At 64.9% G+C, this 52,717-nt stretch carries 63 protein-coding genes and 1 pseudogene (1 of these 64 cut by a window edge); 19 read left to right on the top strand and 45 right to left on the bottom strand.

Translation table 11 applies throughout. The annotated features are described in order from the left end of the window. The 8 genes from BST28156_RS24760 to BST28156_RS24725 all read right to left on the bottom strand — a co-directional run. Positions 1-163: the start of a hypothetical protein gene (locus tag BST28156_RS24760; protein WP_174903578.1), read on the bottom strand. It extends 200 nt beyond the left edge of the window; the window shows 163 of its 363 coding nt (coding positions 1-163); the start codon lies at positions 161-163; its stop codon lies beyond the left edge, outside the window. A 3-nt stretch (positions 164-166) separates the two neighbouring features. Then, on the bottom strand, positions 167-361 hold the full coding sequence (locus BST28156_RS24755) for a hypothetical protein (RefSeq protein WP_174903577.1): 195 nt from the start codon (positions 359-361) through the stop codon (positions 167-169). A gap of 43 nt (positions 362-404) precedes the next feature. Continuing rightward, on the bottom strand, positions 405-599 hold the full coding sequence (locus BST28156_RS24750; protein WP_174903576.1) for a hypothetical protein: 195 nt from the start codon (positions 597-599) through the stop codon (positions 405-407). A gap of 4 nt (positions 600-603) precedes the next feature. Next, the gene (locus BST28156_RS24745) at positions 604-816 is read right to left on the bottom strand and encodes a hypothetical protein (RefSeq protein WP_174903575.1); all 213 of its coding nucleotides are present in this window, start codon (positions 814-816) and stop codon (positions 604-606) included. Positions 817-901: 85 nt separating this feature from the next. Next, the gene (locus BST28156_RS24740; RefSeq protein WP_059603647.1) at positions 902-1,150 is read right to left on the bottom strand and encodes an Ogr/Delta-like zinc finger protein; all 249 of its coding nucleotides are present in this window, start codon (positions 1,148-1,150) and stop codon (positions 902-904) included. Further along, positions 1,138-1,341 (bottom strand): hypothetical protein, encoded by a 204-nt coding sequence (locus BST28156_RS24735; RefSeq protein WP_174903574.1) that lies wholly within the window; start codon positions 1,339-1,341, stop codon positions 1,138-1,140. Before BST28156_RS24735 ends, BST28156_RS24740 begins: the two co-directional genes overlap by 13 nt. 39 nt (positions 1,342-1,380) lie before the next feature. Then, positions 1,381-1,578, bottom strand: a complete 198-nt coding sequence (locus BST28156_RS24730) for a hypothetical protein (protein WP_059603643.1) — start codon at positions 1,576-1,578, stop codon at positions 1,381-1,383. 14 nt (positions 1,579-1,592) lie between these two features. Further along, a complete protein-coding gene (locus tag BST28156_RS24725; RefSeq protein ID WP_174903573.1) occupies positions 1,593-1,802 on the bottom strand; it encodes a hypothetical protein in 210 nt (69 codons plus the stop codon). Positions 1,803-1,851: 49 nt separating this feature from the next. Between BST28156_RS24725 and BST28156_RS24720 the strand changes: the two genes are divergently transcribed. Then, positions 1,852-2,382 (top strand): helix-turn-helix domain-containing protein, encoded by a 531-nt coding sequence (locus BST28156_RS24720; RefSeq protein WP_254596422.1) that lies wholly within the window; start codon positions 1,852-1,854, stop codon positions 2,380-2,382. Positions 2,383-2,553: 171 nt separating this feature from the next. Continuing rightward, positions 2,554-2,829, top strand: a complete 276-nt coding sequence (locus BST28156_RS24715; protein ID WP_174903572.1) for a hypothetical protein — start codon at positions 2,554-2,556, stop codon at positions 2,827-2,829. Between the two features lie 348 nt (positions 2,830-3,177). On the opposite strand, the gene BST28156_RS24710 is transcribed toward BST28156_RS24715, so the two are convergent. From BST28156_RS24710 to BST28156_RS24650, 13 genes are all read right to left on the bottom strand, one after another. Next, positions 3,178-4,269 carry a phage late control D family protein gene (locus BST28156_RS24710; RefSeq protein ID WP_174903571.1) on the bottom strand — a complete coding sequence of 364 codons (1,092 nt, stop codon included), beginning with the start codon at positions 4,267-4,269 and terminating at the stop codon, positions 3,178-3,180. Next, a complete protein-coding gene (locus BST28156_RS24705; RefSeq protein WP_174903570.1) occupies positions 4,266-4,724 on the bottom strand; it encodes a phage tail protein in 459 nt (152 codons plus the stop codon). The genes BST28156_RS24710 and BST28156_RS24705 overlap by 4 nt, the downstream gene beginning before the upstream one ends. Before the next feature lie 21 nt (positions 4,725-4,745). Then, on the bottom strand, positions 4,746-7,985 hold the full coding sequence (locus tag BST28156_RS24700; RefSeq protein ID WP_174903569.1) for a hypothetical protein: 3,240 nt from the start codon (positions 7,983-7,985) through the stop codon (positions 4,746-4,748). A gap of 2 nt (positions 7,986-7,987) precedes the next feature. Beyond that, a complete protein-coding gene (locus tag BST28156_RS24695; RefSeq protein ID WP_081056330.1) occupies positions 7,988-8,101 on the bottom strand; it encodes a GpE family phage tail protein in 114 nt (37 codons plus the stop codon). A gap of 8 nt (positions 8,102-8,109) precedes the next feature. After that, complete coding sequence (locus tag BST28156_RS24690) at positions 8,110-8,415, bottom strand: phage tail assembly protein (protein WP_059603716.1); 306 nt, start codon at positions 8,413-8,415, stop codon at positions 8,110-8,112. Between the two features lie 237 nt (positions 8,416-8,652). Next, entirely contained in the window at positions 8,653-9,162 is a 510-nt protein-coding gene (locus BST28156_RS24685; RefSeq protein WP_059603628.1) for a phage major tail tube protein, read from the bottom strand. 15 nt (positions 9,163-9,177) lie between these two features. Further along, positions 9,178-10,350: a phage tail sheath protein gene (locus BST28156_RS24680; RefSeq protein WP_174903568.1), complete on the bottom strand. Its 1,173-nt coding sequence runs from the start codon at positions 10,348-10,350 to the stop codon at positions 9,178-9,180. 57 nt (positions 10,351-10,407) lie between these two features. Then, entirely contained in the window at positions 10,408-11,028 is a 621-nt protein-coding gene (locus BST28156_RS24675) for a tail fiber assembly protein (RefSeq protein ID WP_174903567.1), read from the bottom strand. 17 nt (positions 11,029-11,045) lie between these two features. Further along, a complete protein-coding gene (locus BST28156_RS34835) occupies positions 11,046-14,351 on the bottom strand; it encodes a phage tail protein (protein ID WP_254596421.1) in 3,306 nt (1,101 codons plus the stop codon). A gap of 2 nt (positions 14,352-14,353) precedes the next feature. Next, positions 14,354-14,908 (bottom strand): phage tail protein I, encoded by a 555-nt coding sequence (locus BST28156_RS24665; RefSeq protein WP_174903566.1) that lies wholly within the window; start codon positions 14,906-14,908, stop codon positions 14,354-14,356. Next, positions 14,901-15,806, bottom strand: a complete 906-nt coding sequence (locus tag BST28156_RS24660; RefSeq protein ID WP_174903565.1) for a baseplate J/gp47 family protein — start codon at positions 15,804-15,806, stop codon at positions 14,901-14,903. The genes BST28156_RS24665 and BST28156_RS24660 overlap by 8 nt, the downstream gene beginning before the upstream one ends. Continuing rightward, positions 15,803-16,165, bottom strand: coding sequence for a GPW/gp25 family protein (locus BST28156_RS24655; protein ID WP_059603613.1), 363 nt, complete (start codon positions 16,163-16,165; stop codon positions 15,803-15,805). Before BST28156_RS24655 ends, BST28156_RS24660 begins: the two co-directional genes overlap by 4 nt. Next, positions 16,162-16,848 carry a phage baseplate assembly protein V gene (locus tag BST28156_RS24650; RefSeq protein ID WP_059603712.1) on the bottom strand — a complete coding sequence of 229 codons (687 nt, stop codon included), beginning with the start codon at positions 16,846-16,848 and terminating at the stop codon, positions 16,162-16,164. The genes BST28156_RS24655 and BST28156_RS24650 overlap by 4 nt, the downstream gene beginning before the upstream one ends. A 173-nt stretch (positions 16,849-17,021) precedes the next feature. Between BST28156_RS24650 and BST28156_RS24645 the strand changes: the two genes are divergently transcribed. Continuing rightward, complete coding sequence (locus tag BST28156_RS24645; RefSeq protein ID WP_059603611.1) at positions 17,022-17,798, top strand: DNA-methyltransferase; 777 nt, start codon at positions 17,022-17,024, stop codon at positions 17,796-17,798. On the opposite strand, the gene BST28156_RS24640 is transcribed toward BST28156_RS24645, so the two are convergent. The 12 genes and pseudogenes from BST28156_RS24640 to BST28156_RS24590 all read right to left on the bottom strand — a co-directional run bounded on the left by BST28156_RS24640 (position 17,778) and on the right by BST28156_RS24590 (position 23,949). After that, positions 17,778-18,245, bottom strand: coding sequence for a phage virion morphogenesis protein (locus BST28156_RS24640; RefSeq protein WP_081074426.1), 468 nt, complete (start codon positions 18,243-18,245; stop codon positions 17,778-17,780). The two genes, BST28156_RS24645 and BST28156_RS24640, sit on opposite strands and share 21 nt — an antisense overlap. Then, positions 18,245-18,661 carry a phage tail protein gene (locus tag BST28156_RS24635; protein ID WP_059603608.1) on the bottom strand — a complete coding sequence of 139 codons (417 nt, stop codon included), beginning with the start codon at positions 18,659-18,661 and terminating at the stop codon, positions 18,245-18,247. Before BST28156_RS24635 ends, BST28156_RS24640 begins: the two co-directional genes overlap by 1 nt. Next, on the bottom strand, positions 18,654-18,926 hold the full coding sequence (gene lysC, locus BST28156_RS24630) for an Rz1-like lysis system protein LysC (RefSeq protein WP_217451819.1): 273 nt from the start codon (positions 18,924-18,926) through the stop codon (positions 18,654-18,656). Before lysC ends, BST28156_RS24635 begins: the two co-directional genes overlap by 8 nt. Further along, positions 18,847-19,197, bottom strand: a pseudogene (gene lysB / locus BST28156_RS34830) (Rz-like lysis system protein LysB); the annotation flags it as partial. The gene lysC and the pseudogene lysB, both read right to left, overlap by 80 nt. Before the next feature lie 2 nt (positions 19,198-19,199). Further along, on the bottom strand, positions 19,200-20,009 hold the full coding sequence (locus BST28156_RS24625; RefSeq protein ID WP_174903564.1) for an N-acetylmuramidase domain-containing protein: 810 nt from the start codon (positions 20,007-20,009) through the stop codon (positions 19,200-19,202). Then, positions 20,006-20,278, bottom strand: a complete 273-nt coding sequence (locus tag BST28156_RS24620) for a phage holin family protein (protein ID WP_059603599.1) — start codon at positions 20,276-20,278, stop codon at positions 20,006-20,008. Before BST28156_RS24620 ends, BST28156_RS24625 begins: the two co-directional genes overlap by 4 nt. A 1-nt stretch (position 20,279) precedes the next feature. Next, entirely contained in the window at positions 20,280-20,624 is a 345-nt protein-coding gene (locus BST28156_RS24615) for a putative holin (RefSeq protein WP_059543853.1), read from the bottom strand. Between the two features lie 15 nt (positions 20,625-20,639). Beyond that, positions 20,640-20,846, bottom strand: a complete 207-nt coding sequence (locus BST28156_RS24610; RefSeq protein ID WP_059603595.1) for a tail protein X — start codon at positions 20,844-20,846, stop codon at positions 20,640-20,642. Further along, entirely contained in the window at positions 20,846-21,325 is a 480-nt protein-coding gene (locus tag BST28156_RS24605) for a head completion/stabilization protein (protein ID WP_059603592.1), read from the bottom strand. Before BST28156_RS24605 ends, BST28156_RS24610 begins: the two co-directional genes overlap by 1 nt. Positions 21,326-21,423: 98 nt before the next feature. Further along, entirely contained in the window at positions 21,424-22,113 is a 690-nt protein-coding gene (gene gpM, locus BST28156_RS24600; RefSeq protein WP_059603589.1) for a phage terminase small subunit, read from the bottom strand. Continuing rightward, positions 22,110-23,123: a phage major capsid protein, P2 family gene (locus BST28156_RS24595; RefSeq protein WP_059603586.1), complete on the bottom strand. Its 1,014-nt coding sequence runs from the start codon at positions 23,121-23,123 to the stop codon at positions 22,110-22,112. The genes gpM and BST28156_RS24595 overlap by 4 nt, the downstream gene beginning before the upstream one ends. Before the next feature lie 34 nt (positions 23,124-23,157). After that, complete coding sequence (locus BST28156_RS24590) at positions 23,158-23,949, bottom strand: GPO family capsid scaffolding protein (protein ID WP_174903563.1); 792 nt, start codon at positions 23,947-23,949, stop codon at positions 23,158-23,160. A 144-nt stretch (positions 23,950-24,093) separates the two neighbouring features. Here BST28156_RS24590 and BST28156_RS24585 point away from each other — a divergent pair, with 144 nt between their 5' ends. Both BST28156_RS24585 and BST28156_RS24580 read left to right on the top strand, forming a co-directional pair. Then, entirely contained in the window at positions 24,094-25,863 is a 1,770-nt protein-coding gene (locus BST28156_RS24585) for a terminase ATPase subunit family protein (protein ID WP_059603578.1), read from the top strand. Continuing rightward, positions 25,860-26,915 carry a phage portal protein gene (locus tag BST28156_RS24580; RefSeq protein ID WP_059603575.1) on the top strand — a complete coding sequence of 352 codons (1,056 nt, stop codon included), beginning with the start codon at positions 25,860-25,862 and terminating at the stop codon, positions 26,913-26,915. Before BST28156_RS24585 ends, BST28156_RS24580 begins: the two co-directional genes overlap by 4 nt. 586 nt (positions 26,916-27,501) lie before the next feature. Here BST28156_RS24580 and tcmP read toward each other — a convergent pair. From tcmP to BST28156_RS24560, 4 genes are all read right to left on the bottom strand, one after another. Next, complete coding sequence (tcmP, locus tag BST28156_RS24575) at positions 27,502-28,404, bottom strand: three-Cys-motif partner protein TcmP (protein ID WP_059603573.1); 903 nt, start codon at positions 28,402-28,404, stop codon at positions 27,502-27,504. Next, positions 28,401-29,255 (bottom strand): DUF5131 family protein, encoded by an 855-nt coding sequence (locus tag BST28156_RS24570; protein ID WP_081074425.1) that lies wholly within the window; start codon positions 29,253-29,255, stop codon positions 28,401-28,403. Before BST28156_RS24570 ends, tcmP begins: the two co-directional genes overlap by 4 nt. 175 nt (positions 29,256-29,430) lie before the next feature. Next, positions 29,431-30,540 (bottom strand): type II toxin-antitoxin system antitoxin DNA ADP-ribosyl glycohydrolase DarG, encoded by a 1,110-nt coding sequence (darG, locus tag BST28156_RS24565; RefSeq protein ID WP_081074424.1) that lies wholly within the window; start codon positions 30,538-30,540, stop codon positions 29,431-29,433. A gap of 16 nt (positions 30,541-30,556) precedes the next feature. Then, positions 30,557-31,141 carry a DUF4433 domain-containing protein gene (locus BST28156_RS24560; RefSeq protein ID WP_059603570.1) on the bottom strand — a complete coding sequence of 195 codons (585 nt, stop codon included), beginning with the start codon at positions 31,139-31,141 and terminating at the stop codon, positions 30,557-30,559. Between the two features lie 485 nt (positions 31,142-31,626). Between BST28156_RS24560 and BST28156_RS24555 the strand changes: the two genes are divergently transcribed. After that, the gene (locus BST28156_RS24555) at positions 31,627-31,956 is read left to right on the top strand and encodes a helix-turn-helix domain-containing protein (protein ID WP_060245951.1); all 330 of its coding nucleotides are present in this window, start codon (positions 31,627-31,629) and stop codon (positions 31,954-31,956) included. Positions 31,957-32,081: 125 nt separating this feature from the next. Continuing rightward, a complete protein-coding gene (locus BST28156_RS24550) occupies positions 32,082-33,653 on the top strand; it encodes a TIGR04222 domain-containing membrane protein (RefSeq protein WP_254596420.1) in 1,572 nt (523 codons plus the stop codon). A gap of 196 nt (positions 33,654-33,849) precedes the next feature. Here the strand turns inward: BST28156_RS24550 and fliT are convergent, their stop codons facing one another. The 3 genes from fliT to BST28156_RS24535 all read right to left on the bottom strand — a co-directional run bounded on the left by fliT (position 33,850) and on the right by BST28156_RS24535 (position 37,431). Then, on the bottom strand, positions 33,850-34,149 hold the full coding sequence (gene fliT, locus BST28156_RS24545) for a flagellar protein FliT (RefSeq protein ID WP_009693879.1): 300 nt from the start codon (positions 34,147-34,149) through the stop codon (positions 33,850-33,852). A 21-nt stretch (positions 34,150-34,170) separates the two neighbouring features. Continuing rightward, a complete protein-coding gene (gene fliD / locus BST28156_RS24540) occupies positions 34,171-35,673 on the bottom strand; it encodes a flagellar filament capping protein FliD (RefSeq protein ID WP_174903562.1) in 1,503 nt (500 codons plus the stop codon). 168 nt (positions 35,674-35,841) lie between these two features. Beyond that, positions 35,842-37,431, bottom strand: a complete 1,590-nt coding sequence (locus BST28156_RS24535; protein ID WP_174903561.1) for a flagellin N-terminal helical domain-containing protein — start codon at positions 37,429-37,431, stop codon at positions 35,842-35,844. Positions 37,432-37,949: 518 nt separating this feature from the next. Here BST28156_RS24535 and rpsU point away from each other — a divergent pair. Further along, positions 37,950-38,162, top strand: a complete 213-nt coding sequence (gene rpsU / locus BST28156_RS24530; RefSeq protein WP_006401410.1) for a 30S ribosomal protein S21 — start codon at positions 37,950-37,952, stop codon at positions 38,160-38,162. Positions 38,163-38,356: 194 nt separating this feature from the next. Here the strand turns inward: rpsU and BST28156_RS24525 are convergent, their stop codons facing one another. Further along, on the bottom strand, positions 38,357-40,480 hold the full coding sequence (locus BST28156_RS24525; RefSeq protein ID WP_174903560.1) for a TonB-dependent siderophore receptor: 2,124 nt from the start codon (positions 40,478-40,480) through the stop codon (positions 38,357-38,359). Between the two features lie 232 nt (positions 40,481-40,712). Between BST28156_RS24525 and BST28156_RS24520 the strand changes: the two genes are divergently transcribed. Beyond that, positions 40,713-41,957, top strand: a complete 1,245-nt coding sequence (locus tag BST28156_RS24520) for a PepSY-associated TM helix domain-containing protein (protein ID WP_174903559.1) — start codon at positions 40,713-40,715, stop codon at positions 41,955-41,957. A 33-nt stretch (positions 41,958-41,990) separates the two neighbouring features. Here the strand turns inward: BST28156_RS24520 and BST28156_RS24515 are convergent, their stop codons facing one another. After that, positions 41,991-42,593 (bottom strand): DNA-3-methyladenine glycosylase I, encoded by a 603-nt coding sequence (locus BST28156_RS24515; protein WP_174903558.1) that lies wholly within the window; start codon positions 42,591-42,593, stop codon positions 41,991-41,993. 142 nt (positions 42,594-42,735) lie between these two features. On the opposite strand from BST28156_RS24515, the gene BST28156_RS24510 reads away from it, so the two are divergent. The 3 genes from BST28156_RS24510 (at position 42,736) to BST28156_RS24500 (ending at position 45,006) form a co-directional block, all read left to right on the top strand. After that, positions 42,736-43,617 carry a glucosamine kinase nucleotide-binding domain-containing protein gene (locus BST28156_RS24510; RefSeq protein WP_174903557.1) on the top strand — a complete coding sequence of 294 codons (882 nt, stop codon included), beginning with the start codon at positions 42,736-42,738 and terminating at the stop codon, positions 43,615-43,617. A 106-nt stretch (positions 43,618-43,723) separates the two neighbouring features. Continuing rightward, complete coding sequence (locus BST28156_RS24505) at positions 43,724-44,017, top strand: hypothetical protein (RefSeq protein WP_174903556.1); 294 nt, start codon at positions 43,724-43,726, stop codon at positions 44,015-44,017. A gap of 164 nt (positions 44,018-44,181) precedes the next feature. Beyond that, a complete protein-coding gene (locus BST28156_RS24500; RefSeq protein ID WP_174903555.1) occupies positions 44,182-45,006 on the top strand; it encodes a Cof-type HAD-IIB family hydrolase in 825 nt (274 codons plus the stop codon). Between the two features lie 117 nt (positions 45,007-45,123). Here the strand turns inward: BST28156_RS24500 and aqpZ are convergent, their stop codons facing one another. Then, positions 45,124-45,867 carry an aquaporin Z gene (gene aqpZ / locus BST28156_RS24495; protein WP_060245960.1) on the bottom strand — a complete coding sequence of 248 codons (744 nt, stop codon included), beginning with the start codon at positions 45,865-45,867 and terminating at the stop codon, positions 45,124-45,126. Positions 45,868-46,167: 300 nt separating this feature from the next. Here aqpZ and BST28156_RS24490 point away from each other — a divergent pair, with 300 nt between their 5' ends. Beyond that, positions 46,168-46,464 carry an H-NS histone family protein gene (locus BST28156_RS24490; protein WP_009690405.1) on the top strand — a complete coding sequence of 99 codons (297 nt, stop codon included), beginning with the start codon at positions 46,168-46,170 and terminating at the stop codon, positions 46,462-46,464. Between the two features lie 106 nt (positions 46,465-46,570). On the opposite strand, the gene BST28156_RS24485 is transcribed toward BST28156_RS24490, so the two are convergent. Then, entirely contained in the window at positions 46,571-47,635 is a 1,065-nt protein-coding gene (locus BST28156_RS24485; RefSeq protein WP_060245962.1) for a glycosyltransferase family 4 protein, read from the bottom strand. Positions 47,636-47,865: 230 nt separating this feature from the next. Next, positions 47,866-48,084 carry a hypothetical protein gene (locus tag BST28156_RS24480; protein WP_174903554.1) on the bottom strand — a complete coding sequence of 73 codons (219 nt, stop codon included), beginning with the start codon at positions 48,082-48,084 and terminating at the stop codon, positions 47,866-47,868. Between the two features lie 208 nt (positions 48,085-48,292). Here BST28156_RS24480 and flhD point away from each other — a divergent pair, with 208 nt between their 5' ends. From flhD to BST28156_RS24450, 6 genes are all read left to right on the top strand, one after another. Beyond that, on the top strand, positions 48,293-48,613 hold the full coding sequence (flhD, locus tag BST28156_RS24475) for a flagellar transcriptional regulator FlhD (RefSeq protein WP_009690407.1): 321 nt from the start codon (positions 48,293-48,295) through the stop codon (positions 48,611-48,613). Between the two features lie 98 nt (positions 48,614-48,711). After that, positions 48,712-49,266 carry a flagellar transcriptional regulator FlhC gene (flhC, locus tag BST28156_RS24470; RefSeq protein ID WP_060245963.1) on the top strand — a complete coding sequence of 185 codons (555 nt, stop codon included), beginning with the start codon at positions 48,712-48,714 and terminating at the stop codon, positions 49,264-49,266. Between the two features lie 178 nt (positions 49,267-49,444). Continuing rightward, complete coding sequence (motA, locus tag BST28156_RS24465) at positions 49,445-50,305, top strand: flagellar motor stator protein MotA (protein WP_060245964.1); 861 nt, start codon at positions 49,445-49,447, stop codon at positions 50,303-50,305. A gap of 13 nt (positions 50,306-50,318) precedes the next feature. Further along, the gene (motB, locus tag BST28156_RS24460) at positions 50,319-51,338 is read left to right on the top strand and encodes a flagellar motor protein MotB (protein WP_060245965.1); all 1,020 of its coding nucleotides are present in this window, start codon (positions 50,319-50,321) and stop codon (positions 51,336-51,338) included. Between the two features lie 106 nt (positions 51,339-51,444). Continuing rightward, positions 51,445-51,822, top strand: coding sequence for a response regulator (locus tag BST28156_RS24455; RefSeq protein ID WP_174903553.1), 378 nt, complete (start codon positions 51,445-51,447; stop codon positions 51,820-51,822). A 33-nt stretch (positions 51,823-51,855) separates the two neighbouring features. Further along, a partial coding sequence (locus tag BST28156_RS24450) for an Hpt domain-containing protein (RefSeq protein ID WP_174903552.1) occupies positions 51,856-52,717 on the top strand: 862 nt, incomplete at its 3' end.

The raw sequence follows: 52,717 nt of genomic DNA, 5'->3' as shown, positions 1-52,717 counted from the left end.
GCGTGACGATCCACTTTTCGGGGTGGCCGTCGCGCACATGCGGCTCGGCGTGGATGCCGAACGCGGCGTCGGCGTCGTTCGGGATGACGACGTGATCGCCGGCGACGGTGCGCAGCCCGACCGTCGTCAGCAGCTCGTAGCGGATGGTGGGCTCGTGCTTCATTTGTCACCCACGCGGCGGAACGGACCAGACAATGGCCGCGACCAGCGCGGCATACGCGACGACCCCGATCAGGAAAGCGATCGCGCGGGCGTGTCGAACGTCGAACAGGCGCAGCACGTCGGCGGCAAGGCAGTAGACGCCGTAGAGGGAGAAGGAAAGCATCAGCAGCACGCCGATGCCGAAAACGTAGGGTTTCATGGTGTGGTTCCAGGTGAGTGCGCCGGCGGCCGGCGCGGATGGGTCAGTCGAAGTCGTTCGCGGCGCGGCGTTTCCTGTCGACGGCTGGCAATTCGGGCGCTGGTTCTCGATCGCGCCATACGTTCGCCGTGCATTCGAAGGCTCGGCGGGCGGCCGGGCACAGCGCGTCGAAATTCCCGACCATGCGCAGGCGGCGCCACATCGCGCGCAGGTCGAGGTCGGTGAGGGGCGCGCGCATCGGCTCAGTGCAAAACGATCGGTGTCAGGACGGGCATGCCGGCATCTGCGTCCCAATGGCAGCCCAGCACGTAGCCAAGGCGGCGGGCGGTGCCGACGAACACGAACGGGTCGATGTCGGCACGCCACAGTGCGCGCAGATACTCACGGCGCTTATCGAGTGACAGGCAGGCCGGATCGAACGGCATCACGACGGCGGCGGAAGCGAGGGTGGCCATGCTGATCTCCTTTTTTCAGGCAAAAAAAGCCCCTCGCGCCGGATAGGCACGATGCGAGGGGAAACAGGGGAAAGGGTTTAGCGCGCTAGACGGGCAGTTCGAGCTGCTGCTCGAGGCGCTCGCGCACGTTCGGCGAAAGCGGCAGGTTTAGCGACAGATTCGGGGTCGCGGAGGGCGACAGGGTGCGGGCGAACTCCATGTTCACAACGTAGGTGTGGCCGCACTCGACGTTGTTGCACTGGAAGGTGACTTCCCGGAAGGTCTGAGACATTTCGCGGCTGCTGCGCGCGGTAGCGCGCGTGCGGCAGTGCGGGCAGCGGTTCAGGATTCGCATGTCGGTTTACTCCGGACGAGATACAGGGCGCGGCCGCGGCCGTTTATCTGCTTGGCGGTGCGGCGCAGGCGCCGCTTGGCGAGCCACTCGGCCGTCGCTTCCAGGGACGGCAGGTTGTGCAGCACGCGCACGCGTTCCAGCACGTCGCGGTCGGCGTCCGAGAGGGAAATTTCCGTGCTGGTTTCGGGCATCGGTGGAGCTACTCATTGTTGGCGTTTCGGTGCCTTCGTTCAGGCGCCGGCGCGGTCCAGAATGGAGGTGTTGCGTTCGGCAAGTACGGCGGTCGCTTCGCGCATGACGATCTCGCGAATCAGCACGGCGAGCTGCTCGCCCTGATAGTTCGCGAGCGCCGTGAGAACGGCCTGCTCGTAGTCGTCGAAGCGGACGGTGTGCTTGTTGTTGCGGACGCGTTTCGGATCGGGGTACATGCAGGCTCCTCAATTCACGAGCGGACGGAGCGGGAACGGGGAATGGTGCGGAGATGGCTTGCGCCGATACGGATCAGCTCGCGCGCCATGCTCGAAATCGAGCGATTGCGCTGCGCGGCGAACTGTTCAAGCTCGTCACGTTCGGTGGATGTCAGTCGGACGTAGACGGGCTTGTCCGACAGGGTGCCGCGTGGCGATCGGCGCGGGCCTTTGGCGGTGGTCATGGTCGGTATACTTTGGTTGTTAGCCTTGCGTTACGGTAAGGCTAGTGTAATGAGCAAAAAACGTCTCGTCAACGATATCAGGAAATTTATGTCTCAAGTGGGGAGTCGCTTGCGGGAAGAGCGCTTGCGGATCGGACTGAGCCAGGACGAATTTGCCGCTGTAGGCGGCGTCACTCGGCGTTCACAGTCGGCGTATGAATCGGACGAGCGGTCGCCCGATACCAGCTTCCTTTTGGCACTGCGCTCGATCGGGGTCGACATTGTCTACGTGCTGACCGGCGAGAGATTGGAGGCGGGGCGCCAGAGCGGTGAGCGGTCAGAAACAGACGCAGAGGAGGCCGAGCTCGTCGCCGTATATCGGCAACTCAACGAAACAGGTAAAGCGACCCTGCAGTCGTTCATTGGTAGCGTTCTAAATCAGGCCGTCATGCTCAAGGCCGGCGCGCCACAGCGCGCTAAGCGCCTGCCGGAAAACCGGCGCGCAGCGCTCGACGAGCGCACGGCCGAAAACGTCGATCGCGCCATGGCTGAAATCGAACGGTTGCGTGCCGAGCGCGCTGCGAAGGACGTGAAGAAGTAGCCCACCCGTAATCCGCGCGCGGGTCATTCGTCACACAAACACTGTATATCCATCCAGTATTGAGTTAGCATCCTGAAAGCCGGCGATGCTGGCGACGCGGGGGTATCCCGAGGCAACCGCGTCGTGTTGGGTGCCGCCGGTTCGTGAACGTGTTTGTGAGGGACCAGAAGAATGAGCATCAACATGAAGCACAGCAGCGGCACGGTGATGGCCGCCGATCGTCACGTCGACATGCGTCCTCTTGTGATGGACGGAGCGCGGTTCTGTTCGGACCTGACCGAAAGCGAGCGCGTTGACGCACGCGCCGCGATCGACGACGCCATGCAGTCGGTCGGTCAGGTGCTCGAAGCTGCGCTTCAGGTGATGGGAAATCTGCGCACGGCGCGAGCGGCACTCGTACGGTACGATGACGGGCCGCCGGTGCACGCGGAAGCGCGGCAGGCATAGGTCGCGCTCACCCTATCGGCTCGATGCCGCTGTGTTTCTCCTGTACCATTTTTCCCTGCTTTCACAATTCATACAGATACATTGCGGGGAATTAATGCAGGACTTGCTGGAAACGTTCTGGCTGGAGCTACTCATTGCGGCCTGTGCCGTGCCGATTCTGATGCACCACATTCGCGCGGAGCAAATGGCCAAAATTTGCCAAAAATTCGGTATCCCAAGGGGTACGTCTTACCGTGCGATGGTGTTCAATCCGAGGTATTGGCATCTATGGACGCAGCGCCAATGGGCGGCGTTCATCAAGAGCCGGAAGTAGCTCAAGCAATCAGAAGCCCGCTGCCCGCGGGCTTTTTACTTTCCGCCCTTCTTGAAGTGCGACCGGTGTCGATCGGTCGTCGGATCGTCGCGCATTTCGAGGTCGAGCGCGGTTGTGAATCCGCCGTCGCCGTCGATGGTGTGCGTTGCCCTCTTCACCAGCCACGCGGTCTCGTCGATTTCCGGCTTGAACCCGGACACCGTGACCGGCATTTCCGGGAATAGATCCGCGCGGCCACGCGCGAGTGAATACCGCATCGTCGCTTGGCTGCGCTGCATGCGCTTGAACTCGGCTTGCGCGGCAGCTCGCGCCTCGGCTTCGTTCGCATAGTCTTCGGGCAGCACTTTCACGTTCTTGTTGTTTTCCCCGCCCACACTCACCGATTTCCGCTTCGCCTTGCCGTTCGAATGGTAGTGTGCGCGCACGGCCGCATAGTTCTCCCGCTCGGACACGTGATATGCGTGCTCGTCTCCGCTCGCACGCGTCAGATTTAACACATGGAAAACTTTCCCGCTGACGGTCCTGCCGGTGCCGATCGGCGTGAACAGCAGCCGCAAATCCTTGACGTTCATCACGGCGTCGTAGCGTTTCGCCAGGCGCGTCAGAAACGACATATCGCTTTCGTGCGTCTGGTCGATGTGCGCGATCACGATCTTCGCCAGCGTGTCAGCGACGGCCGGCGTCAGCTTGTAGCGGGCGGCGATCGCGCGCACGATCGAGCCGATCGTCTGCTTGTGCCAGCTCTTCTCGCGCCGCTCCTGCATGCCGTTCGACATCGAGGCCGAGCGAGCGCGTACGGTCAGCGTGTCGGGTGCCCCGCTATGCTCGAACTCGGTCACGACGAACGTACCCTTGTCGACGAGCTGCTCGCCGGCCCAGCCGATGGACACCTTGATTTCGTCGCCGCGCTTCGGCAGCGCCAGGTCGCCGCGCGAATCGTCGAGCACAAGGTCGACGGTATCGGCGTCGTCGGAGCGAGATTCCGTGAGGGTGAGCGATTCGAGCCGCGGCAGGAACCGCCGCGAGATATCGCGGCCGCCGAGCGTGATCCGGTAGTCGGCCATGGGTTCGACGCGCTCGATGCGGCGCACCACTGCATTCGACTGATCGATTGCGCGTGTCGTCATGCTTTCGTCTCCGTCTCCGCTTCGGCGTCGCCGTCCGACTCGTTGGCCAGCGACGCTTCCTGCTCGATGCGCAGCGCGTCGTCGTCGACGCATTCGAGCGTCAACGTGAATTCGATCCGGCGCGCGGCACCTTCGCGAGTGAAGTAGCGCCGTGTCTCGTCGAGGCCCACGATGAGGTATGCGCCGTAGACGGTCCCGAGGCCGTCGACCAACACGTACGCTTCGCCTACGTTTGCCATCTGGACGAGCTGGTCGAGCGACGCGCTCGTACCGATTTGATCCGGCGCGATGAGGCCGTCGAGCGTGATGACATCGTCGCCTTGCCCGGTGTACTGGCGCGCATCGCGCACGCCGATGCGCGACTTCTTCGGATGCTTCCAGTTCCGGCGCCGCTTCAGCTCGTGGAAGGGGGCGGTGGTCAGGCTGAACACGAATTGATCCAGCGACAACAGCATGAGTCGGATTCTCCCTATATGTCAGTCGGAGAGGCGCGAACCGGCGCGCGCACGCTGCGCGCGTTCGCGCCGATCCAGCTCGGCGGCCACGGCGCGCGCGATGGCGCGCGGATCGTCGCCGGCCTGCGGGTAGATATTGATGACGATCGACGCCGGCGCGGAAGCCGATGCAGCCGATGCTGCGATCGGACCGGCGGCCGCGATCGGTGGGCGGCGATCGATCGGCACGGGCGCATGCACGATCGGCGCGGCCGTCGACAGCGCAGGCGTCCCGAATCCGGCAACGGCGGCTGTCGCGAGCCCGAGCGCCGCGCGCGCGACGCTGCGCTGCTGGCCGGACATGCCGAGCGCCGCACCTTCGCCCACGAAGCCGCCTAGCTCGGCGAAGACGCGGCTCGGGCTGTGGATGCCGAGCTTTTCCTTGAACCACGTGACAGTCGAGTTGGCGACGTTCGTGATGGCCTCCTTCACGGCGCCGAGTCCGTTCCTGATACCGTTGACCAGGCCGGAAATGAGATTGGCCCCGAACTCGGCCATTTTCGCGGCGACCTTAGCGGCCACGACGATGATGTTCGCGAGCCATTCACCGAAGCCCCGACCGGCGTTGCTGGCCTTGTCGAGACTTTCCTTGCTGGCGTCGACTGGCCCCAGCAGGCGGGTAATCCAGTCCCACACGCCCTTGATGGCATCCATCAGCCAGTTGAATGCGGGTCTGAGCGGTTCGAACATCGCGCCGAGCACGCCGAACACCCGACTGAAAATCGGTGCGAGCGGTCGCAGACCTTCGGTCAAGCCTTGCCAGAAGCCGGCGAAGAACGCCTTGATCGGCTCCCAGTATCGAACGATCAGCAGCGCGGCCAGCGCGATCGAGGTGATGACGAGGCCGACCGGGCTCACGAGCGCGACGCGACCGACGAACATCAGCGTTTGGGCGAGCCCGCCGAGCGCGGCGCCGACGCCGTTGATTGCACCGACCGCACCGCCCTTGATGAGACCGCCGGCGCCCTTCAGTGCGTCGACCGACATACCCGCGATGCCGCGGCGGCCGGCATACTGCCGGGCAGCGGTCCAGCGGGAGGCGACGGCCGTGCGCGACGCGGCCGCCTGCGCGGCGACTGCGCGCCATACCTGTGTCGTGTATTGCCGTGCTGCGAGCAACCCGTTTTTCATCGACGAGACTGAGGTACGGCCCCACTGCGCGACAGTCGATACGGCCGCGCGACCTGCGGCCGGAATGCCTTCCCGCAGCGTCCGCGCATAACCGAGCAACGTTGTCCAGGCCGCGCGCGGGGACGAAGCCGACCAGGCGCTGGCCAGTGCGGAGCGCATGCGTGCGGCGGTCCCGCGCGCGGTGTTCCCGACGACCGAGAATCGGGACGCAGCACCCGACAATTTGCCGAAGCCTGCGGCGCTCGCGCCGAGCGTGCGCGCCAGGAAACTGCCCTGGATGCCGAGCGTCGCCATGCTGAAACGCACAATCGCGAGCGGCCCAAGGATGCCCGCGAGCACGATCGTGAACGTACCCATCACGACGAGCAGCGCGGCGAACGCGGCGAGCACGGACAGAATGACTTTCGCCGCGGCGCCGTGGCGCTGGATCAGATCGATGAGGCTGCCGAGAATCTCGCGGGTCTTGTCGAGTGCCGCGTTGTACAGCGGTGCGACGCGCTCGCCGATCTCGCGGCGCAGGTCGCGGCCCTTCGCGAGCAGGTCGTTTTCCTTGCCCTGGGTTTGCTGCGCACCGAGCTGCGCCGCTTCGTCGATACCGTATGCGCCGTGGTTGAGCTTTTCGTTCTTGTGAATCTGTTCCCGCTGCATGTACATGGTCGAGAACAAGTTCGCGGCCGTCCGGTTGGTGAAGATCGTCGAAATCATGTCTTTCACCTTGTCCGGATCGGTGATGCCCTTCTTCGCCATCTGCGGGAGCAGCACCTTTTCCAGCCATTCGAGCGGCGACGCCTTGAACAGATCGCCGCCGAGCAGTGCGCCCGGCTTGATCCGCTTGATCATCCCGATCTTGTTGTACTCGACGTTCTTCTTGTCGACCAGGCCGAGATTCATCATCTCCTGCGCCGCGCGCACGGTGGTCTTGCCCTGGTAGACGTTGCTGTACGCAGACATGAGGCCCGTGCCGACGCCGTGGCCGCCCATTTCCTGAATCAGCGGTTCCATCTGGTAATAGAACGCGTCCTGGCGCATCTGCTTCGCGGCGACGCCGCCGGTCTGGATGAAGTTGCGCCACTCGTCGCCGCCGACACGGCCGCCGGTTGCCGACAGCACCTTCTGCACCATGTTCGCTTCGTTCTTGAACGTTGCTTCGTCTTTCGTGCCGCCGCGCAGCTCGATCACCTTCAGCATGTTCATAAACTTCTCTTCGTTCGCGTGCGCATCTTCGGCACCGAACAGCGCTTCGTTTGCGAACTTCATCTTCGCGAGCGTCGGCATGACCATCTGCGCGTGGTGCTCGTCCGCGAAGATCGACAGCGCGTCACGCATCAGCGTCATGTTGTCGGACGTGCTGACACCCATCATTTTCATCGCGCGCACGTACTTCTCGGCGTCCTGCGTTGCCTGGTCGCCGAGGCCGAGCGCCGTGATGCGCGCGCGCTCGTTCGTCATCTTCTTCGCTTCGTCGAGCGTGCCATCGAGGCCGCCGAGTACGCGCATGCCGGTCGAGCGGGCGGCATAGCCGCCGATCGCCATGCCGCCGGCGACGCCCTGCATCGCTTGCATCTTGCCGCGCGCTGCGGCGAGCTTCTTCTCACGTTCCGACATGGCTTCGAGCTGGCGCGTCTGCGCCTGCATCGTGGCCGTCGTCGCCGCGATGTTCGTGCGCAGCGCGCGCTCGTGCTGCGCGAGGTTGCGTGTCTCGATGCCAGCCTGCGACAGCCGGCCGCGCATCTCGTCGACGGCGGCCGTCTGTTTCTTCTGCTCCGCGCGAAGCCGCGAGGCCGCCTGACGCGCGCGCGCCAGATCGTCGACCATTTTCCGGGTCGGCGGACCGAACGCGTGCAGCGAGCCGGCGAGCGCCTTTACGTTGGATTGCGCCGCGCCGAGCCTCTTCGTGGTGTCGGCGAGCCCGGTGCGCATCTCACGGAACGAAGCGACGGCCTTCTGCTGCTTGCCGAGTTCGGCAAGCTCGCCGCGCGTCGCTTTCAGTGACTGCGCCAGCCCCTTGTTGCTGTTCAGCATGTTTCGCAGGGGCTTCGTCCAGTTGTCGACCATGTCGAACATGACGCGCAGTTTCAGGGCGTTGTCCATCGTTACTCGTGTCCGCTACGTATCCGGGCGCGCTCGCGCCAATCCATCAGCTCAGAAAGGGAGTAGTCGTCCATGTCGCGCGGTGTCCAACCGAACACCGTCGCGACATCGGCCATCGCGTCCTCTACGCGGTCTGGGATTCCATGCTCGCTTTCAGCGCCTTCGGCATCAAAAAACCGGCGAAGATACCCCCCAATGCCACGAGGTCGGCTGGGTCCATCAACGTGACGTCCATCTCGGTCAGCGTCGGTGTGCTGATGCGCGGCAGTACCTTGCGCAGCGCATCCACGTCGAGATTCACGAGCGCAGCGAGCGACGTGCCGCGCAGTGCGCCGGCGGACGGCTTCGCGAGCGTCACGTGCGTGATGGTCTGTTCTCCGCGCACGATCGGCGTGTCGAACGTGTGCGTGTTCGGGGCCGGCGCCGCGATTCCGGCCGTGGCGGTGTCGGCGAGGGTGTGCGCGTGAGCGCTGTGGGAGTGGCCGGGATCGTGGAGCGGGTGAGTATGCTGCCCCAGTCCATCGTGACGGACCGCGTGCGCGTGGTTGCCGTCAGCGGACGCGCTGTGATCGTGTTGGCCCGTCGCCGAAACGTTGTGTTGATGCATGGTCGATTCCTTGTGTCGATGTGAAGCGATTGAACTTGCGCGCAGCTCGCGGGCTATGGATTACAGGCCGATTGCTTTGCGCAGGCCGGCGAGCAGGTCGTTGCCGTTGATGCGCTCGATCATGTTGATGAAATCCATCTCGATCAGCTCCTGGCCGTTGATGGACAGCTTGTAGTAGCTCGCGGCAGTCGTGACCTTGAAATCGGTGTCCTCCTTCGGCTTGCCGGAACCCATGTCGATTTCCTTGTGGCGGCCGCGCACGACGATTTCGACGGAATCGTAGGTCTTCGAATCTTCGCGCTGGTAGCCGCCGGAGAAACGGAGTTGCACGCCATCGTGCGTGGTGATGCCGTACATGCGAACGACGTCCTCCATGAAGCCACCGCACGTCCATTCGAGCTGGATCGCTTCCTGGCCGAAGTCGATCGGAATCGGGCCGCTCATGCCGCCGCCCTGGTAATCCTCCATCTTTCGCGACAGCTTCGGGAGCTGGATTTCCTTCGTCTCGCCGACGAAGTTGGTGCCGTTGTGAAACAGGTTGAAGCCTTTCAGCTTGCGGGGCATACCCATGTGTGTGACTCCTGGTTAGGCCGACACGCGCGAGGCGAAGTCGGCGAGATAGCGATCGGTGATGCGCTGGCGCAGCTTCAGGTTTTCGAGCGGCGGCACGGGCGTGTAGTCGTAGTCGATGTACATGCCACCCGACGCCAACTCGTCGGTCGTGTTCGGCTCCGGGTCGTACCAGGCGCCGCCGCCGATCAAATAGCCGTTCGAAATTCGGCCGCGATACCAAGCGTTGATGTTTTCGATGATGTCGCGCGCGAGCGACGGATTGAGCGGCCCGTCGACGACGCCCATCTGTGCTTCCGCGACGGTATCGGCGATCACCTGCGCGGAGCGCGTGTAGTTCTCGAAGAAGAACTTGCCGTCCGCGTCGCACGTGCGCGAGCCCCAGAAGCGGAAGCCGTTCCGGTTCACGAGCGTCGTGACCTGGTTCTCGTTCAGATAGCCGGCGTCCGTCGCCGGGTCTTGAAGATCCCACGACACGTCCGCGCTGATGCCGGTCACGCCGTTGACGACGACGTTCGACAGAGTCTTGTGCCAGCCGATGTCGTTGTCGATCTTCGCGCGCAGGCCCGCGGCGATCGCTGGCGCCGGGATGGTGACGGTCGAACTCGTCACGTCGTCCCAGCCGAGCCAGTCCGGCCAGATCACCATGATTTCGCGTTGGCCGAATTGCTTGCGGTACGCGACCGCCTCTTCCTTCGTCTTGCAGCCATGCGCGGCCACGTAGGCGAACGCGCGCAGCGATTGCGCGACCGTCGCGAATGCTGCCGCGACGGGCTGCGTGTCGAGGCCGGGCGCGGCCAGGATGCGCGGCTTCACGCCGAGCTTTGCCTGGGCGGCCAGCAGCGCCTTCATGCCGGTGTATTTGCCGTCCGGCGTGACGGTGCCGACGACGTTCGAGGTCGTCTCGTCGGCATCCTTGCCTTCGGCAACGCGCACGACGACCGTAACGGGTTTCGTCTGCTTGCCGATTGCGTCGAGCGTGCGGCGCAGCGTGCCTTTCGTGCCGGCGCGGCCGATGGCGGCGATGACGTTCGTCAGCAATACCGGCGTGTCGAGCGGGAACGTCTCCGCGTCGGCGTCGGCGCCGGTACAGACGATGCCGAGCACGGCCGTGGAGATCGTGCGAATCGGCCGGCCGCCTTCGTTGACTTCGATGACGCGTACGCCGTGGTGGTAATCCTGCGGCATGGTGTGCAGCTCCTATGTGTAGACAGGTGAGGGGAAACGGGAGCGAGCCCGCGAGATTCAGTTTTCCGTTGCCGACGCGTCGGACGCTGGTACATCCGCGGGCGGCGGCACGTAGGGTGTCGGCGTGGCAGGCCATGCGATGGCGTCCGGGAATGTCTCCGCGCTGATCGCAGACACGAGTGCCATCTGGTAAGCGGACCAGGATTTGAAGTAGTAAGCGGCTTCATCGTCGAGCAGACCAGCGGCGTATGCGTCGGCCTTGCCGGCGTTTGCACGACGCGCGATGTCCATGAGCCGTTCGAATTCAGCCATCGCCGCTTCGAGCGTCTCGCGTTCGATCAGTTCAGGGGGCACCGCCCAGGTGCCGTCAATCCATGCGTGACGCGACGACGGTCGCGGCTCGGTCGTGAGACCGAGGTCGTCAGGCGTCTTGCCGGCGACGGCGATTTCGACAGGCTCGCCGGTATCCGTGCGATAGCAGAGGCGACCGCGGAAATCGGGCAGCAGGAACCAGGCGCCGTCACGGTAGAACGGCCAGGTCGTCGGCGTGCGCGGCGGCGGTGCATCGAGCGTCGCCGATGCCGGGATGAGCCAGCGTTCATCGTTGCGCGGATCGGCGTCAGGCTGGCCGCTGCTCAGGTATTCGCCGGTCGACGGGCTGTAGTGGTGAATCAGCATGTTTCGAGGTCAGTGAGTTAGTAGGCGCGGATCATCGCGAGCAGCGCGACGTTGCGCGGTCGCGCTTCGTTGCCGCCGTCCGCGTTGACGGTGATGCCATGGCTGTGACGGCCGGCGCCGCCGATTCCAACGTTGTGGCCGTGAATGCCAGCGTCGTCGAGCCAGATCCCGGTGCCGGCGCCTTCGGTGCCGTGCATGTCCTGGCGGTCCCAGTTGTACGGTCCCCAGCCTTGTCCGTAGGACGTTGCGACGACACCGACACGACCCATCCGCACGCCGTGTGCGTGGCCGGGGTCGTGGAGCGGGTGGTTGTGCTGCCCTTGCGCGTCCGTCCACGCTGAGTGAACGTGGTCGCCGACTTCGCTGGCGCTTGCGCCGTGCACGTGCGAACGGTTCTGGTCGCCCTGGTATGAGCCGATCGCGCGCTGTGGGTCAATGTCATTGCGGCCGTCGGCCCAACAGCGGATGAATTCACCGCGCATCTCGGGCAGGCGGAAGGTTGTCGTGCCGTCACCAGTGGAGAAGCAACCCCAGCGACCGTTTAGCCAGTCGGCTTGTGACACGAGTGCGCCGCTTGCCTGCGCGTACGCCCACAGTGCCGGGTAGTCAGCACGCTTCAGCTCGGCGCCGTTCAGCTTCAGGTAACCCGCTCGCACGCCGGTGCGCGCCTCCCAGACAATCTGGCCAACCTGCGAATTCAGGATTGCGGCCGTTACCCACGCCGAGGTGACAAGCTTGTTGGAGTTGTCGCCGGCTGGCGGGGCGCTTGCCGCGACCATACCGCCGACGTTGAGAAGGACGGACGAGTCGTCTTTGGCAGGTCCGACCATGACGCGGCCGCCTTGCGGCATCAGTTGCATTGCGCCCAGGCTATAGCTCGACGCGCGGCTGACGCTGATTGCTGTCTGCGAGTTCGAGTACGCGTCGTTCACTGTGCGGAGCGTCAGCGAACCATCGCCTCCCGTCATCAGTTCCCAGGTCTTCTGGTCGGCGGGCGCACCGTCGCGCCGCAGATGAATGGAGGTTTGACCAGAGCCGCCACCGTTCGACGCAACAAGCGCGCCGGCCGAGTTGACGCCCTTGACCGAGCCACGCACCGCCAGCGCAGACGAACCGTCGTCAGGCGCACCGGCAACCTGTACGCGTCCGCCGGCGGGTACGAGCGCCAGAGAGCGAATCGCGGTGCTCTTGTTCTCGCGCGTCGCCGTGAGAAACGGGATACCGCGTGTCCACTGGTCGTCGACGGCGCGCATGTTGAACTGCGATTCGTTGGACTGCATGTCCCACATCTTCATGTCGACGTCGGCGTTCGCGCACTTCAGGACAACGTCGCCGCCCGTGTTGGCGCCGAGGATGACGCCAGAACCGTACGACCTCGCCGTGCCCGAGCCCCCCGCGAAGTAGCCGACGCCGGTAACGCTCAGGTTTTTGCTGATTCCCACGTCACCGCCGAGGCGTGTCCCGAGGCCAGTTCCGTCGATCGTCACGTTGCCGTTGATCAGCGACCATTGGAACGGGCGGAAATTGTTGTACTTCCCGAACGGGTCGCCCGCGTCCGTCGACATAAGCCACGCGTCGCGGTTGTCATTCCGAATGAACGCGCCGTAGTCCTGGCTCACAGCGCGAAGCTGGCCGCCGCCGGCCGTGTCGATACCCATGCTGATCACGCCGTTGCTGGCGGAAATCGAGCCCTTCGCCTGGATGATGTCCCGGCCGTTGTCTTGGGTCGTACCGAACAACGTCCGGCCCGATGTGCTGATTCGAACGCGCACGACAGCGCTCGTCGAACCGCTAGCAACGGTCGAAAAGTCTAGGGCAGCGGCGCGCGAAGTCTTGGCGAATCCCGATTCGGCAATGGCCTGGATTCGCGCCCCCGGCACGATCCGCTCGCCGTCCGAACCGGCGAAGTCGACACGGCCGAGCTCGTCGCCCGCGGCTACCGCGGCTTGCTCGCCGACTTTCGTGCCGCGCGACTTGCCGAGGTTGAGCATCGCACCGACCTGATCCGCGCTGAAGCGCGCGTTGTTCACGGCAGCGTCGCCGCCGGTTCCCGCGTTCTGAATTCCAGCGCTGTCCGACGAACCGACCAGCATCGTGTTCGTGAGTCCGCGCCAGATTTGCCCGCCGAAGCGCGCTGCACCGCTGACTTGGAGCTGCGCCGGCCCGGTCGCGTACGTGCCAACCCCGAGCAGGAATTCACCATCCTTGGTTAGCACGGCCTTCGTCTGCCCCAGGACTTGCATCCAGATCGCGACGACGCCGCGGCTCGGTTCGGCATTGTTGACGTCGCTCGTTGCACTGAGCACCAGGGGTTTCGCATTGTCCAGAGCGGATCGCGATTCGATTACGTTTTCGTTTCTGGTCGTGGCGCTCGGCGATGCGCCGATCATGATCGTCTGCGGATGGCCGTCAGCATTCGCGCGATGGACTGCGAAGGCATACCCTTCGGTGCCTTCCGGCATGACCTGCATCGCCGTTTCACCGTCGTCGTACAGCCGCTTGCCGACCAGCGTCCGCCCCTGCGGCGTCACCGCGACGCGCTGGACGTTTCCAGATGTCAGCAGTAGTTTTCCCGCGGAGCCCGGCCCTACTGCCATGTCGCCGTCGCTCGTGAGGTAGAAGCGTCCGTCGTCCGTGTGGGCGCGCCCGGACTTTGCGTCCGGCCCGAAGTACGTTGTACCGGTCGTGCGCGAATTGCCAATGGCCTGCAAGACGCTGGAACCATCGTCGGGAATTGCGTCGGTGCCTTTTGCGATCTTGATCGGTCCGGTGAAGCGGCCGCCGGTGAACGGCATGTAGCGCATCGCTGCGCCCTTCGGGGTGACGATGCGCGTGTCGTCGATACCTGCGTCGACTTCGGCCTGCGTCGCCAGTTCGGCGACGCCCTTACGTTCGGTCGTCGCGGGCGGATTCAGGAACGTCGCGGGGCCGAACTGGAGCTGCGCAGCGTCGATCGACGCGAACACGATATCGCTCGCGAGCAGCAGCATCGCGGTCGGCGATTTTTCGAGAATCGGTGTGTTCTGCACGTAGACGCCGAACAGCACGCCGTTGTCCAGGTACAGGCCGTATGCGTACAGCGAATACCGGTCGTTCGAGTCGTCCTGGATGACGACATGCACGGTGTCCGGCGAGACATTTTCGCCGCCAAACGTCGTCACACGTTTTCGCTCGTTCGGCAGGGTCTTCATACCCTTGTCGAACGTGAACGCAGCCGTGCCGAGACCGATTTCGACGACTCGGCGTGCGACGGTGCCAGTGTTGCCCGCTGCGACGAGCGCAGCGCGGCCGGCGTCGGTGATATTGATCAGGTTCCCAGCCATGTTCAGGTATCCGAGAGGGACAGGCGGCAGTAGATCGCCGCGCACGCGCCGGCGCCGACGCGTTGCGTTCCGGTCGCGCCAAACCCCTGTTTGAAAATGTAGTGCGCGGTACCGCGCTTTGCGCGATCGACTTCCGCGCGTATGTCGGCGACGTATTCGGCCGTGGCCGGCACGCCGTCGCGAGTGCCGACCGTGAGCACGATTTCGAACGTGCCGGGCTTGCCGCGCGGGGTCATCTCGAACCATTCGCGCATCGCCACGTTCGCGCCGAACGACGCGCAGACCTGGCGCACGGCTTCGGCAGTGCCCTTGATGCGCGCAATGCGGATCGCGGTCTTCACGCGCGCGCGCTTGACCTGGTCGGGCCAGTAATCCTTCCATGTCTCGACGCCGACGTGCCAGGCGAGCCACGGCAGGAACGCCAGCGGGATTGCGTCCGGGTCCATCAGCGTGCCGATGTCGACCGGGATGCCGCTGATTCGCGCGTTGGTCTCTGCCAGGCGCCGTTCGAGCGCGGTCGCGTTCGGCGGCAGCAACGAGGGCATCGGCTTATTCATCTGCGACCCCGCCGTCGATCAGTTCGATTCCTGTGCAGTACGGCGCCTGTTCGCCCGTTACGGTGACGCCGCCGGTCGGCGAGTCGAGCAGCACCTTCTGCACGCCTGCGACGCGCATCGCCGCATGCAGGCCGTCAACGGTCACTTCCATGCCGATGCGGTGCATGTCGGCGGCGAACTTCGCCGTGCGCTTCTTCGCTTCCGCGAGCGCCACGGCGCGATCCGGGCCGGAGAAGAAGCGCAGCGTCGAGCGGATCGCGTAGCGCACGATCTTCGCGCTCTGCACGATCACTTCGTCGGTCTGCGGCCGCTTGCCTTCCAGGTTCTTCTTTACGATCTCGATCAGCTCGTCGCTCGCCGTCCCGTCGCCTTCGCGCGACAGGATCGTGACGACCATCACGCACGGCTCTGGGCTGAACGCGGCGGCAGAGAGCACGCGGCCATCGGCCGAACGCGCATGGAACACGTACGCCTCTTCAGGACCGGCGACGGAGAAGCCGCGCGGCGCGAGCTGCACGCGCTCGCGCAGGCTGTCGTCATCTTCGTAGACCGGATCGATGCCGTTTTCAGGGTCGCCGGCGGATACGACCAGACGTTCAACATCGAAGAGGGCCGCGATGTGTTCGAGCGTCGTGCCGCGTGCGTACGCGAGCAGGATGCCGCGCGCCTTGTCGTTGATGAGCTGGCGCAGCAGCACTTCGCGATACGCGTTCTCCTGCAACGAACGGGTCAGCGGTTCGGATTCGAGCGCGAGCGTGGCCGCGATCTCGGCGCGCTGATCGGCCGGATACAAGGAAATGAGTCGCGCTTTGCGTTCCGCGAACACAGTTTCGAAGTCGAGCGGGTCGACGATATCGGGTGCCGGCAGTTGCGACAGGTCGATCGGTGTCGTTCTCATGCCGCGACTCCGTTCGACACGGGCACGCGCAGCGATACGGGTTCGTCGCGCTCGTCGGTCCATCCTTCGATGTCGATGAGCTGCTCGCCGGCGAATGCTGCGTCAGCATCGGCCACGAGCTGCACGCGGGTGACCGTCAGCCGCGGTTCCCACCGCATCAGCGCGGTCGCGGCGGCCGCATAAAGGCGAATGCGCGTCGCGCCATTGGTCGGCGCGTCGATTAGGTCGGGCAATTCCGAACCGAACGAACGGCGCTGGATGCATGAGCCGAGCGGGGTCGTCAGAATCCGGCCGACCGACTGCGACAGGTGGTCGACGCCTGAAATCGCGCGACCGGTGACAGCGTTCATGCCCTTCATGCGCCGCTCCGAATTGGTTTCGAGGTGCGCGCGAATTCGCCCTGCGCCTGGTGCGGGTGCTCGATGAGGCTGACGCCGCCGGCGGTCACGTCGCCCGTGAAGTCGGCGCGGCCGTTGATCTTCATCACGGCATCGCCGTCACCGCCCTTGCCGGTCATGCCGGATTCGAAGGCAAACGGGCCTTTCACGGTCAGCGATTTCGTCACGGTCGCGTCGCCGTCGAGCAGGATGTGTTCAGCTTGCACCGTCGCGTCCTTCGTCTGCACGACGACGGCGCCCGGTGCGACGACGCGCACGGTTGCGCCGTCCGGCAGCTCAGCCGTCAGCGCGTGCGCCGCATGGTCGTAGCTGATGCGTGCGCCGTCCGAGTAGACGCGGGTGTGGGTGTTCGGGGAATTGTCCGGTGCCGGGGCGGCGTCCGAGTAGATCCCGCGCAGTGCGACAGCCTGTGCGAAGTCGCCCATTGGGCCGAGCAGTACGACCTGCTCGCCCTTCGTCGGCGGCAGCCATTCACGCGTGCCGCCGGCTGCCGGCGAGAGCCAGGGAATCCAGTTGGTTTGCAGGCCGTCGTCGTCGGACTCGCCGACCGCGACGCGGCAGAGGCCGGCGCCGTGATCGACATCGAGAATCGAGCCCTTGCGCACGGCGTTGCGTGCCTGACGTTGAATTTCATTCGCATCCATGCCGACCATGTTGCCGGCCGCCCGCGCGTGACGCGAGCGAAGGCAAATGTCGTGCTCGCGGGTACAGCATGCTCGTCGCGCGCGCGCGCACACGTGCGTCGACAATCGGCATTACACGCTCGATGACGCATCTCGCAACGTCGCGCGCACCCCTTTCACGCTGCCTCTGAACCATGACGATTCACATTTCCGACGCCGCGCCCGCGGCCGACATTACCCCGATGCTCAACCAGCTCCATCGCGTCGACGCACTCGCCTTGGCGCGCACGCTACCGGATCAGTCCGTCGACCTGGTATTCACCGATCCTCCGTACGCGTCGGGTGGCCTGCACCTGTCCGCGCGAACGCGCGCGCCGAGCCGGAAGTACATCAACAGCGACACGAAGGCGGTCTATACCGACTTCGAAGGCGACAACATGGACCAACGCGCCTGGTCGTTCTGGTGCCATGCCTGGCTGACCGAGTGCCGCCGTGCGATGAAGCACGGTGCGCTGCTCGTTTGCTTCATCGACTGGCGCCAGCTCGCAACGTTGACGGACGTGGTGCAGGCGGCCGGCCTGACGCTGCGCGGCATCGCTGTATGGGACAAGACGCCTGGTCGTACGCGGCCGCGTCGAGGTGGGTTCGCGCAACAGGCCGAATTCATCGTATGGGCGAGCCGCGGGCCGATGAACGAAAGCGACGTGTACCTGCCTGGCGTGTTCCCGACGCGCCTGACGCTTCCGAAGCAACACGTCACGGAAAAGCCTATCGAGCTGGCGCGCGACGTGGTGCGCCTGGTGCCGGATGGCGGGGTCGTGTGCGACCTGTTCGCCGGTTCCGGGACGTTCCTGGTCGCGGCACGCGAAGCCGGCCTGCAGTGGGTCGGATGTGAGACGAACCAGGCATATCACACGATCGCGTCGATGCGCCTGGCCGCCGTGAACGATTCAGCGGTTCAGGTAGCGTAGCAGCCGGTCGCGCACGAGCTCGCGGTCGGCCGTGGCAAAGCCGAGCACGACGCGCACCGGATACTGTGCGAGCGGGCCGCCCGGCTCGACGGGGGCTTTCTGGCCTTCCTGGTGGACGCGGACGATGCGCGAGAGGCGGTCGTCGAAGCCGATGGCGAGCCCCGTGTCGTCGACATCGATCCTCAGATAACGGGCGGTACGCAGCTTGCGGAACATCGCCTGCCGCTTTATGCGGCCGACCTTGCCGCGCAATCCCTTGCCGCCCTTCTTGATCTTGCGCGGGACATAGGCGCTGCCGTCCGGGTTCTGCTGCGCGGCAACGCGTGCCTGTTGCGCGCGGCGCATGTCTCGCCCCAGCTCGCGGAATAGTCGCCGACGAGCTGCCGGCGCGAGCTTCGCGAGCAGCCCGCCGGCCCACTTTTCGAGCGCACGCAGATCGTCGTCCATCACGCCACCCAATGCTCGGCCGCGTCGTCGACGTGTTCGACCGTACGGCGGCCGGCGTGGTCCGTTCCGACCACAACGCTTTCGGTCAGCTTCAGCTTGATCGAGAGGTCAACCGCATCGTTCGCGAGGATGTCGGCGATGAACGTCATCCCGTCGCGGCGCTGGTCGGCGTTCGTCACGAGGTCGGGCTGGTTCGCGCGCGCCCATTCAACGACGGCGATCATCACATCGTCGGCGCTGCCGATGAACTCGCGGATCAGGATCTCGCACTCGTACCGGTATTCGAATGACGGCGTGCGCGTGCCGGTTGCCACGATGTGGCCGTCGTTGATGAAGACGGCGAGCTGGTCGGGCGCTGCGGCGAGCTGCGGGAGCGCGGCGACGAGTGCGGCACGTAGGCTGGTTGGTTTAATCATGGGCGGGTGCGTGTGTCTTCGCCTGGCAGGCGGCAATCATGTCGACTTCGGCGGCACAGCGAGCCCATGCCGCCCGCGCGGCGGTCAGTGCGTCGCTCAGATCACCGTTCGTCTGCGGGTGTGCCGCCGGCAGAGTGCAACGCGTCACCGCTGCGCACGCGTTGAGCGTAATCGTCGGCGCCGGTGAGGGCGGGGCTGCTGTGCAAGCGCACAACATCGTCAGGCAGGCGAGTAACGGCCCATTCGCGGACGGCTTCGTTCTCATCGATGAGTTTCCGGAGTTGCGATTGATACGCGGCAAGCGTCGCGTCGACGGCGACGCGCGTGCGGTCCAGCTGCGCGCGCTGTTCGTCTTTCTCACGGGCATCGGTGAGCAGCCGGCCAATGATGGCGTCGCGCGCATCGATGCCCTGTTTCGCCTGCCGGGCGGCATCCTGCGCCGTCGCGAGGCGTCCCTGCAGCGCGCGCACATATTGCGCGCCGGCGAACGACGCGACGAGCGCCGCGAGCGCCAGCCAGTAGCGAAGGCTCGGCATGGTCACGCGGCCGCCTTCGTGCCGGCATATCGTTCGTATGCCTGGGCGAGCTTCGCGTCGTAGAGGTTGCGCGCATAGTCCGCGCCGTTGTAGCCCTTCGCGAATGCAGCCCACTTCCGATTCTTCAACGCCGTGCGCAGCGACGAGTCGGAGGCGACGAACCGCACAAACGCGTCGAGCTGTTCGCCTTCGCTCGTCTCCATCCGGGCAACGAACTCGTCGATGCTCGAGTAGCCCAGGCGTTCCCAGTGATAGCCCATCACCTGAAATGAGCCCCAGCTCGCCGATTCGTACGCGATAGCCGCATCGATGCGCGCGGCGGTGTCGAGTCGCACATATTCGGCTGCGCCGCCCTGGTATCCGCCCGGCTTCGCGCTGACGACGTTCGGAAAGCGCTGCGCTGCGCTCGCTGCGTCGACGGCACGCTTCGCCGCGACGAGGCGGTTGTACATCACGTGCCGCTCGAAGAGAATCACGGGCCGGCCGTCCGCCAGAAAGCCCGAGCCGCGTGACTCGACTTCGTTGACGGCGCGCACGCATGCCGGCGAGACACCGAGCTTGTCTGAGGCGCGGACGATGTCCGCTTCGGTCAAGTGCTTGCGGTCGCGCTGGCCGGCCGACAACACGGCATAGGTGTTCGGGCCGGCGATTCCGTCGACGACGATTCCGGCCGCTGCCTGCAACGCCTTCACGGCCTGCTCGGTCGCTTCGTCATAGAGATGCGTGACGTCGATCGGATAGCCGGCGCGCACGAGCCGTTGCTGCAGCACGCCGACTTCGGCGCCGCGACTGTTGAAACGAAGGGTGTTCATGCTTCGTTGCTCCGGAGAAGGCGCGCGACGTTGCCGCGCGCGAGGTAGACAAACAGGGCCAGCAACACGGCCTGCGCGGCCTGGAAGAAGCCGACCGGCTTCGGGTGAATGAGCAGCTCGATCGCCGAGCCGCCGGAGATCGCGACGATCAGCCAGGCGGTCCAGGCGACGTGGGAGCGGTGCCGCGCGCCGTTCTTGCGGTAGGTCAGCACGCGCAGGATGACGGCCACGTGCGCGGCGAGCGCGACCAGGGCAAACGACAGGTGCATGTCATTTCCCCCTGCGGATCAGCGCGCCGAAGTCGATGTCTTTCACGCGCTCCATCAGCGTCAGCGTGACCGTGATGACGAGGGCAGCGGCGAAGAAAGCGGCGACGCCCGACGAGCGAACCGGCACGATGTGCGTGATTTCCGGCGCGGCCAGATAGCCCATGACGAGCGAGATGAGCATGTACGCGGCGCGGCGGCCGATGCCGAGGTCTTTCGACGTGACGACGACGAGCGCCGCGCCGGCGAATGCGCCGATCAGCGCGTCGCCGTCGATGCCCGGCGCGATGCCGGCCAGGCCGATCGCGGCGGCCAGCGCTGCGGCGGTAGTGGTGTTCGGTTCAGCCATCAGGACAATTCCAGGTCAGTCAAACAGTTGCAGGAGGGGTTTCGTCTGCTCGATCGTGTTCAGCTCGGGCATGTCGACGACGGTTCCCATCGGCAACACGACGCCCAGCTCGGCGAGGCCGGGGTTGGCTTCCAGGACCGCTTCCACAGTGCCGGCCGTGCTGGCGTAGTAGCGCCAGCAAAGGGCGTCGAGCGTTTCACCCTGAAGCGCGGCGACTTTCATCAGATCAGCTCGACGGTCGAGCGTGCGGCGCCGAGGATGTCGCTGATTGCCCATCGCGCGTTGCGGCGCGACTCGTCGGCGGTCACGGCCAGCTCGGTCGCCACCTGGCCGCCGCTCTTCGTCGAATCGAAGCCGCGGTATTTCTCGGTCACGTCTGCGTGCGCCAGGTGATAGACGGCGCGCCGGTAGCGGTACGCGAGGACGGACTCACCGTCGACGCGCTCGGCCGGCACGTCAGCGAGCGACGCGGCGCCGGCTGCCCGCTGTCGAGCGCGCCACGCGCGCAGCTCGTCGTTGACGGTCAGCATCGCGTCGCGCGCGGCATGGGCCAGCCGTTCGCGCGTCACGGTGCCGTCCAGGCGCATCGCGTCGCGCAGCGCTGACAGGTCGATGTCCGGAAAGAATCCGTCGTTCGTCAGCGTGCCGTCGATCGGCGACGAGGCGACGGCGGGCGCAGCAGTGGCAACGAAACTGTTCATGGTGAATTCGGGATTGATGGCGGTGGACCGGCGCACAAGGTCCGTTACCGTCAGGCGTTGGGCCTGGGCGCCGGTGCCGCCATGCCGGGGTGGGCTCTTTACGTGCCTTCGGCGCCGTCGCCCTGACGGCCCGTGGCTTCGATCAGCTTCGAGAGCCGATCGATGTCTTTTTTGACGCCGACGCGGTCGTTCAACGATAGCGCGCGGCGCAGATAGTCGAGGGCGCGCGGCGGATCGGCTTCCTGTACGGCATAGCCGAGCGCCTTGCAGAGCTTCGCGCGCACCTGGTCGTGCATGTCCGCGTCGGCCGTCAGCTCGTCGACCAGCTCCAGGCTGGCTGCGTCGAACGTGCTTCGCTCCAGGAACGCGGCCAGCGCGGCATCGGCGAACTGCTCGGCGACGACGGACGCGAGCGACCGTTCGAACTGGTCGGGTAGCGCGAGGCCGTGCGTGAGCGCGTACGCGGCGATCGCGAGCGCACCGTCGTAGTCGCCGGCGTCGATGCGCCAGACCATGATCGTCACGAGTACGTCGTCCTGGGCGCCGCGGCCGCCGTTCAACACGCCCGCCACGTAGTCGGCGTACTCCGGCAGCAACTTCCGCTTCAGCTCGACCTTACGGGCGACCGACTGCACGCCCTTCAGGGCGCGGCGGTCGGCCGCGAGCTTCGCGAGCATCAGCTCGTAGGGCGTCGCGCCGGCCATCGTCTGACCGGGCGCCGTCGCGGCCGCCGCGCGGGCGGCCGACACACGCGCGAAGTGCGCGCGAGCGGGCGTGTTGATCGTCATGCCGCCACCAGCTCGATGTTTTCCGCGACGCAGCCGCACCCGAAGTCTTCGACGACATACGCGTCGTTCGAAGATTCGTAGTTCTCGATTCGGTCCCGCTCCGGTACTTCCTTCAACGTGCGCCGGCGTGCGCCTTCCTGGTAGTAGATCGACAGGTTCGACAGCTTCGTCACCATCAGTGCGCGCTTCGGGAAGAACGGCACACGCACGGCCGGCAGGTTGCCGATGCGCTTCTGGCTGACGATCAGGTCGGCCGCGAGGCGCTCGGTCGGTGCCTGAGTCGCATTGACGATCGGGAAGTACTTGTCGTGCAGCAGCTCGCGGCCGCAGATCACGACGAGGCTCGTGTCTTCCTGGAACCACGGATCGATCATCGACGACACGATGTCCATCACGAGTGCGTCGATGTTCTCGTAGTCGCCGGCCTTACCGACGAGCACCTTGCCGGCTTGTTTCGTGCCTTCGTGCAGCACGCGCTGCGCCGCGCGCTCGCGATACTGTTGCAGCCAGCCGATGTTCACGTCCTGCAACAGTGGGTTCGCAGCCTTGTCGGTATCCGCCGCCGCGTGCACGCCGTTCCAGCCGATCATGATCCGATCGAGCGCGGCCTGGTTCACGATCACGTCGCGGATGCGCTGCTGGAAGTCGGGGAACTTCGCCCAGGCGTCGAGCTTGCGGTACGGGATGGCCGTATCGTAGTCGGTCTTCTCGCAGCGGTAGCGGTTGCTGTCGAGTGCGGTCGGGTCGACCGGCTGGCGCGCAGTTTTCGTGGTGTCGGTGCGGCTCGCAATCGGACCGGACACGGACAGGCCGAGCTTTTCGCCTTCCAGCTCGGTTACGGGCAGGATGTTGATGCTCTTCAGGAACGCGCTCGATTCCTGGATTTTGGTTTCGAGCGTCTGCTGGACGGACGGTTCGACAGCAAACTTGTGCGACACGTCGTCGGTGTCGTTGAGCTTTGCGATTTGCGCGGCGTACTTCCGGTACGCCAGACGCGTTTCCTTCTTCATGGGGTGGGTTCTCCGGGGTGTGGGCGTGGACGGGTCAGCAGTCGGTCACGAGCTCGCCAGTCGAACCGGTCGACGGCTGACGCCGTGGCGCGCCGTTATCGGTTGCCGACAGCTTCGCGGTCAGAGCTTCGACGGCGGCGACCGCTTCGTCGGCGCGCTTCTGTGCGGCGGTGAGGTCGACGCGCAGCGCGGCGATGTCGCGGCCCTGCTGGCTGGCGAAGCCAGCGACTTCTTCGACGGCGCGGCGCACGTCAGCGTCGCGCTGGTCGTCGGTCGTGCGATTGCGCGCGAACATGCCCTTCACGATGGACAGCAGGCTCGTCGATTCGGGTTCGCTTTCGAACTCGATCGACGTTTCGCACGCGGCCGAGAACAGGTTGTTCGAACGGCGCGCCGCGAATTGCAGTGCTTCGGTGCCGAGGCTCGCCGGGTCGTCGGTCGCGGCCAGGCCGACCAGATACGCTTCGCCGATGTCTGCGAAATCGGGATTGACTTCGATCGACGTGAAGATCTTCTGCCGCTTCTTCGACAGCGTGACCAGATCGTCGGTCGGGTCGATTTGCGCATACAGCGCCATCTTCCCTTTCAGCGGACCGTCTTCGATCTCGGTTGCCTTCAGTGCGATCACGTCGCCGTACGCGCCGAAGGGGTTCGTCGCCGAGAGCGGCGCCCATCCCTTCAGGTGTTCGATGTTCAGTCGTGCGCCGTACAGTTCGCGGTTGTAGTTCTTCGCCATCTGCGTGAGCCATTCACGCTTGATTTCGCGACCGTCGACGGTCGCACCTTCGACCGCGACGCGGAAAAATTTCGTCTTGTTGGTTGCCATGGATTGAGGTCGAACCGTGGTTGAGTGAGCGTGGTTCTCATGTTCGACCTTCACGCGTCACGGCTCAACGAACGGCGTGTGTTGCCCGCATGGGTACGCAGTGCTCCGCGTGATCGCGCGCGCGCGTCGCCCTACGCTTGCCGCATGCTCGAAACGACAGACTCAATTCAACGCGAAACGAACGTGCGACAAATCGCGCGCTCGCTCTACTGGCAAGGCTGGCGCATCTCGTCGATCGCGCGGCATCTCGAACTGAAGCCGGCGACCGTGGCATCGTGGTGCCGTCGTGACAAATGGAAGGAGGCGACGCCGATCGAGCGCATCGAGGCGGCCGCCGAAACGCGCTTGATGGTCCTGATCGCGAAGGACAAGAAGGACGGCGCGGACTACAAGGAAATCGACCTGCTCGGCCGGCAGATCGAGCGGCTCGCACGCGTGCAGAAATACGGGGAAACGGGGAAGGAGAGCGACCTGAACCCGAACATCGCCGCGCGCAATGCGGGACCGAAGCGTAAGCCGCCGCGCAACGAAATCAGCGCGGAACAGGAAGAGCGGATCGTGAAGGCGTTCCGCGAATCGTTGTTCGACTATCAGAAGGTCTGGTATCGCAACGGCGATCAGCAGACGCGCAATATCCTGAAGTCACGCCAGATCGGCGCGACCTGGTATTTCGCCCGCGAGGCATTCGTCGACGCGCTCGATACCGGTCGGAACCAGATTTTTCTGTCGGCCAGCAAGGCACAGGCGCACGTCTTCAAACAGTACATCGTGCAGTTCGCGCGTGACGTGGCCGACGTGGAACTGACGGGCGATCCGATCATTCTGCCGAACGGCGCGACGCTGTACTTCCTGGGGACGAACTCGCGCACCGCGCAGTCGTATCACGGCAACCTGTATTTCGACGAATATTTCTGGGTGCCGAAGTTCCGCGAGTTGAATACCGTTGCGTCGGGCATGGCGATGCACAAACGTTGGCGGCTGACCTACTTCAGTACGCCGTCGAGTACGACCCATGAAGCTTACGCGTTCTGGAGCGGCGCCGATGCGAATCGCGGGCGCGCGCCTGGCGATCGTATCCAGATCGACACGAGCCACGAAGCGCTCGTGCGCGGCATGCTGGGCGCAGACGAGCAGTGGCGTCAGATCGTTACCGTACTCGATGCGATCGAGGGCGGCTGCGACTTGTTCGACCTGGAGAGGCTGCGGCGCCGGTACAGCGCCGAGGCTTTCGCGAACTTGCTGATGTGCCAGTTCATCGACGATTCGGTGTCGGTGTTCAAGCTGGCCGAGCTGCAGCGCTGCATGGTCGACTCATGGGAGGAATGGGCAGACGACTTCTCGCCGATGCTGCTGCGCCCGTTCGGCTATCGTGAGGTGTGGGTTGGCTACGATCCGGCACTGACCGGCGATTCGGCCGGTCTCGTCGTCGTGGCGCCGCCGCGTGTCGAGGGTGGGACGTTCCGCGTGCTCGAACGTCACCAGTTCCGCGGCAACGACTTCGAGGAACAGGCTGCGGCGATCGAGCAGATCACGCAGCGCTACAACGTCGGCTATATCGCGATCGACACGACGGGCATGGGGCAGGGCGTCTATCAGCTCGTGCGCAAGTTCTACCCGGCGGCCGTCGCGTTGAACTACTCGCCCGAGGTGAAAACCCGCCTCGTGCTGAAGGGGCAATCCGTCGTCCGCAACGGACGCCTGCAATTCGACGCAGGATGGACCGACCTGGCCGCGGCGTTCATGGGAATCAAACAGACCATGACGGCGAGCGGCCGCCACGCAACATACACCGCGGACCGCAACGAAGAGACGGGCCACGCCGACCTGGCGTGGGCGTGCCTGCACGCGATCGACCGCGAGCCGCTCGCCGGCGGCGATATCAATTCTTCATCTTTCACGGAGTTCTATTCATGAGCAAGCGCCGATCGCGCGCGCCGCGCACGTTCGCGGCCGCGCCGGATTCGGGTGCCGCCGGCGCAGCGCCGGCGCGCGCCGAGGTCTTCACCTTCGACGATCCCACGCCCGTCATGAACCGGGCCGAGATTCTCGATTACGTCGAATGCTGGTCGAACGGCGATTGGTTCGAGCCGCCCGTCAGCTTTGCCGGCCTGGCGAAGTCGTTCCGCGCGAGCACGCACCACAGCTCCGCGCTGTACTTCAAGGCGAACGTGCTGGCGTCGACGTTCCGGCCGCATAGGTGGCTGTCGCGGCATGCGTTCGAGCGATGGGCGCTCGACTTCCTGACGTTCGGCAACGGCTACCTGGAACGCCGCCGCAATCAGCTCGGCGACACGCTGCGGCTCGAACCCGCCCTGGCGAAATACACACGGCGCAAGGCAGATTTCAGCGGCTTCGTGTACGTGAACGGCTGGCAGGACAAGCACGAGTTCGAGCCTGGCAGCGTGTTCCAGCTCATGCGACCGGACATCAACCAGGAGGTGTACGGCCTGCCCGAATATCTCAGCTCGCTTCACTCGGCCTGGCTGAACGAGTCGTCGACGCTGTTCCGGCGGAAGTATTACGAAAACGGCAGCCATGCCGGTTTCATCCTCTACATGACCGATGCGGCGCAGAAACAGGAGGATGTTGACAACATGCGCACGGCGTTGAAGAACGCGAAGGGGCCGGGCAATTTCCGCAACGTGTTCATGTACGCGCCGGGCGGGAAGAAGGACGGCATCCAGCTCATTCCGGTGTCCGAGGTCGCGGCGAAGGACGAGTTCTTCAACATCAAGAACGTGACGCGCGACGACCTGCTTGCCGCGCATCGCGTGCCGCCGCAACTGCTCGGCATCGTGCCGAGCAACTCGGGCGGGTTCGGCACACCGGACACGGCCGCGCGTGTGTTCGGCCGGAACGAAATCAAGCCGCTGCAGGCCCGCTTCGCCGAGCTGAACGACTGGCTCGGCGAAGAGGTCGTGGTGTTCGACGATTACGAGATTCCGCCGGCGCCGGCGACCGTGTAGCGCACACGGCGATTCGAAGTCATGCGGCAGGGCCGCGCACCGGGCAACCGGGCGCGGCCTTTTTTTGCGTCTGGCGCCCGCGCGAATAGAGGCGCTACAGCCGGTTGGCCGGCGCGGGGTAGTTCAGGGTCGGACGCCTTGCTGCGAAGGGCGCGCGGAGGCTGTCGTGTGGCCGTGGCCGGCATCCGGGGGATGGGGGATGGGGGGAGGGGATGCCGGCCTGCGCTGCGGCCGCCGCTGCGCGGTCCCCTCCCCGCCTGCGCGCTTCGCTTGGCAGGGTGGTTTTTGTGCACTCGGCCGACCAGCTCGGCGGCCCTTGTGGTGCGGGGTTCTGGGCGATTCGCGGCGCGCGGAAATCGTGCGTTTTGGTGCGCAGCGATGCGAATTCATGCGCGCAGTTGTGCCCCCGCCCCACCTGCCCGCAAATACGAACGGCTTTTATGCACTCATGCGCTGGGCGCTACGGACCGGCCGACGTGGTCCGCGCGATGGTCGACGGGGCGATTTTGTTATGCAGTTTTATGCACCTTGGTTATGCAGCTCTAGCCTATGTGAAGCGAGGTGGAATGTGGGCGGAGCGGAGATTTTATTCGTCAAGCTCGAGATTTAGTTGCTCGTACGGTGGCACGTCGGCAACTGCTCTGCGATATGCCCTGTACATCAATTTCGGTGCGTCATCGTTATCGGTGGCGTGAATCATGTAATACATGACCGCGCCATTTGCGCCGCTGCGTTGGTATATCGGCCAAGCGTACGCGTATTTGTATCCCAGCTCGGTAAGGAAGCGGTCACGCATGAGATCGCGAAGGGTATCTTGGCTCACACCCTTGAGGTTCGGCCAATCATCGCGGCCCCACCACGCCTTAACGTCGGCAGCGCCCGCATCGCCAGTTCCCCCGAGGGCGCGATGAATCCATTTGACCGCTAGAAAATAAAACAACTCGATTTTTGAGCTTTGCTTGTGGCGAGCCAGTTTTTGTACCGAGGACCAGTGACATTCAAAGGTGCGTTGGTCGAGTAAAGCGAAGGTTGCCTCGCGTTCAGTGATCGTGCCGCCGTCTAGGATTTTATCGATTTGTACGTTGAAATCCCCTGGGAGTATTTGAATGCTGCGTTTTCCTACCCCGCTTTCATCTTCGGCCAACTGGCGCAGGGCAGACACTTTCTCGTCGTCGAGTTCGCATAGAAAAAAATGTCTCAGCCACGCCGGCCGGCCCTCCAAGACTAGCTTTGCTGACCATGAGTGGGGTACGTCTGGTTCCTGGGGGCCGGAGAACCCATCTATATATGTTCCGTGCTTCGTAACATAGACGAAATACTTGAGATACAGTGCGATCAGTTTTGCTTTATGCTCGGTCCATACTGGAGCCTGCAAGCCTTGAAATTGAATCTGATTGATGCCTGCTTCGACTTCCGCAAGTGAAGGTAGTGGAAGTTCGTCGAAAAGCGGACTGGTCTTCTCGTCTATCTCGTATCGTCTATATTTCATGCTTGTGTGTCCGGCTCAGGGAATTGATCCCATGTGCGACCCGCGAGGTGGCGGCCAGTTGCATGCTTTCCGAGTTTATACAATACGATCGGTTGATGATTCGAGTCAATCATCTCGACAAATTGAACGGCCTTTCGATCTGCTGCCGATTCCGGTCCCCAGTGCCCCCATTGCTTGAAGTGAAATGCCGTGCCCGATTCAAGGCACTGATCACGCAATGATTCGGCCCATTCTGGATTCATCGGGCGCGCCTTGGAGCCAGATTCGCCGCCAGCGATGACCCAATGCAGGCCCTTCTTTTCGCCCGGTGCGGACAGCCATTTCTGTAGATTGAGTGGACCGAGAAGGGGCTCGCAGGAAACGAAGCGAACGCGCGCCGGGATCTTCAGCAAATGAGGAATGCGTTCCTTCGCCCACACTTGGTTTTCGGCTGTCGTTCCTAACCAAATATTAGACGGCCATTTTCGCTTCCACGGAACCATGCTTTTAACCAATTCGGGCCGCTTAGTTAGGAGTAGCCAATCAAGGGACGTGGTCTCTTCAATGATCGGCCAGAGACGTTCCCTCCAAGGATTGAGCTCGTCGCGGTCCTCAAACAAGTCAGCCATCGATGCGCAGAAAACTCGGCGTCTTTCACCTTTGGCTTCGGCCGCCTTGTTCCACTTGTACGGCTCCCGCCAGTGTGCGTCAGAGAAAAATCTTCGCCCTGCAGCGTCGCCCCAAAGATCTAAGCCCAAGCGTTGAGCCCAACTGTCCGCGTAGCAGTACTTGCATGCAGGAGAGACTCGGGTACACCCCCACCAAGGATTGAATGTGTGGTGAGTCCATTCTATGCGGCTGTCTTGTCCCACGGGTGATCCTCCCGACTTCAGAACGCACGGTACATGTTCCTGAGTCGTGCGACGAAAATAGGGATTGTGACACGCCGCGCCAGCGCCTTGGGAATTTGCAACCGTGAAGGTGTGTTGATGGTATGAGGGTGGAGCGACGGACTGACGATCCACCCCAAAAACTAGAGCCCGCTATTTAGACCATTGCGGTACAGGAATTGCTTGGAGTAACGCGCATCCAGCCAAGCATAACCAAATTTCGGATTGCATTTTCAACAGCAAGCCTTTTTTGATCTGTATTCCAGGAACGCTTCCAATCTACGATAAAGTCCACCAACTTTGATTCCTCGACCGCCTCATTCGGTGAACTCTTAATCTGTCGGCTGGCATACAGTACGGTTAGCACTTCTTCTGCTTGTTCGGTCGACTTGATTCGGCTAAATAGGTCAACGGCTTTGTCGATCTTCTTCCTGTTTAGCTCGATTTGTTCGGCATAGTTTTTCGCCTCGCGTGCGAATTGAGGGGTTACTCGCATCGCAATCATTCTGCCTAATTGTTCTTCTTGAAGCCAATTCTTATTCGCAAAGACGTGAAGCGCTTTGCCTACATCTTCCGAGAATGGGCCGTAACTACCTTTTCCAAAGGTGAATCCGGTCGGAATTCCCATTTCAGTGGCGATGTAGCAGATTTTTTGGAAAATCGTTCGTCCGACTGGATTGGCGTACGGCTGACTCTGGAGCTCCCGTAGGATTTCGATCAGCACCGCCCATTCGGGACGAAACGCGTCGGCCTTCCGGCCTTTGCCTTCAAGCGACATTTGAGTAGGGGCGCTAAGAAATGCCTCTGTCAGCTCAGACTTAGGCGTTCCATAAGGAGCGTACAATTCCACGTCAACTTGCAAAGATCGGAATTTTCGATAAATCATTGGCGCGACTTCTGACCAGTCGAGACCACCATTACCGCAGCCGAGCGGGGGCATGGCGATGCTTTTGATGTCCCATTCATCAACATGTGCGACCAAATAGTCGAGTCCCTTCTCGATCTCGCTCAGACGAGATGGAGAGCGCCAATGGTCTTTCGTTGGAAAGTTCAGAATCTTTAATCCAGAAAGATCGCTATAGATGTACGGCCGACCAAGGCGGACCTCGTGGCGATCACATCTGGCTTTATAGTCATCAAACATCGCGGGAAAGCGGCGCTTAAATTCTTGTGCGACCCCCTTTCCCATAATTCCTACGCAATTAACCGTGTTGACCAAGGTTTGCGCGTCGCTCTCGAACATATCGCCAATCATTGCCTTGAACATGAGCGCGAACTCCTCGTCAGAAAAAAAATAGGTCTGCATTGATCACAACTGGCAGCCCTTGAGCAACGTTTCCGACCGCACTAGCTGCAGCCTTATCTCGTGCATATGCACCAAAAATGAACGCCTTCTCTACGCGATGCGGCACCAATACCTCCGCACACTTTGCAGCTTTTTTGCGCCAGAACGTGACCTCATCGGGGTCACGCCAGTCTTGAGCGTAGATACGATCGTAGTTTAGCCGGTCCATCTGACTAGGAGACAAGAATCGGGCCCAGTCGCTTGCCGCGTTTTGGTCCGAGATCACGGTACCGGGTACTTCGAGTACATCGGTAGAGATTCGTAAGACGCAGAGCTGCCCCGTCTCGCCCCTGCGCTTGAACATCATCGGATTGCGCGCATGAAAGTACAGGTTCGCGTACTGGTGCAGCCTGAGCCCCTGCGGGACTTGCTTCACGTCCCGTTTTTCTTGGACGGGCTGCATTGCCACGGAATGGTGAGGCAGCTTGGCGGCTAGTTCGTACGACACGATGCCGTGGTTAGACACCGAAGGCAAATTCGCAATCGGCATGATGCAATGGAATTCAGTAACCCGGTGGTCCATGGTGACGTTTGTTGCAAACCGTGACGCCGTTGGAGGGCCGCCACTTCAGCTGCTTGGTGTGGCCGCAAGCAGCTACTTGAAGGTGTGCGGTGTGGTTCGTCTCCTTAAGGGCCGGAGCGATGTTATGGGGCACATTTTATCGTGCCTAGATGCCTCGCATACCCGAGGAAGTACAGTGAAATTACAGTTGGGCGAGCCTGGCCTAGCCTTGATTGAGCTTGATTCACCTTGGTTTTGCAGACCGCGAGTCGCGCAAGGTATTGATTTATAAGGGAACGTGGTGCGCTGACAAAACTCCGAAGGCAGGGGTTGCTGGTTCGATCCCAGCCGGGCGCGCCAAATGGCCTGATCAGGCTTTCAGCGGGTTCTCCGCATCGTTGTTTCCTCACACTGAAGTACATCGTCGGCCGCACTGCAGCCAAACGTGAAGGCGCGACCGCCCGAAAGTGAAGCGGTTGCGTCGAACCCAGCACGATGGTGACCGGATGAGCACACCTACCCCGATTCAGTACATCAACGGGCCGGACGGCGAGCCGGCCTTCGTCGTGATTCCGTACGCGGATTACATCGCGCAGCGGGACAACGCGCGCAAGGTAATTCCGCACGAAGTCGTTACCCGCTCGGTGTTCGACGGCAGCACGCCCGTGCGCGCGTGGCGCGAGTATCTCGGGCTGACGCGCGCCGAAGTCGCGCAGCGGCTCGGCATCAGCCGGGCGGTCTACGCGAAGCGGGAGAAGCGCCACAAACTGCGCAAGTCGATGCGCAAGAAGATCGCGGCCGCGCTCGATATCGCGCCGGGGCAGTTGATGTTCTGACGGTGGTCGGCGTCCGGCGCGCATCGCGGTGCGTCGCCGTTGCGTGAGCGCGTTGTGCGAGAATCGCCCGCAACGACAACTCAAGCGACGATCGCGGCGGCCGTCCGCGCATCGCGCCCACGCCGATGGCCTCCATCCTGTCTTCCCCGATCGCCGGCGACATGCCGGCCGACTCGCAGCAGGCGCTGCTCGCGCGCCTGAACGCCTATTCTCCCGACGACCCGCATGCGCCGCTGCCGTACAGCCGGCGTCTCGCCGAGGCCGAAGGCTGGTCGCACGACCACGCGCTGGCCGTGATCGACGAATACAAGCGTTTTGCGTTCCTTGCGCAGGCGGCCGGGCATCCGGTCACGCCGTCGGTCGCGGTCGACGCCGCATGGCATCTCCATCTGCAATACACGCTCGAATACTGGGACGTGTTCTGTGCCGACGTATTGCAGGCGCCGCTGCATCACATGCCGGGCACCGGCGCGCCGGACGAGGCCGGCGTGTACGAGCAGCGCTACCGCGACACGCTCGACAGCTATCGCCGGCTGTTCGGCTGCGAGCCGCCCGAATCGATCTGGCCGCGTCCCGCGCGTTCGCGCGCCGACGCCGGATCGTCGCGCGCGGACGGCGGCGCGGCCACAAGCGCGGCGGGCGAGCGTGAGGCCGCGGCACCCGCGGCGCGGCGCAACTGGCGCGACCGTCTGCCGAAGCTCGTGTGGCCGGCGGCTGCCGCCAGCGTCGCCGCGACCTGCGCGTCGGCGCAGGACCTCAACGTGCTGAACTACACGGGGCCGCAGTTTCTCGCGTTCTATATCCCGGCCTGCATCGTCGCGCTGCTGCTGATCGTCGGTTTGCAGCAGATCGAATACCGCTGCCGGCGCAGGCGCGTATTCACGCGCGAAGCGATGCCGGACCTGAGCGCCGAGCAGGTCGCGTATATCGCGGGCGAAGAGACGCGGGTCGTGCAGGTGATGACGCTGTCGCTGATCCAGGCGGGCGCGATCGACCTGCGGACGGCCGGACGGCTGGGCGCGCGCGTGAAGCTCGTCGATCCGGCACGCGCCGGCGACTACGCGGACGAATGCGAATGGCTGGCCGCGCAACCGGGCGGCGAGGTGAGCTTCGGCGCGTTCCGCCAGCTTCTTGCGTCTCGCGCGGCCAAATACGCGGATGCGGTGCGCCGGCGCGCCTGGCTTTGGGCGCCAGGCGAGATGCGCACGGCGCGGCTGGCCGCGCGCGCGATCGTGCTGGTCGTGCTCGGCACGGGCATCGCGAAACTCGCGGTCGGGCTCAGTCGCGGGCGGCCGGTGCTGCTGCTCGGCATCAGCATGGCCGTGTTCGCGATCGCCTACGGCATCATCGCGGAGCGTCTGACGGGCTTCGGGCGCGGCGGCCTGTCGGTCGGCGGGCAGGCGACGCTCGATGCGCACCGCAACGATCGCCACGACGAACGCAGTACGCCGGACGATTTGCTGTGGGCCACCGCGCTGTTCGGCGCGGGCGCGCTGGCCGGCACCGTGTGGGCGATGTATGCGAGCGCGTTGATGGAGCCGCCGCCGCTGATGGCGGCCGCGATGCGCGCGGGCGGATCGACCGGTTCGTCGTTCGGCAGCGACTCGAGCGATTTCGGGGCGAGCTGTTCGTCGTCGAGCTCGTGCAGTTCCAGTTCGTGCGGGTCGAGTTGCGGCGGGTGTTCGTCGAGTAGTTGAGTCGTTGGGGCAGGGGGCTGCGGATTGCGAGCGGTGTAGCGATGCGCACGGCGAGCCAGAGCGCCCGCCGAATCGGCCGGATAAAAAAATGCCCGCGCAAGGCGGGCATCGAGTCGAACGAGCACGCCCTCACTTCGGCGTGTAGTGGTTGTTGTCCTTGGGTGGCGCGCGGCGTCGGGCGGCGCGCCGGGCAGCGTCACAGGCGCGCCATGTCGTGGTATTCGCCAACGGCCTGCACGCGGCCCATCGCCGCGTGATATTCGTCGGCGAGCTCGCGCTGCGCGAGATGCGCTTCGGCGAAGATCCGCTCGTTGCTGGCCTGGATGCGGCGAATCGCGGCGAGGCCTTCCGGCGGCTGGTTTGCCGTCAGCGCCATCACGAGCGGCGAGCGGACTTCCGCGAGGCGCGCGGCTTCCGCCCAGTCGGCCATCGACGCGGCATGTTCGATGTCGTCGGTGAGCGCGTTCAGCCGCCCGATCAGTTGATGCTGGTCCATGGTTCGCTCCGTCCGCGCCGCTTACTTGTTGTTCGACAGCGCGCCGGCGCTGTTCTGGCCGCCGAACAGCTGCGTCAGGTACTGCGAATTGTTGTTCATCGTCGCCATCAGCGTGTTGAGCGCGGTGAATTGCGCCTGGTACTGGTTCGTCAGCTGCGTCGCGTAATCCGACAGGTTCGACTGCTGCTGCGCGATGCTCTTCAGGTCGGCATTGAGCGCGGTCGTCCGCAGATCGATCAGGCCGCCCGTCTTCGTGAAGTTGGTGATCGCCGTCGACATCTGCGCGCCGACGCCGTTCGTCGAATTGAACAGCGCCGCGACGCTCGCCGGGTTGTTCTGCAGCGCGGTATTGAGCTTGGTGCTGTCGGCCTGCAGCGTGCCGTCGGCCTGCAGCGTGATGCCGATCGACGATAGCGTGAGCGTCGAGCTGCCGCTCTTCACGCCGGTCGTGACGAGCGACGCGAGCGTGTTCTTGATCGTGTTCAGCGTCGAGTCGCCGAGCAGCGGGCCTTGCGTCGTCGCGCCGGAGGTGAACTGGGTGAGCGTACCCATCGTCGTGACGAGTGTGTTGTAGAGGCTCACGAAGTTGTTGATGGCCGTCGCCTGCGACTTCGTGTCGGGCGCGACCGTCAGCGTTTGCGCCTGCGCGTCGCCGACCGCGGCGGACGTCAGGTTCAGCGTGACGCCGGCGATCGCCGAGGTCACCGTGTTGGTCGAGCTCGTCGCGCTGATGTTGTTGATCGTGAATGCGGCGTCCTGGCCGGGCGTGCTCTGCGACCATGCGGCGTTGCTGTTCGCGGACGTGTAGGTCGACGGGCCGCCGTTCTGGCCGGGAACCGACTTGACGCCGAGATTCGACAGCCCGGCGTCGCCGCTCAGGTTGCTGACTTCGACGCTGATCGTGTTGGCCGCGCCGGTCGTCGACGAGCTCAGCACGAGGTGGGCGCCGTCGGTGCCGGTGACGACCGTCGCGGTGATGCCGGGGTTGCCCGACGCGCCGTTGATCGCGGCCGCGATGCCGGCCACCGTGTTATTCGAGCTGTCGATGTTGACGGAGAACGACTGGCTGCCGAGCGACAGCGCGAGCGTGCCGCTGCCGAGGCCCTTGGTCGGGTCGGTGAAGCCGACCGACGACAGCGCCTGCGCGGACGCGATCCGGCTCACGTTCACGTTGTAGGTGCCGGCGACTGCGCCCTGGCCGGCCGTCGCGGTGAGGCCGTTGCCGCTGGGCGTCGCGGTGAAGGTGCTTTGCAGCGTGCCGTTGGTGAGCGTGGTCAGGCCGGCCTGCAGCGCGCTCAATGCGGACGACAGCGTGCCGTACGCGGAAATCTGGGTGTTGTCGGTGGTCTGCTGCGCGGTGAGGGCGGAGGTCTGGCCGGCGGTTTTCGCGTTCACGAGCGCCGTCACGAGGGAGTTGACATCCATCGTCGTGTTGCCGGTCGAGCCGCTGATGATCGACTGCGCGGCTTGCTGAAGCGCACTGTTTGCGCTGGCGCTGGACGTGTTGGTGTTGACGGTGGACATATGATGGCTCCGTGCCCCGGACGAGCGATGTGTGTGGTTATCGGTTGCGTGTTGCGTGAAGGCCTGGGTCTGTTGCGATGCAGCCGGTTATCGATTCGCCGACGCCAAAGCGCCCGGGGCGCCGCGCGATGGTCTGCGCGATGCCCCGGGCGTGACGGCGGGAAGCGATTACTGCAGGAGCTTCAGGACCTGCTGCGGCAGCGAGTTCGCTTGCGCGAGCACCGAGATGCCGGCTTGCTGCAGCACCTGGGCCTTGCTCAGGTTCGCGGTTTCCTGCGCGAAGTTCGCGTCCTGGATTTGCGACTGGGCTTGCGACAGGTCGTTCGATTGGGCTTGCTGCGTCGTCGCGATGGCCGTGAAGCGGTTTTGCGCGGCACCGAGGCTTGCCTGGATGTTGTTCACGGTGGCGAGCGCATTGTCGATCGCCTCCATTGCCTGATTGGCGCCAGAGGCAGTGCTGATGTCGATGTTCGCGACAGCCGGCGGGTTGTTGTTTTTATTGATCAGCTCGGTCGGATTGCTGCCAGTCGTGACGCTTGCCGGTACGGCGAAGCCAGTGCCGGCGCCGGCAAGGACCCCCGTCGCCTGGATGCCGTTGGCAACAGTCGTGGTGTCGAGCACCGCATCGATCGCGGTCTGCTGCTGCGAAGTGTCGCCGGGCTTGGAAATATTCGCTGCGACGGTCGGATCGGCGCCATTCAGCGCAAATTCAAAGCCGCCCGAACCGTCGGCATAAATTTGAATCGACGAGATCGCCGCAGTGCCGGTACCGGTATATGCGGTACCGTCGGAATTGAGACTGAGGCCGGTGAGTTCGCCCAGCTTGGTGCCTGCCGTATAGTCGGTTCCCGCGTGCTGGGTAATGTTATTCCCGGTGATCGTCGCGAGATTGGTGGCTGCTGCCGCCGCACTTGCACTTTGCGATGCCGCAGCCGTGTTCGTCGGGGCATACGCGGCGAGGGCACCCTGGGGCGTCAGCGTGAGCGGCTGCGGGCTGGCTGCATTGCCGGTCGTTCCTGCAGCGCTTCCGAACAGCGCCGTCTGGGCCGCCGAGCTCAACGCCTGGTTATTCTGATCGGTGAACGTGAAGCCACCGTTGCCGTCGGAAAGGACGTTGATGGACGTAATTGTTGACGTCGTACTGCCAGTCGGTGCCGTACCCGTGGCCGCGTCGAGATTGAGGCCGGTGTACGAGCCGAGCGTAACGCCCTTTTGCGGAACGGCGCCGACGCCGGCACTTGGGCCTGCGCTGAGGGACGCAGCCGAGAGGCTCTGGGACAGGTTCACCGAAATAGTCTGACCGACGTTCGCGCCGACCTGGAAGCTGACGTTGCCCGCCGACCCGTCAAGCAGGTTCTTGCCGTTATAGTTCGTTTGCGAAGCGATACGATTCACTTCGGCGATCTGCTGCGTAACTTCTTCTTGCAGTGCTTGCTGGTCAGTCTGCGACAGCGAGCCGCTCGAAGCCTGCACCGCGAGCTGGCGGATACGCTGCAGGCTCGACGTGATCTGCGACAGGCCGCTCGATGCGGTCTGGATCATCGACACGCCGTCGTTCGCGTTCGACACGCCCTGGTTCAGGCCGTTGATCTGCGTCTGCATGCGGGTCGAGATCGCCAGGCCTGCCGCATCGTCGGCCGCGCTGTTGATGCGCTTGCCCGACGACAGGCGGGTGATTGCCTGCGACAGGGCGTTCTGCGAGCCATTGAGGTTTTGCTGCGCGACCAGCGAGTTGATGTTGCTATTGATTCCGAGCATGGAAATTCTCCTGTTTAAGCCGAAAGCCCTGGAAAGCCGTTTTGGCGTCGGCGGAAGCACTCGTTCATTGCTGGCCGCCTCAGAGCAGGATTTCGGCGTCCCAAAACAAAACTTGAGGGCCGTGCTGAGATTCGGCCCGATTTTTTGTCCTTCTTTGTCATTTCGGACATACCCGGCGCGAGTGGCCCGATAAACAGGGGCGGAAGCCTGCTCGGCACGACGTTGAGTGGACGCCCGCCCGCAATCGACAAAAGGGTGGTTTTATCTGTGATTCCCTGCTATGATGGTGGGCTGAATTGAGATTTCTGTCACGCCTTTGCCGTTTTCGGCATGTCTGCTGGCAGTCAAACGCGGCGCTGCACGCGGCTGTGAAGCGTACTCGCGGTGCTTTCCGCCTCTCTTTTCCGGCCTCCGAGGCCGTATTTCCGCTCGTTTCGCCTGTTGTGGGGACGCCCGGATGGCCGGTGCGTGGCGCTTGGCCGCTACGTTTTTGACCGTTTAAGCAATTTAGGAACGACATGACGACGATTCTTCTGAAGGAAAACGAGCCGTTCGAAGTGGCGATTCGCCGCTTTCGTCGCGCTATCGAAAAAAATGGCCTGATCGCTGAACTGCGTGAGCGCCAGTCTTACGAAAAGCCGACCGCAGTCCGCAAGCGCAAGAAGGCAGCAGCCGTCAAGCGCCTGCACAAGCGCCTGCGCAGCCAGATGCTGCCGAAGAAGCTCCACTAAGCGCTTCTGACGGTTCGCCGCGAAACGGCGGAGCGTGCTTCGAAAGAAGCCGCTCCGCCGTTTCGCTTTTGTGGTCCGGGAAAAGCGAGCCGGAAAAGGCAGGCATCTTCGACCGGTAAGGCGCCGCGTTCGGCAGCGGTGCCGCCGCACGCCGAACGCCCGCCTTCCCACCCCCGCCTGGCATCCCGCCAATATCAGAAATCGACCTTCGCGCTCACGCTCACCGTGCGCGGATCGCCCGGCTTCACGTAGTCGGCGTACTGATATTCCCAGTATCGGCGGTTCAGCACGTTGTCGATCGACGCGCGCAGCGTCAGGTCGTGGCGGCCGATACGCGTCAGATAGCGCGCGCCGGCATTGACGACGAGAAAGCCCGGTGCATCGAGGCCGCCGGCCGCGCGCAGCGGCGTCGCGCCCGTGAATTTCGCGTCGACGCCGAGCGTCAGGCCCGGCACGCCCGGCACCGCATAGCCGAGGTCGCCTGCGAACACGAAGCGCGGCGCGCCCGCGACGCGGTTGCCGTTGTTGCCGATCCCGTTCGCATACCACGTGTCGAGCACCATCGCGTCGACGCCCGCGGTCCAGCGCGCGCCGAATTTCGCGCGCGCGCCGACTTCGAGCCCCTGGATCACCGATTTGCCGTCCTGCACGTAGACGTTCTCGGCATTCGCGTACTCGGCGCTGCGCTCGATGCGGAACAGTGCGGCCGTCGCGCTCCAGCGCGCGTGCTCGCTCTTGATGCCGAGCTCGTACTGCTTGCTGCGCAGCGGCTTGAGTACTTCACCGGCGTTCGCGTAGACGTCGCCGACGCGGCTGCCGGGCTCGAGCGATTCGGCGTAGCTCGCGTAGGCGGTGGTCGTCGGCGCGAGCTTGACCATCACCGCGAAGGTCGGCGTCACGACGCCGTTCTGGCTGTAGCCGGGATCCTCCGCGCCGCTCGGCTCGAACGAGCGCTGCTCGTAGTTCATGTAGCGCACGCCAGCGAGCACCGACCAGCGCTCGGTGAGCTGCACGGTGTCGCTCGCGAACAGCGATTTCTGCGTGATCTCGCTGGTGCGGTACTGGACGAAGCCGTGCGGGCTCGCGTAGCGGTACGGATTCGGCGAATAGAGATTGCCGGTGCCGAGCGGCACGTACACGCTGTTCGCCGAATAGTCGTTGGTCTGTTTCTGCCACGACGCGCCGAGCACGATCTGGTGGCTGAACGGACCGGTGTGCACCTTGCCCTCGACCATCGCGCGCCACTGGCTGAAGCGGTTGTCCTCCATCCCGACGTAGCGGCTGTCCGAGTAGTCGCCGGCTGCATTCTCCAGCGACAGCGTACTTTCGTTGCGGTCGCGTCTCGACTTGCTGTAGCTGTACGCGACATCGAGCTGCCAGTCGGGCGCGAGCTGGTACTGCAGCCCGGCCGTGTAGAGCTGCAGGTTCGTGTTCAGGTACTGGTCCTGGCCGCCGAGGTTCGTCGTGCCGCCGCTGATCGTCGGGGGCAGCGCGCCGCCCGGATAGCCGCCGACGAACAGCGACGGCGTCTGGCCGGACGCGCGGCGCTCCTGGTATAGCGCGCCGAACGTCACCGACAGGTCGCGCGTGAGGTTCGCCTGCAGCGCGAGCGACACGGTATCGCGACGGAGGTTGCCGTCGTTGTACGTCTTGCCTTCTTCATGCGTCGCGTTCAGCCGCGCGCCGAACATGTTGTTCGGCCCGAAGCGCTGGCCGAGATCGACGTGCTCGGACCACACGCCGGTGCTGCGATAGCCGACGTCGACGCTGCGCACCGGTTCGGCCGTCGGCTGTTTCGTCACGTAGTTGACGACGCCGCCGGGCGTCACGAAGCCATACAGAAAACCGCCGAGCCCTTTCAGCAGCTCGACGCGCTCAAGCTGCTCGTACGGCATCGTGATGCCGTACGAGATGAACGGCAGCCCGTCGATCTTGTAGCCGTTCTGCCAGTCGAGCTGCATGCCGCGCACGGTCATGTAGCTGGCCCACGCGCTGTACGCACCGCTGTTGTCGGACACGGACGCGTCGTTCGCGAACACGTCGCCGAGCTTGTACGGCTGGCGCGCCTCGAGTTCTTCCGACGTGACGATCGTCGTCGAGAACGGCGTGTCGAGCTGGCGGCGTGTGCCGAGCGCGCCGGTCGAAATCTCGTCGGTCAGGTGCTGTGGCGAATCATGCGCAGCCGTGATGTTCAGGGCCGGCAGCATGGTCGAGTCGGTGGGCGTGTCGTCCGCGTGGGCGAGCGACGCGACAAGGCAGGCGAGCGCCGCGGCCAGATGGCGCGGGCGGAACGGAGGGTGGGCAAGGCGGGTGGTCATGGTATCGAATAAAAATGCGAGTAAGAATCATTCGCATTGCGTTAAAATGTCGCGCATCGTATCAAAACCCAGACCAAGCGCAACAATTCCATGCCGCGCGCAAGGGCATCCGGCCCGCGCGCCGCGTCGGCAGGAGCTTGTCGCGCAACGCCCGACACCCGATGATCCCTGTCCGTTCGTTCATTCCGGGCCGCCGTTCGAGCCGGCCCGCTTTCGTTTCCGCGTGCGCGCGATGAAGACGTTCGTGCGACCGCTGTTCGTCCGCCTGCATCGCTGGTTCGGTCTCGCCATCGCGTTGTTCCTGTTCGTCGCCGGGCTGACCGGTGCCGTGATTGCGTGGGACCACGAACTCGATGCTGTGCTGAACCCGGATTTCTACGTCGCGCGCAGCGGCGCGAAGCCGCTCGATACGCTCGCGCTCGCGGATCGCATCGAGGCCGCCGACCCGCGCGTGCAGTTGAGCTACCTGCCGCTCGCCGTCGAACCGGGGCATACGCTGCAGGCGGGCGTGATGCCGCGCGTCGACCCTACGACCGGCCAGCCGTATCCGCTTGATTTCGATCAGATCGCGGTCGATCCGGCGACCGGCGTCGTGCAGGGGCGCCGCGAGTGGGGCGCGCTGTCGCTGGCGCGGCTCAACCTGATGCCATTTCTCTACCGGCTGCATTACTCGTTGTTCCTGCCCGTGTACGGCGGCGTGAACTTCGGGTTCTGGGTGATGGGTGTCGTCGGCATCGTGTGGGCGGTCGACAGCCTGATCGCGCTGGTGCTCGCGTTTCCGAACCTGAAAAGCTGGCGCAAGTCGCTTGCGTTTCGCGTGCGGCGCGGTGGCTATCCGCTGGTGTTCGACCTGCATCGGTCGGGCGGCGTGTGGGTGTGGGGGCTGCTGCTGGTCGTCGCGGTCACGTCGATCTCGATGAACCTCGGCAATCCGGTCGTGCGCCCGCTCGTGTCGCTGTTCTCGCCGCTGGCCGAGACGCCCTACACGAATCCCGAGCATTTCCCGCCCGCGTCGGCGGGCAGCAAGGTGCTGCCGCGCGCGCGGATCGTCGAGCTCGCGCGTTCGGCCGGCCGCGCGGCGGGGATCGCGGCGCCGCCCGGCGCGCTGCTGTTCGCGCCGGCGATGAATGTCTATGCGGTCGGCTTCTTCGCGCCCGGCAACGACCACGGCGATGTCGGGCTCGGCAACGCGTGGCTCTACTGGGACGCGGTGACCGGGCAGCCCGTCGCCGCGCAGGTGCCGGGACGCGGGTCGGCCGGCGACCTGTTCATGCAGGCGCAGTTTCCGCTGCATTCCGGGCGGATCGCCGGCGTGGCGGGCCGCATCGCGGTGAGCGTGCTCGGGATCGTCATCGCGATGCTGAGCGTGACGGGCATCTGCATCTGGGTGAAAAAGCGCAGCGCACGCGTAAGAGCCGGACGGGCCGGACGCAGCACGCGGCCGGGTGTGCCGGGCGCGTCTCGGGTGGTGCGCTGAGCGTGGCGGGCGGCGGGCGCAGGCGCGCCGCCGTCACCCGGCCTTGCGCCGCCGCGCCGGCTGCTTGCCGGCGAGCGCCGCGCATTGCGCGTGACACGGGCAGCTCGTCTCGTGATCGTTGACCATGCCGGTCGCCTGCATCAGCGCGTAGCAGATCGTCGAGCCGACGAACTTGCAGCCGTATGCCTTCAGCGCCTTGCTGAGCGCGTCGGAGCGCTCGGTCGACGCGGGCGCGTCGCGATACGACTGCCACGCATTCTGGATCGGCGTGTGATCGACGAACGACCACAGGAATTGCGCGAGCGATCCGTGTTCGTCGCGGATCCGCTGCACGGCGCGCGCATTGACGACCGCGGCTTCCACCTTCGCGCGGTTGCGCACGATGCCGGGATTCTCCAGCAGCTTCTCGATGCGCTTCGGCGTGAAGCGCGCGACGGCGTCGACGTCGAAATCGGCGAAGGCTTCGCGGTAGCCGGCGCGCTTGTTCAGGATCGTCGACCACGACAGCCCGGCCTGCGCGCCTTCGAGAATCAGCATTTCGAACAGGTGACGATCGTCGTGCGACGGCACGCCCCACTCGGTATCGTGATAGTGAGCGTCCGCTTCCGTTTTTACCCAGTTGCATCGCTGCGACATCGTGTGCCCCGTTTCCCGTATCGATTCGATCGCGCCAGCATAGCGGAAGCCCCGTTCGCGGAACAGCCGGCCGAACGGCAGATGGGCGCGCGGCGCCGATCCGGTTAAGCTTGGCGCCTGTTCGAATCAGCGGGATCAACGCATGACGGCATTACTTTTTGCGATCGGCATCGACGGCGGCGGCACCGGCACGCGCGCCGTGCTGGCCGACCGGCACGGGCGCGAATTTGCACAGGGGCGCGGCGGCCCGTCGGGGCTCGGCCTCGGCATCGAGCGCGCATGGGCGTCGATCGGCGCGGCCTGCGCCGACGCATTCACGCACGCGGGACTCGCGTTCGACTGGTCGCAGTGCGCGCTCGGCTGCGGGCTCGCGGGCGTCAACAATGCGGCGTGGCTGGCCGCGTTCCGCGCGCAGGCGCCGCTCGCCGCGCTCGCGATCGAAAGCGATGCGTATACGACGGTCGTCGGCGCGCATGGCGGCGCGCCGGGGCTGATCGTCGCGCTCGGCACCGGCAGCATCGCGGCGGCGCTCGACGCGGGCGGCGTTTGCCGGATCGCGGGCGGCTTCGGCTTTCCGTCCGGCGACGAGGCGAGCGGCGCATGGCTCGGCATGCGCGCACTCGCCTACGCGCAGCAGGCGCTCGACGGTCGCGCGCCGCGCGATGCGTTCGCGCAGGCGCTGCTCGCCGAAACCGGCGCGCAGGATCGCGACGCGCTGGTCCAGTGGTCGTGCGACGCGAACCAGACGGTCTACGCGCGCCTCGCGCCGCTCGTGTTCGCGCACCGTTCGCATCCGGTCGCGGCCGCGCTGATCGCGCAGGCCGGCGAGGAGATCGGCAAGATGATCGATGCGCTCGATCCGGAAAGCGCGCTGCCGGTCGCGCTGTGCGGCGGGCTGGCCGAGCCGCTGGCTCCGGCCGTACCGGCGCGCCACGTCGCGCGGTTGCGCGCGCCGCTGGAGGACTCCGCGCACGGCGCGTTGCGGCTCGCGCTGCAGGCGTTGCGGGCGGCGGAGGGAGGTTGACGGCGGCTGACAGCGGCGGTTTCGGCCGAGAGTGGGCGCGGCTTGGCCTCGACGGCCGACACGGCCGGGCCGGCCGCCGAGGCCGGTTGTCGACCGGAGCGGGTTGATGAGCGGCGGCCAGGGGATCATCGGCACAATTCGGTGGACCGATCCATCGCAGACGCGACGGCCGACGGCCCCGGCGGCCCGGCGATCTGGCGATCTGGCGATCCGGCGATCCGGCGATCCGGCGATCCGGCGATCCGGCGATCCGGCGATCCGGCGATCCGGCGATCCGGCGACCGGCGACCGGCGACCGGCGACCGGCGACCGGCGACCGGCGACCGGCGACCGGCGACCGGCGACCGGCGACCGGCGCAAGCCGATCGACTGGACCGGCCCACCGGGAACCGGCAACTGACCGGAGCGATCTGGCGCCCGGCGAAACGCGATCGCCCCGACCGACCGGATAACAGGCAACCTCCGACCGACCGCCGCCCCTTCCCGCCAACCACCAAACACCCACCCCCGCACGACGTTAAAATGGCGATTCCGCAGACCTATGCGCGTCTTCCGCCCCGTCCCATGTACAAAGTCATCGCCACCGATCTCGACGGCACCCTGCTCAACAGCGATCACCAGCTCGATCCGTACACGATCGAGACCGTTCGCCGGCTCGACCGCGACGGCCTGCAGTTCGTGATCGCGACCGGCCGCCACTACGCGGACGTCGCAGGCATCCGCGACGTGCTCGGCATCCGGCCGTACCTGATCACGTCGAACGGTGCGCGCGTGCACGCGCCCGACGACACGACGATGCACGCGCAGGACATCGATCCGGCCATCGTCCGCGGCCTCGTGCAGCCGGAAGTCGCCGGCGCGCACGGCCGCGTGATCGTCAACCTGTTCACCGACCAGGGCTGGCTGATCGATCGCGACGCGCCGCACCTGCTCGAATTCCATCAGGACTCGGGTTTTCGGTACGACGTGATCGACATGGCCGCGCACGACGGCGCCGATATCGCGAAGGTGCTGTACATCGGCGATCCGGCCGATCTGGCGGTGGTCGCCGAGCAGATGCGGGTGCGCTACGGCGATGCGCTGTATGTCACGTACTCGCTGCCCGACTGCCTCGAGGTGATGACCGCGAACGTGTCGAAGGGGCGCGCGCTGCGCGCAGTGCTCGGGCGGCTCGGCGTCGACGCAGGCCACTGCATCGCGTTCGGCGACAACATGAACGACATCGATCTGCTCGAAACCGCCGGCCACGCGTTCATGATGAACAATGCGAACCCCGACCTGATCGCGCGCCTGCCGCATATCCCGCGCATCGGCAACAACTTCGACGCGGGCGTCGCGCGGCACCTGCGCACGCTGTTCTCGCTCGAGGACAAAATCGCCGCGTCCTGAGCGAGCGCGCCGACACAATGAAAAACGGGCGCCAGCGGCGCCCGTTGAAATGACTTGCCTCGGATCTTGTTCGACAGCGTGAGGCTCGCTGCTCTGCTCGCGTGACCCCGTAGTGTTTTATTCGCTTGTGCGAGCGGATGCCGGCAGCAGGTCGACGGCGTCGTCACGCCCCGCGACCAGCGGATAGATGATCCCGGCCAGGATCGCGCCGATCAGCGGCGCCACCCAGAACAGCCACAGCTGGCCGATCGCGTCGCCGCCGACGAACAGCGCCGGGCCGGTCGAGCGCGCCGGATTCACCGACGTGTTGGTGACCGGAATCGAGATCAGGTGAATCAGCGTCAGGCACAGCCCGATCGCGATCGGCGCGAAGCCGGCCGGCACGCCGCGCTTGTCGGTCGCACCGAGGATCACGAACAGGAAGAAGCCCGTCATCACGACTTCGCAGATGAACGACGCGCCGAGCGAGTAGTGGCCCGGCGAGCGGTCGCCGAAGCCGTTCGTCGCAAAGCCGCTGCCGACGACGTCGAAGCCCGGCTTGCCGGTCGCGATCAGGTACAGCACGAACGCGCCGAGCGTGGCGCCGACGACCTGCGCGACGATGTACGGCACGAGGTCGCGAGCCGGGAAGCGGCCGGCGACCGTCAAGCCGACGCTCACGGCCGGGTTCAGATGGCAGCCGGAAATATGGCCGATTGCGAACGCCATCGTCAGCACGGTCAGGCCGAAGGCCAGCGCGACGCCGGCAAAGCCGATGCCGAGGCCCGGGAAGGCGGCGGCCAGCACGGCGCTGCCGCACCCGCCGAGCACCAGCCAGAACGTGCCGAATACCTCTGCAGCGAGCCGCTGAGAAAGATTCATGTAAGGACCTCGTTCAAGTGGATTGAAGACAAACCGGCGGAGGCGATACATTTATCCATCCCCCGGAATTGGTCTGGATTATAGGAAATGAATCGAGGCAGGGAGGGTCAACGATTGTTAAATTTGAATGGCCGGGGAATCGGCTTTATTAGAATAAGTCCGCATTCTCGATATACGCGAATCGGTTAAAAATGCCTGCATTTATTTCGAAGGACACGGTGGCAGTGCGGATAGCGTAGCGGGTGGCCGTGTCCCGGCGGATTCGCCGGGGCCGCATCATGGAAAAAGGGGAGTCGAAAAATGTCTCAATACGCGAAACTCAAGGCGCAGATCGCCGATTTGCAGGCTCAGGCGGACGAGGTGCGTCGTCAGGAAGTGGCGGCCGTCATCGCGGACGTCCAGCGCATGATTGCCGAATACGGGCTGACGGCCCAGGACCTGGGATTCGCGGAACGAGCGCGACGCGGCCGTCCGCCGAAAAAGGCGCCGCTGCCGCCGAAATATCGCGATCCGAAGACGGGCGCGACATGGAGCGGCCGCGGCAAGCCGCCGAATTGGATCGCCGGCAAAAACCGCGACCGTTTCCTGATGGAATGACTGAAAGGGAAAAAGAAAGAGCCGCATCGACGATGCGGCTCTTTGGTTTTTAAGCGCGCCGATTTCGGCGCGACTTTTACAGAATATTTCCTGACATATTTCGGCGTCAGGCACCGGCAACCCGGCGCAGGGCCGGTTGCCGCGTCGTCGCGCAAAGCGATTCGTAGGTTTCGACATAGCGCTGCGCCATCGCCTTCGAGCTGAAACGCGTATCGAAACGGGCGCGAATCGCGTCGCGCGACAGGCTGTCGATCCGGTGCAGCGCGCCGACCGCGCCCTGTACGTCCTCGACGATGAAGCCCGTCACGCCGTCCTCGATCACTTCCGGCACCGAGCCGCGGTTGAACGCGACGACCGGCGTGCCGCAGGCCATCGCCTCGATCATCACCAGGCCGAACGGCTCCGGCCAGTCGATCGGGAACAGCAGCGCCTTCGCGCCGGACAGGAATTCGGGCTTCTGCGCCTCGTTGATCTCGCCGATGAATTCGACGTGCGCCTGGCCGAGCAGCGGCTCGATCACTTCCTTGAAGTAGTCGGCGTCGGCCTTGTCGACCTTCGCGGCGATCTTCAGCGGCAGCCCGCTTTGGGCGGCGATCCGGATCGCGGTATCGACGCGCTTTTCGGGGCAGATCCGGCCGAGGAACGCGAGATATTCGGGCTTCACGTCCTTGCGCGGCGTGAGCAGCGTGTCGGGCAGCCCGTGATAGACGGTGCCGGCCCATGCGGCCTGCGGCAGCGGCTTGCGCTGGTTGTTCGAGATCGACACGACCGGCGCGTCGGGGAACGCGTCGAACACCGGCTGCAGTTCGGGCAGGTCGAGGCGGCCGTGCAGCGTCGTCACGTACGGCACGTCGAGGCGCGACATCAGCGGGAACGGCAGGTAGTCGAGGTGGAAGTGCAGCACGTCGTACTCGTGGGCGACGCGGGCCACCTGTTCGAGCAGGCGCATATGGGGCGCCATCGAATCGCGGATCGACGGATCGAGGCGCAGCGCGCGCGGCCAGGCCGCCTCGAGGCGGGCGGAGGTGACCGAATCGCCGCTGGCGAACAGCGTCACGTCGTGGCCGAGGTCGACGAGCGCCTCGGTGAGGTAGGACACGACACGTTCGGTGCCGCCGTAGAGTTTCGGCGGGACGGCTTCGTAAAGCGGCGCGATCTGGGCAATGCGCATGGACGTTCTCCTGTGTGGATCGGCGTCGGCGCGTGGCGCCCGTTTCCGATCCGGAACCGGTTTGCGGAACCTGCCGGCGGCACCTTCTGCGGTGCGTGGCCGGGCCCTCGAACAGGGTGTGCGGGGCGCCGGGCGGCAAGCTGCGGGGCGGGCCGGCACGGCTCGCGCCGCCGCCCATTGGAGTTCATTATCGGGATCGGCCTGCGGGGTTCGAGTGTTTTTTCAAACACTTAAGGCTTGTTACACGATGAAATACGCAAAAACCCCGAGAAATAGTGCGCATAAACACGCGCGGCCATAGTAATAAGAATTGTTGCGCCAGCGTGAAAAAGCACTATAATTTTTACCGATTCATCGGCCGGCAGCCTTGCCGGACGGCCTTCCCCGGCATAGCGGCGCATCCGGCGCCGAATTCGCCCGCCATTTTCCTTTCCATTGCTCGCTGTCATCGACCTTGTCGGAAAAATTCCTACACGGTTTACAGACAAATCCTGCACGGCATACGCCACTTCGCTGATACCGGCGTAAATCCCGTTTAGCCAAAATTCGCGTTGTAAGACTTATAAAGATGCCGACGGCGTGCCGAGGGCGCGGCGATCGAGCAAACGTTTTCATAACACGAATGGCCAAGGCAGTGCATTTTCAAACGGGGGAATCATGAGCGCGACCAGCGAAATGCTCGGTGAGATCAAAGAGGTCAATCTGTCGTACCTGCTCCTCGCACAGCGCCTGCTGCGCGAAGACAAAGCGATGGGGATGTTCCGCATGGGCATCTCGCAGGAGCTCGCCGACGTATTGTCGAACCTCACGCTCGCGCAGACCGTGAAGCTCGCCGCATCGAACCAGATGCTGTGCCGCTTCCGCTTCGACGATCACGCGCTGCTGTCGTCGCTCGCCGACAAAGGGCGCAGCGACGTCGTCACGCACGCGCACTCGGCCATCCTGATGGCCGGCCAGCCGGTCGAAAGCGTCCGCTGATCCTTTTCCGCCCTGCGTTTGCCCCGGCGCGCCGCGTCGGCGGGCGACGCATGCGCGCGGCTATCCGAACGAACAACGACACGCGAACGGTTATCACCATGGCAAGCAAAAGCGTCGTGGTCGAGGTGAAGGAAATCACTCTCGCCATCGAACTGATCGAACTGGGCGCCCGGCTGCAGTTGCTGGAGGCGGAGACGAGCCTGTCGCGGGATCGTCTGATCAAGCTGTACAAGGAACTGAAGGGCGTCTCGCCGCCGAAGGGGATGCTGCCGTTCTCGACCGACTGGTTCATGACGTGGCAGCCGAACATCCATTCGTCGCTGTTCTACAACATCTACCGGTTCATGCAGGACCACGGCCGCTGCGAGCCGATCCAGGCGATCGTGAAGGCGTACCGCCTCTATCTGGAGCATGTGTCGCTGTCCGGCGACGAGGCCGCGCTGAGTCTCACGCGCGCGTGGACGCTGGTGCGCTTCTTCGATTCGGGGATGCTGCAGACGACGCCGTGCACGCGCTGCGGCGGCCATTTCGTCGCACACGCGCATGATCCGCATCAAGGTTTCGTCTGCGGCCTGTGCCAGCCGCCGTCGCGCGCGGGCAAGACCCGCAAGGCCGCCGCCGCCCGCGCGGAACTGGCCGCCGCTGCCGCCTGAGCCCCGCCGGGCGGCCTTCGCGCGGGACCCGCGACGGCGCGGCCGGCGTCGCGCGACGCTTGCGGATTGCTGGTAAACACCGTCCGGACGCCGCCGCGCGAGCGCGAAAGTTTTCCTGCCGACTGCCGTAAACCACTTAACGGCGGCCTCCCCGCCGGTCATTCGTGAGGGACAGGCAGTGCTGATTATCGTAGGAACACTCGTGACGCTGTTGTCCGTCTTCGGCGGTTATGCGCTGGCAGGCGGGCATCTGGGCGCGCTGCTCCAGCCCCTCGAGATCCTGATGATCGCGGGCGCCGGCGTCGGCGCATTCATCCTCGGCAACGGCATCAAGACCATCAAGGCGACGCTGCGCGTGCTGCCGACGCTGTTCAAGGGCTCGAAATACACGAAGGACGTGTACATGGAGCTGATGGCGCTGCTGTACGTGCTGCTCGCGAAGGCGCGCAAGGAAGGCACGCTGACGCTCGAGGCCGACATCGACGATCCGGACAAGAGCCCGATCTTCACGCAATACCCGAAGATCCTCGCCGACCGCCACATCGTCGAGTTCCTGACCGACTACCTGCGGCTGATGGTCGGCGGCAACATGAACGCGTTCGAGATCGAGAGCCTGATGGACGAGGAGATCGAGACGCACCACGTGGAGGGCGAAGGCCCCGCGCACGCGCTGATGCGCGTCGGCGACGCGATGCCGGCGTTCGGCATCGTCGCGGCGGTGATGGGCGTGGTCCACACGATGGCATCGGCCGACAAGCCGCCGGCGGTGCTCGGCGCGATGATCGCGCAGGCGCTGGTCGGCACGTTCCTCGGGATCCTGTTGTCGTACGGGCTGATCGGGCCGCTCGCGAGCCTCGCCGAGCAGCGCGTGGCGGAGTCGACCAAGATGTTCCAGTGCATCAAGGTGACGATCCTCGCGAGCCTGAACGGCTACGCGCCGGCGATCGCGGTCGAGTTCGGCCGCAAGGTGCTGTTCTCGACCGAGCGGCCGTCGTTCGCCGAGCTCGAAGAGCACGTGCGCCGCGTGAAGGCGAAGTGACGCGGAGCGGCCGATGAGCAAGAGCAAGGATCGCGCGATCGTCGTCAAGCGGGTGGCCCCGCAGAAGAAGGGCCATCACGGCGGCGCATGGAAACTCGCTTACGCGGACTTCATGACCGCGATGATGGCGTTCTTCCTGCTGATGTGGCTGCTGAGCGCGGTTACGCCGGTGCAGTTGAAGGGGATCGCCGAATACTTCAACACGCCGCTGAAGGCCGCGCTGTTCGGCAGCGGCGACCGCAGCTCGCAGGACTCGAGCATCATCAACGGCGGCGGGCGCGACCTGTCGAGCGTCGACGCGGGCACGCTGCGCCGCACCGACGGCACGACGGCGCTCGCCGAGCGCGTCGCGAAGCCGGTCGACGAGGCCGCGCAGGCACAGATGCAGGGCGCGCTCGAGCGGCGCGAGCAGGCGCGCCTGCACGACCTGCAGATCAAGCTGATGGCCGCGATCGAGGCGAACCCGACGCTGCGTCAGTTCAAGCAGCAGATCCGCATCGACTCGACGCTGCTCGGGCTGCGCATCGAGATCGTCGATACGCAGAAGCGGCCGATGTTCGCGATGTCGAGCGATCGCGTCGAGCCGTACATGCGCGACATCCTGCGCGAGATCGGCAAGACGCTGAACGACGTGCCGAACCGGATCGTCGTCCAGGGCCACACCGACGCGGTGCCGTATGCGGGCGGCGAGGGCGGCTACAGCAACTGGGAGCTGTCGGCCGACCGCGCGAACGCGTCGCGCCGCGAGCTGATCGCGGGCGGCATGGACGAGGCGAAGGTGATGCGCGTGATCGGCCTCGCGTCCACGCAGAACCTGAACAAGGCCGACCCGCTCGACCCGGAAAACCGCCGGATCAGCGTGATCGTGCTGAACCGCAAATCCGAAGAAGCGCTGATGCGCGACGACGCGACGACCACCACGCTGTCGGCCGACGCCGCGGGCTCGAAGCTGCTTGCGCAGCAGCTCGCCGGCCCGTCGCCGGCTGTGCGGGCGGCGCCGGCCGCGCTCGCCGCATCCGCGCCGAAACCCTGACGTTGACCCGATTCGAGACCCCGATGAAACGACTTTCACGCGCACTTCGTCCGTTGCCGACCGACAGGGCGGCCAGCCTTTCCGCGGCAGCCCGGCGGAGGTTCGCATGATCCGGACCATTCTCGCGATCGACGATTCCGCGACCATGCGCGCGCTGCTGCAGGCGACGCTCGTGCAGGCCGGCTACGACGTGACGGTGGCGCCCGACGGCGAGGCCGGCTTCGACCTCGCCGCCACGGTGCCGTACGACCTCGTGCTGACCGACCAGAACATGCCGCGCAAGAGCGGGCTCGAGGTGATCGCCGCGCTGCGCCGGCTGAGCGCCTATGCGGACACGCCGATCCTGGTGCTGACGACCGAGGGCAGCGACGCCTTCAAGACCGCCGCGCGCGACGCGGGCGCGACCGGCTGGATCGAGAAGCCGATCGATCCGGCCGTGCTGGTCGAGCTGGTCGCGACGCTGTCCGAGCCGGCCGCCACCTGACATGAACGCGATGCATCCAACCGGTAACCGGGCATGACTCTCGACATCACTCAGTTCTACCAGACATTCTTCGACGAAGCGGACGAGCTGCTCGCGCAGATGGAGCAGCTGCTGCTGAACCTCGACGTCGGCTCGCCCGACCCGGAGGACCTGGCCGCGATCTTCCGCGCCGCGCATTCGATCAAGGGCGGCGCGGCGACGTTCGGCTTCACCGCGCTCACCGAGACGACGCACATCCTCGAGTCGCTGCTCGACCGTGCGCGCAACCACGAGCTGACGCTGACGAAGGAGATGGTCGACGCGTTCCTCGAGACCAAGGACGTGCTGTCCGACCAGCTGGCCGACTATCGCGCGAGCGCGGAGCCCGACGCGGCCGCCGCCGCGGCGATCTGTGCGAAGCTCGAGCGGCTGAAGGCCGAGAGCGGCGCGGGTGCGCCGGGAGAACCCGCCGCACCTGCCGAACCCGCGGAAGCGGCGGCACTGGTTCCCGCAACGCAAGCCGCACCTGCCGCCAGCGAGCGCGTGCCCGATCATGTTGTCGAGCAGGCCGTCGCGGCCGCACATCCGGCTGCCGACCGCGCGCCGTCCGCCGCGGCCGGCGACGGCGGCCCGCACCTGAAGATCACGCTGTCGGGCGTCGACGCGAAGGACCAGGCGCTGCTCGTCGAAGAGCTCGGCAATCTCGGCCGCATCGTCGGACGCGAGGCGGCGGGCGCCGATCTCACGCTGTGGCTCGAATCGGACGTGCCGTCCGACGACATCGTCGCGGTGTGCTGCTTCGTGATCGACGAAAGCCAGATCCGCGTCGCGCACGGCACGGCGCCGGCCGCGCAGCCGGCCGCCGCGGCGCCGGCGCCAACGGTCGCGGAAGCGCCCTCGGCCGCGCCGCAGGTCG

This window comes from Burkholderia pseudomultivorans, from assembly GCF_902499075.1.
Lineage (GTDB): Bacteria > Pseudomonadota > Gammaproteobacteria > Burkholderiales > Burkholderiaceae > Burkholderia > Burkholderia pseudomultivorans.
The sequence above is the reverse complement of the archived record's forward strand: the minus strand, read 5'-3'. Positions and strand labels throughout refer to the sequence as shown.

Excerpts from the sequence above, each read along its gene's own strand:
- BST28156_RS24755 (WP_174903577.1), bottom strand. The coding sequence starts at position 361 with ATGAAACCCTACGTTTTCGGCATCGGCGTGCTGCTGATGCTTTCCTTC.
- BST28156_RS24750 (WP_174903576.1), bottom strand. The coding sequence starts at position 599 with ATGCGCGCGCCCCTCACCGACCTCGACCTGCGCGCGATGTGGCGCCGC.
- BST28156_RS24745 (WP_174903575.1), bottom strand. The coding sequence starts at position 816 with ATGGCCACCCTCGCTTCCGCCGCCGTCGTGATGCCGTTCGATCCGGCC.
- BST28156_RS24740 (WP_059603647.1), bottom strand. The coding sequence starts at position 1,150 with ATGCGAATCCTGAACCGCTGCCCGCACTGCCGCACGCGCGCTACCGCG.
- BST28156_RS24735 (WP_174903574.1), bottom strand. The coding sequence starts at position 1,341 with ATGCCCGAAACCAGCACGGAAATTTCCCTCTCGGACGCCGACCGCGAC.
- BST28156_RS24730 (WP_059603643.1), bottom strand. The coding sequence starts at position 1,578 with ATGTACCCCGATCCGAAACGCGTCCGCAACAACAAGCACACCGTCCGC.
- BST28156_RS24725 (WP_174903573.1), bottom strand. The coding sequence starts at position 1,802 with ATGACCACCGCCAAAGGCCCGCGCCGATCGCCACGCGGCACCCTGTCG.
- BST28156_RS24720 (WP_254596422.1), top strand. The coding sequence starts at position 1,852 with ATGAGCAAAAAACGTCTCGTCAACGATATCAGGAAATTTATGTCTCAA.
- BST28156_RS24715 (WP_174903572.1), top strand. The coding sequence starts at position 2,554 with ATGAGCATCAACATGAAGCACAGCAGCGGCACGGTGATGGCCGCCGAT.
- BST28156_RS24710 (WP_174903571.1), bottom strand. The coding sequence starts at position 4,269 with ATGACGACACGCGCAATCGATCAGTCGAATGCAGTGGTGCGCCGCATC.
- BST28156_RS24705 (WP_174903570.1), bottom strand. The coding sequence starts at position 4,724 with ATGCTGTTGTCGCTGGATCAATTCGTGTTCAGCCTGACCACCGCCCCC.
- BST28156_RS24700 (WP_174903569.1), bottom strand. The coding sequence starts at position 7,985 with ATGGACAACGCCCTGAAACTGCGCGTCATGTTCGACATGGTCGACAAC.
- BST28156_RS24695 (WP_081056330.1), bottom strand. The coding sequence starts at position 8,101 with ATGGCCGATGTCGCGACGGTGTTCGGTTGGACACCGCGCGACATGGAC.
- BST28156_RS24685 (WP_059603628.1), bottom strand. The coding sequence starts at position 9,162 with ATGGGTATGCCCCGCAAGCTGAAAGGCTTCAACCTGTTTCACAACGGC.
- BST28156_RS24680 (WP_174903568.1), bottom strand. The coding sequence starts at position 10,350 with ATGCCGCAGGATTACCACCACGGCGTACGCGTCATCGAAGTCAACGAA.
- BST28156_RS24675 (WP_174903567.1), bottom strand. The coding sequence starts at position 11,028 with ATGCTGATTCACCACTACAGCCCGTCGACCGGCGAATACCTGAGCAGC.
- BST28156_RS34835 (WP_254596421.1), bottom strand. The coding sequence starts at position 14,351 with ATGGCTGGGAACCTGATCAATATCACCGACGCCGGCCGCGCTGCGCTC.
- BST28156_RS24665 (WP_174903566.1), bottom strand. The coding sequence starts at position 14,908 with ATGAATAAGCCGATGCCCTCGTTGCTGCCGCCGAACGCGACCGCGCTC.
- BST28156_RS24660 (WP_174903565.1), bottom strand. The coding sequence starts at position 15,806 with ATGAGAACGACACCGATCGACCTGTCGCAACTGCCGGCACCCGATATC.
- BST28156_RS24655 (WP_059603613.1), bottom strand. The coding sequence starts at position 16,165 with ATGAAGGGCATGAACGCTGTCACCGGTCGCGCGATTTCAGGCGTCGAC.
- BST28156_RS24650 (WP_059603712.1), bottom strand. The coding sequence starts at position 16,848 with ATGGATGCGAATGAAATTCAACGTCAGGCACGCAACGCCGTGCGCAAG.
- BST28156_RS24645 (WP_059603611.1), top strand. The coding sequence starts at position 17,022 with ATGACGATTCACATTTCCGACGCCGCGCCCGCGGCCGACATTACCCCG.
- BST28156_RS24640 (WP_081074426.1), bottom strand. The coding sequence starts at position 18,245 with ATGGACGACGATCTGCGTGCGCTCGAAAAGTGGGCCGGCGGGCTGCTC.
- BST28156_RS24635 (WP_059603608.1), bottom strand. The coding sequence starts at position 18,661 with ATGATTAAACCAACCAGCCTACGTGCCGCACTCGTCGCCGCGCTCCCG.
- lysC (WP_217451819.1), bottom strand. The coding sequence starts at position 18,926 with ATGAGAACGAAGCCGTCCGCGAATGGGCCGTTACTCGCCTGCCTGACG.
- BST28156_RS24625 (WP_174903564.1), bottom strand. The coding sequence starts at position 20,009 with ATGAACACCCTTCGTTTCAACAGTCGCGGCGCCGAAGTCGGCGTGCTG.
- BST28156_RS24620 (WP_059603599.1), bottom strand. The coding sequence starts at position 20,278 with ATGCACCTGTCGTTTGCCCTGGTCGCGCTCGCCGCGCACGTGGCCGTC.
- BST28156_RS24615 (WP_059543853.1), bottom strand. The coding sequence starts at position 20,624 with ATGGCTGAACCGAACACCACTACCGCCGCAGCGCTGGCCGCCGCGATC.
- BST28156_RS24610 (WP_059603595.1), bottom strand. The coding sequence starts at position 20,846 with ATGAAAGTCGCCGCGCTTCAGGGTGAAACGCTCGACGCCCTTTGCTGG.
- BST28156_RS24605 (WP_059603592.1), bottom strand. The coding sequence starts at position 21,325 with ATGAACAGTTTCGTTGCCACTGCTGCGCCCGCCGTCGCCTCGTCGCCG.
- gpM (WP_059603589.1), bottom strand. The coding sequence starts at position 22,113 with ATGACGATCAACACGCCCGCTCGCGCGCACTTCGCGCGTGTGTCGGCC.
- BST28156_RS24595 (WP_059603586.1), bottom strand. The coding sequence starts at position 23,123 with ATGAAGAAGGAAACGCGTCTGGCGTACCGGAAGTACGCCGCGCAAATC.
- BST28156_RS24590 (WP_174903563.1), bottom strand. The coding sequence starts at position 23,949 with ATGGCAACCAACAAGACGAAATTTTTCCGCGTCGCGGTCGAAGGTGCG.
- BST28156_RS24585 (WP_059603578.1), top strand. The coding sequence starts at position 24,094 with ATGCTCGAAACGACAGACTCAATTCAACGCGAAACGAACGTGCGACAA.
- BST28156_RS24580 (WP_059603575.1), top strand. The coding sequence starts at position 25,860 with ATGAGCAAGCGCCGATCGCGCGCGCCGCGCACGTTCGCGGCCGCGCCG.
- tcmP (WP_059603573.1), bottom strand. The coding sequence starts at position 28,404 with ATGAAATATAGACGATACGAGATAGACGAGAAGACCAGTCCGCTTTTC.
- darG (WP_081074424.1), bottom strand. The coding sequence starts at position 30,540 with ATGTTCAAGGCAATGATTGGCGATATGTTCGAGAGCGACGCGCAAACC.
- BST28156_RS24560 (WP_059603570.1), bottom strand. The coding sequence starts at position 31,141 with ATGGACCACCGGGTTACTGAATTCCATTGCATCATGCCGATTGCGAAT.
- BST28156_RS24555 (WP_060245951.1), top strand. The coding sequence starts at position 31,627 with ATGAGCACACCTACCCCGATTCAGTACATCAACGGGCCGGACGGCGAG.
- BST28156_RS24550 (WP_254596420.1), top strand. The coding sequence starts at position 32,082 with ATGGCCTCCATCCTGTCTTCCCCGATCGCCGGCGACATGCCGGCCGAC.
- fliT (WP_009693879.1), bottom strand. The coding sequence starts at position 34,149 with ATGGACCAGCATCAACTGATCGGGCGGCTGAACGCGCTCACCGACGAC.
- fliD (WP_174903562.1), bottom strand. The coding sequence starts at position 35,673 with ATGTCCACCGTCAACACCAACACGTCCAGCGCCAGCGCAAACAGTGCG.
- BST28156_RS24535 (WP_174903561.1), bottom strand. The coding sequence starts at position 37,431 with ATGCTCGGAATCAATAGCAACATCAACTCGCTGGTCGCGCAGCAAAAC.
- rpsU (WP_006401410.1), top strand. The coding sequence starts at position 37,950 with ATGACGACGATTCTTCTGAAGGAAAACGAGCCGTTCGAAGTGGCGATT.
- BST28156_RS24525 (WP_174903560.1), bottom strand. The coding sequence starts at position 40,480 with ATGACCACCCGCCTTGCCCACCCTCCGTTCCGCCCGCGCCATCTGGCC.
- BST28156_RS24520 (WP_174903559.1), top strand. The coding sequence starts at position 40,713 with ATGAAGACGTTCGTGCGACCGCTGTTCGTCCGCCTGCATCGCTGGTTC.
- BST28156_RS24515 (WP_174903558.1), bottom strand. The coding sequence starts at position 42,593 with ATGTCGCAGCGATGCAACTGGGTAAAAACGGAAGCGGACGCTCACTAT.
- BST28156_RS24510 (WP_174903557.1), top strand. The coding sequence starts at position 42,736 with ATGACGGCATTACTTTTTGCGATCGGCATCGACGGCGGCGGCACCGGC.
- BST28156_RS24505 (WP_174903556.1), top strand. The coding sequence starts at position 43,724 with ATGAGCGGCGGCCAGGGGATCATCGGCACAATTCGGTGGACCGATCCA.
- BST28156_RS24500 (WP_174903555.1), top strand. The coding sequence starts at position 44,182 with ATGTACAAAGTCATCGCCACCGATCTCGACGGCACCCTGCTCAACAGC.
- aqpZ (WP_060245960.1), bottom strand. The coding sequence starts at position 45,867 with ATGAATCTTTCTCAGCGGCTCGCTGCAGAGGTATTCGGCACGTTCTGG.
- BST28156_RS24490 (WP_009690405.1), top strand. The coding sequence starts at position 46,168 with ATGTCTCAATACGCGAAACTCAAGGCGCAGATCGCCGATTTGCAGGCT.
- BST28156_RS24485 (WP_060245962.1), bottom strand. The coding sequence starts at position 47,635 with ATGCGCATTGCCCAGATCGCGCCGCTTTACGAAGCCGTCCCGCCGAAA.
- BST28156_RS24480 (WP_174903554.1), bottom strand. The coding sequence starts at position 48,084 with ATGACAGCGAGCAATGGAAAGGAAAATGGCGGGCGAATTCGGCGCCGG.
- flhD (WP_009690407.1), top strand. The coding sequence starts at position 48,293 with ATGAGCGCGACCAGCGAAATGCTCGGTGAGATCAAAGAGGTCAATCTG.
- flhC (WP_060245963.1), top strand. The coding sequence starts at position 48,712 with ATGGCAAGCAAAAGCGTCGTGGTCGAGGTGAAGGAAATCACTCTCGCC.
- motB (WP_060245965.1), top strand. The coding sequence starts at position 50,319 with ATGAGCAAGAGCAAGGATCGCGCGATCGTCGTCAAGCGGGTGGCCCCG.
- BST28156_RS24455 (WP_174903553.1), top strand. The coding sequence starts at position 51,445 with ATGATCCGGACCATTCTCGCGATCGACGATTCCGCGACCATGCGCGCG.